The following is a 57,671-nucleotide window of genomic DNA, read 5'->3' as shown; positions in this document are numbered from 1 at the left end:
ACCGCCGTATAGCGCGCCATCTTCCCGCCGCGACGCATCGCCAAACGCCCGAACCCCGCGCCGATCGCCTGCAGCCAGCGCAACGGCAACAGACCGAACAAACGCAGTAGCACGTAGACGAGGTAGATATCAGGACGCATGGTTGGGTGTGTAGCGGGCGAACGCGTAAGGGTAAAGGGCGACGAGCCATTGAGCGAATGATTCTTGTCGCTGCGCAAATCTGTCCCCTCCCCTACGTGTAGGGGAGGGCTAGGGTGGGGTTGCCCGCACTTGCATGGAACTCAACAACTTCATAGCAAGCGCGAACGACCCCACCCCGACCCTCCCCTGCCGTCGCAGGGGAGGGAGCTTTTTTCTCAAGCATTGCCGACACCTGCCGTTGATAGGCGTGTGGGCCATCGCCCTCCAAACGCGTCGGACACGCCCCCTCCTCAAGCCGCCTTCCATCTCTTTACCCATCAACCTTTCCCCTGCAGAGTTACCGCCGTCCTCCATGCAATGCCCCGGTCGCCCATGATTGCCTTGATTCAGCGCGTCACCTCCGCGCGCGTCGACGTCGACAACGAAACGGTGGGCGCCATCGGCGCGGGCTTGCTCGCCTTGGTGGCGGTGCAGCCGGAGGACGGGGAAGCGCAAACCAAACGGATGGTGGAACGCCTACTGGGTTACCGCGTGTTCTCCGACGACGCCGGCAAGATGAACCGTTCCCTTACCGATACCGGCGGAGGATTGCTCTTGGTCAGCCAGTTCACCCTCGCCGCCGACACCCGTTCAGGCATGCGTCCAAGCTTTACCAGCGCCGCTTCGCCCGAACACGGACGAACTTGGTTCGAACGCTTGGTGACATTGGCGCGCGACGCACATCCGAGGGTGGAAATCGGACGCTTCGGCGCCCATATGGAGGTTCACCTGGTCAACGATGGCCCTGTCACCTTTTGGCTAGAGGTGCGTTAAGTGCCACAGCAACTGGCCTCTTGTTCGAACACTCACACCCACGCTGAAAACCGCGATTTGGCGCGATTTTTGCGTGTTGGCGTGCCTGAATTTTTCACTTGAAAACTGGTCAAAAAAGCATCACATCGCTATACTGATTGGTTCCTATCCCGCGGCGGTTGGTATGAATAACAAAGCCCACGAGCAACAGTCGGAAATTAAAGCGCTCATCTCCAAAGGTTTGGAGCAGGGCTATCTGACTTACGCCGAAATCAACGATCACCTCCCCGACGACATCGTCGATCCGGAGCAGATCGAAGACATCATGGCGGTGCTCAAAGGCGTCGGTATCGATGTGCACGATGCCGCACCCGATGCCGACCCGCTCGCCGACAACGCGCCGGGTTCCGCCTCCGACGACGAAACCGCCGCCGAAGAAGCCGTCGCGCTGCTCTCCGCCGTGGACGCCGAAGTCGGCCGCACCACCGATCCCGTGCGCATGTACATGCGCGAAATGGGCACGGTCGAGCTGCTTACCCGCGAAGGCGAAATCGCCATCGCCAAGCGCATCGAAGAAGGCCTCACCCAGGTGCAGACCGCGCTGGCCAGCTTCCCGCTGACCATCGAACTGCTGCTGGAAGAATACGATCAGCATCTGGACGGCAAGCGCCGCCTCAGCGAAATCCTGGCCGGCTTCGCCGATCTGGAACAGGCCGCTGACGCCGCCCTGGCCGAAGCCGAACTAGCCGAAGCCGAATCCGATGCCGAAGTCGAGGAAGACGAAGACGAAAACGCCAACGGCGATAGCGACGACGACGATGCCGGCCCCAGCGGCCCCGATCCGGAAGAAGTGAAGCGCCGCATGGAACTGCTGCGCGACTACTACGGCAAGTTCCAGAAAGCCGCGCCCAAGGCCGCCGACATCACCGACAAAAAGGTGACCAAGCTGCGCGATCAGATGGCCGAGGAATTCCTCAAGCTGAAACTGCCGTCTGCGCTGATCGACAGCTTCGTGCGCAAGCTGCGCGAAGTCGTGGGCGACATCCGTCATCACGAGCGCGTGCTGATGGACATCTTCGTCAAGCACGTCAAGATGCCCAAGGCCGAATTCCTCAAAGCCTTCCCCAGCAACGAGGGCAACCTCGAGTGGGCCGAAGAGCTGGGCCGCAAGCGCCAGAAATGGTCGCCGAACATCAAGCATCATCGCGAGGCCATCGACAGCGAGCAGGAAAAACTCCGCTCGATCGAAAAGAAACTGTTCCTGCCGCTCACCGACATCAAAGAAATCAACCGCAGCATGTCGGTCGGCGAAGCGAAGGCTCGTCGCGCCAAGAAAGAAATGGTGGAGGCCAACCTGCGTCTGGTGATCTCCATCGCCAAGAAGTACACCAACCGCGGCTTGCAGTTCCTCGACCTGATCCAGGAAGGCAACATCGGCCTGATGAAGGCCGTGGACAAATTCGAATACCGCCGCGGCTACAAGTTCTCCACGTACGCCACGTGGTGGATTCGCCAGGCCATCACGCGTTCGATCGCCGACCAGGCGCGCACCATCCGTATTCCGGTGCATATGATCGAAACGATCAACAAGCTCAACCGCATCTCGCGTCAGATGCTGCAGCAGTTCGGTCGTGAGCCGACGCCGGAAGAACTGTCCAAAGAAATGGAAATGCCCGAGGACAAAATCCGCAAGGTGTTGAAGATCGCCAAAGAACCGATCTCGATGGAAACCCCCATCGGCGACGACGAAGATTCGCATTTGGGCGATTTCATCGAAGACACCAACGCCAGCTCGCCGATCGACTCGGCCACGGAAACGGGCCTGGTGGAAACCGTGCGCGACGTGCTCGCCGGCCTCACGCCGCGCGAAGCGAAAGTGCTGCGCATGCGCTTCGGCATCGACATGAACACCGATCACACGCTGGAAGAAGTCGGCAAGCAGTTCGACGTCACGCGCGAACGCATTCGTCAGATCGAAGCCAAAGCGCTGCGCAAGTTGCGTCATCCCAGCCGTTCGGAACAGCTGCGTTCGTTCCTCGATATCGATTAAGCAATACGATCATCGCGAAGTAAAAAGCTCCGCAAAAGCAAAAAGCCCCGCAGACGCGGGGCTTTTTGCTTTTCCCCCTCCCCTGCTTGCAGAGACTGCCCCGGACTAGATCCCGGGGGAGGTTGCACGCACTTGCCACAAACCTTACCACCACCTCACGTCGCCCCGGCGCAGGCCGGGGCCCAGTACAAATACGCCGTGCGAAGCACACAGCTTAAAAAGTATCGCGTCCTACGGACGAGTACCTAACTGCCCCTCGGCCTGCGCCGGGGTGACGGTGAGGCATGTTTGAATTTCATTGCCAGAACTAAACATCGATGCGCTCAACACCACGCATCAATGCACATCGTAAAAAAACTGCTCCTGCACAATCTTGTCGTTCTTCACGTGATACACGCAGATCTCCCGCATATCCGTGCGACCGCGCCCTTTCATCGTCGCGTCCAAATGCATCGCCACGCTAAACCAACCATCCGCCACGACAGGATTGCTCACTTCGTTCTTGTGAATCGCCTCGACGGCATCCTGAAACTGATGCCCCTTCGCAAGTATCGCCTTCAAACCTTTCGCATTGCCCATCGGGCCATTCGACATTTCCTGCGGCTCGATGCTGATCGCATCCTGCGCGTACAGCTCGCGCTGCGCTTCCTCGTACTTACCCTCGCGGCACAAACTCACCAGTCGATTCGCAACGGTTTCAGTGCTCATCACGCATCTCCGTCTTTGGGGGGAAGACCAAGAAGCGTAGCCCCGGCTACGTTAAAAATGCCGAAGCACATCGCCCAATCCACCTTAAAAATGGCGTCGAACGACGCGGCGCAGTTCCCACGTCATGCTGTTATCATTCCCCTTTGAGATAGGGCCTATAGCTCAACGGTTAGAGCAGGGGACTCATCGAAAGGTGCCGTCGCGTAGTAATGCGCGAACGGGAACGGGATGAATTCAGGGAAACCTTAGCGACGCGTTCGCGCGGATCGATGGCAACCCTGAGCCAAGCCGGCGGTACACCGTCGGACGGTGCAGAGACTACCTGAGGACTTCAGCGTCCTTCATAACAGGCTCGAGCGTCCCGCACCCCACCCGCACGTGTCGCAACGTCGGAGGGTGAAGAGATAGTCCGCGCCGAAAGGAAACTTTCGGAACACGCGAATCCCTTGGTTCCAGGTTCGAATCCTGGTGGGCCCACCACTTCAAGTCATTCGGCATTTTCTGCTGCGCAACGCAAGCGCCAAGCCTATCCGCGTTTTCCGGCCGCGTGAAACGCAAGCCCTAGACATACAGTAATCGCAACAAACGACACAACCGGCACTACAAAGATAAACGTCCAAGACAGGGCTGCAGACACCACGGACGCCAACAAGAACGAGCCGATCAGAGGTCGAACGCGAAACGCATCCGTCTTCGCCATGGATGCCAACTGCCAGAGCACGATCGCCTGCATAAACAGGTAGACGCTGTTGATATAGCCAAAGCCGAGAAAGAAATCCAAATAGGTTCGGCTGGCGCCCGCTGCATCGAAATGAAACGACCTCATCGCGCGAAGGACATCCGTTTCCCCTGCGGGAGACCAGAAGCTCAACCCGCCGCTGGTATGTCCCACCGCGAGCAACAGCGTAAGGATCGACGCGATTCGCAAGAGAACGGATGGTTTCATGCAATCCTCCTGAGTCAGAACGCTTGACCACCCCACTGACGTAAGAGATCCGGAAGGCTGGATGGCCTACTTTGGACGGGAGGCATCGGCATTCGGGGTATTGCGACGAGCGACCTCAAAGGGTGCGTCGGCTCTGGCAATCTTAAGCAACGCCGGACCTCGAATACATCACTGAAAGGTCCGCTTTCGTTCGAAAGCGGACCTTACTCAGCCTTCCGTATCGTGAGAACGATCGGGCATGTCCACCCGCCGAAGCCGAAGCGGCTTACTGTCGCCACCACACCATGCTGCCTATCGCGGCGTGACCCACACCAAACAGCCTCAGAGATTCCGGAAGTGGTTCAACGACGCTTCGAAAACACGCGTTAGCGCACGAGTTGGCCGCCGGGTCCGGATTTCTTCAAAAGCCGTTTAACCGCGTCCGCTCCAGGAAAATTGGATTGCAGGCACGTCGGTGCGGCCTCTGCAATCGATTCACCCGTGCTTTGCTTCACAGGGGTTGCCAGAAAGGCGTGCATCTCGCCCTGGTGCGGCCCGCTGCATACGATTGCCATGCCTCCGATTTGTCCGCGGTTGTTGATCTTGGCGGCGAAGGTTGCGAACAGGTTGGAACTGGCAGGGAATTGCGTGTTGAGGTCGGTCATCACACCGTTCTGCCAGATGAAAGCATGAGACCAGAAGAAGTTGGCGTTCCACTCACCGCCCACTACTTGGCCTTGGTTGTTGTTACCGAAAGCGATGCCCGCTGCATCTCCCGGCAGCAGTCCGAGCACGGTGGTGAGTTTGGCGGTGCCCGTGCCTTTGACAATCTGCCAAATCGCAGCTGTTTGGGTCGTTCCGTCAGCACTACCGACGGTTCCAACAATTTGGCCCTGGTCGTTGATGTTCTCACCGAAGCCGCCGGTTCCAAGATCAGGAAGCGCAGACGCCGTGCGGTTTTCCCATACGATGCCGTGAATGGGTCCGCTGCAGTTTCCCGAATAGCCTACGGCCTGACCAAGATCGTTGATCCAAAATGCGAAGCCGTCTGGATCTTTATCCACCGTAGGAAGCGCGTGGGCCTTGCCGTTTTCCCACAGCACCGGCAGTTGAACCTGATTATTCATCGTGCCTGGTTGGCACGAAGAGTCCACGGCGCCGTTTTCTGCCATGCCAACGATTTGTCCACGATTATTAATCGCGCTCGCCTCGCCGTTATTTCCGCCGAGTGTTGGGAGCGCGATCATCTGGAACGGCTGCCAAAGAAACGGAAGACACGTAAGGTGCGTGCCAAATCCGCAGATGTCTTCGCCGTTCGGGTCTGGGACGGCCGTTTCGGCATCACCCACGACCTGCGCGAGGTCGTTGATCTCGCCAAAGTTCATCCAACTGTTCGGTCCGCCGAGCGTGCCGAGGTCGACGTAATAGCCGTCGATATTTATCAGTGCGCGTCCGTTTAAAGGTATCCCGGATAACGAATCCCCCTGCCCCGGCAGGAAGTTCCCAGCCATGATCTCCGACCAGCCCTCATTGTTGACGGACATGATCATCGAATAATTGTCATTCTTCGGAACGCCCAGGTCGGTCACTTTGTAGCTCACCTGAGCGTAGGCATTGCCAAAACAAGTCAGAGCAAAAATCGAAGCGCACGGTATCCAGAGATGACGCAGCTGCTTGAACATGTTCATATTTTTGCCTCCTACGAAGTTTCAGTCCCATTCCCCAGGTTCCTGACAACGCAGCCTTCCGCGCGAGCGCCCGCTGGACGGAGCTCGCGTCACGAATACTGGTTCAATAACACAACCAGTTATATGATGCAACCAGTTGTGAAGCCGTAGAATGGGGCTGGGATGTCAATGCGAGTTGGAAGCAGCGTGCGCACGAGTCATAGATCCGAATGCGTCATCAACCAAACGCTCGAAGTGCTTGGCGATCAATGGACCTTGCTCGTCATCCGCGACATCGTTTTCGTTAATCGAAGGCATTTCCGCGAACTCCTGACCCAATCTTTGGAGGGAATCGCGTCGAATATCCTTGCCGATCGACTTCGAAAACTTGTCGAGCAAGGGATCATTACCAAGTCCGATGACCCGACGCATAAACAGAAAGCGATTTACAGCCTTACGGAGAAAGGCATCGCGCTGGTTCCACTTCTGTTGGAAATGGCTGCATGGGGCGACGAGTATTTGCCCGCTTCGAAGTTGCAAGGTCTCGCTCGCACTTTGAAAGAAGGTGGGCCTGAAGTGCGCGCAGAATTTATGGATGAACTTCGGAAAACACATCTTCCGGCATCAGGATGAGCTGCTGTTGTCTTGGAGAAGATGCATCCGCTTGCGAAAGTAGAGTATCTGCGCCGTGAGACCTGCGATAAGCAGCACGCCGAGCGTGGCCATGACACCAAGAAGAATCGGTGATTTCGGATCCGTCACGAACGGATGGCCATCCGGAACGCGACGCAACGTCTCAGAGAGTGTCGGCAGCATAAGTAGAAATGCGGTCAGCGTCAGGCTGATGGTCTCGACATACCCTTTTGGTGTCTGCGACCAAGAGAGTCGCCCAACGCCGTAGCCCACCAACAACAGTGCGAGCGTGGCGCAGGCAACGATGTAGCTTGCCGGCTGATGCGCTATGAGGAAGATGGTCATTCCCCCAATCAGCATGGAAACAAAGTAGATGTTGCCTGCGGTCGAGCGAGGCACGATCCGGCCGAAACGACTAAACATGTAAGCGGCTGCCGGAATGGCAGGCAGGCTGCCGAGTGTGTGTATCCAGCCAAGCGGTGAAATTCCAAACATGTCGATCTTCCTTCTGAACATAGAGGGCGAGAGTGATTCGTTTAGTGCAGAACTCTTCTGCATTCGAACGTGCGTCTACGGCGATTTCGGCATCAACGTCGTTGTTCGATGTCGCTGACTACGATTAGCTCGCTAGCGATTCGGAAAAACCGTTCTGCCTGATGGCGATCCTGCTTGAGATGATCGCGTTTGCTGAACGTTATTCCCGATGCGTTGTGCGCCGTATTGCGCAGGCGGCTGAATCAAAATTCGGACAGCGGGCGCGCTGAGTACAACCGCCCAAATCACAAACCGGAAAATCGCCCGCGCCCGAATCTGCGTACTCACAAGAAGTGCGTCACGACATGGCGAGTGCCGCGCGCTTTTTTTTGAAGGTCAGCCACAACGCCGCGGCCAAGAAGTAGAAGGCGCCAAACCCTGCGTATCCCGTCAGCTGGACGAGACCGGGCGCGACACGGAAGGATTGGTAAATAAAGACGACGCCCGCGAGCGCCGATTGCGCACCGCTGATCATCATGAAAACTTGGCCACCGAGTTTTCGGCGCGAGATGCCCACCACCAACTGAAAAAGACCCGCGAGAAGCGCCCAGCTACCAAACACGAGAACGCCGCCCGCGTTTCCGTGTACGCCGACGGCAATACCCGCGCAAATGGCCGTTATGGCGCTGACGATCATGTTGAACGTTTGGCCTTTGTTGAACAGAAGGCCGCCGCTTTGCTTTGCATCCAACCAGTTCGCATAGGCGTCCCACGCCGGATAAAGCACGAGCAACGCACCTGCGAGCGGCAAAGAAGCGGGCGCGGTGATCACGACCAGCGAGATCCAAGCAACGGCTACGGCGGCCCGTAGGAAATAGAACTGCTGTAACCAGGTCATGGCGCAGGCTCCTAATGAGTAGTATTGCCATCCTACTAGTAGGTAGATATCAGGTCAACCATGAATTTGAGCCGATAACAGGGTCCCTCTGGCATCCAAGGCCATCCTACCTAGTGGTAGGATGGCCTTATGACGACGCAACAGAAACTCATCGACTCGGCCCGTTATCTCATCCAGACGCGGGGCTACAACGGATTCAGCTATGCGGACGTCGCCGACCAAGTCCAGGTACGCAAAGCGAGCATTCACCACCACTTTCCCGCCAAGGCCGACCTGGCCAAGGCCGTCGTGGACGAGTCACGGACGCACATCGAGCACCATGCACGCGCGCTCGCTGAGGCGGGCGTCGATCCCCAACAACAACTCCTCACGTACACGGGTTATTGGGAAAAATGCATCGCCGACGCGTCGGCGCCCTTTTGTGTTGCGGGCATGCTCGCGGCTGAAATGCCGACGCTCCCCAGTGAGTTGGCCGACGCCGTGCGTGCGCATTTTCGCGCACTGACAAATTGGCTTGAAACCGTCTTAAGCACAGGCGCGCAACTCGGCGTCTTTCAATTGCGCAATTCCGTTCGTCAAGAAGCCGAGGCCTTTATGGCGATCGTGTACGGAGCCATGTTAGTCGCCCGCGCCTACGCGACACCTACGACGTTCGCCGATATCGTGCACTTGGAATTCAAGCGGCTTTTGGCGAAGTAGCCGCAAAATCTCGGAAACAGAGGTCGGCGTGCTTTTCCCATTCGGAAAAGCACACCGCCCTCTTATTCTTCCCTAACCCGGCAGGCTGACCACCGGTGCGAAGCCGCCGTAGATCATGCGTTTGCCATCGAAGGGCATGTTGTTGGCGGCGTCCATGCGCGGATCTTTCATGACTTTGTCCATACCCGCATCGCGGGTGGCTTTGTCGGGCCATTCGATCCAGGAGAACACCACCGATTCGTCCTCCTTCGCCTGCACGGCGCGGCGGAAATCGGTGAGCTTGCCATCGGGCACGTTGTCACCCCAGCACTCCATCACTCGAATGGCGCCGAACTCAATGAAAATGTGATCGAACTTACCGGCGAATCCGATGAATTTCTCGCGGTTGGCATGGGGTACGGCGAGCACGAAACCATCGATGTAGGACATGGCAATTTCCTCAGCGGGAAGAGGCGGCCGACATGGCCGCCTTTATGCATGTGACGAATGAGCGTGCGCGAGATCGACACAGGACGCTCTTCGACCGATCGCCGCAAGCATGCGACTAGCGGATTCATTTTTGAAGTGAAGGCTCGCTTCACAGCGGTGCGCCCTATCAAGCGGTTGCCCGCCGATCTTGATCGCGACCTTGCTTTTGCGTTTGTCTTGGACGGCCAAACGAGGCGAGATCGCGCATGTCGTGCGTTCAACGGCCTCGACACATCGTGTGTCGAGGCCGTTGTCTTGCTTGTTGCTTAGAACGTTTTCGTAAAGCCCACGCTCAACGCGTTGTCGTTGAGATGGCTGGAGAACTGTCCCTGGTAATCCAGGTAAAGGCTCCACGAAGCGCCTGCTTGCGCGTTGATGCGCGCGCCAACCGTAGCGACGCCACGACCCACGCGATCGCCCGGCAACATAAACACCGTGCCGTCCTGGCTGGTGGCTTGCACCACCGGCATGTTGTTGCTGCGCGTGTCGTAGCGATAACCCACGTCGAACTGCGGCAGATAGCTGATGCCTTGCGCCGTGAACGCATGCGAGAACTGCACGCGCGCATAGGGCTGCAACACGTTGTACGTGGTGTGTGCACCCTGCAGCGAGAACTCGTCGGCCAACGGATTGTTGCTCGGCACCGTCTCGCCAAAGGCGTTCAACGTCTGGTGCTCGTACAACGCACCCACCGCCGGTGTCACCTGCCACTGCGCCATCGTCATCGGCCACGCAGCCTGCACGGCAGCAGACATCGCATCGCCGTCCGGACGCGTGACGCCGTGACCGATGCCGGTCTGGCGATAGATGCTGTAGCTGCTGTGCGTGCCGTCGAGCATGCCCGACAACACCGTGGGGCCGACATTCGCGTAGGCATAGACGCCGCCGTGCACGCTGTCGATGGTGCCGTTGCCGCCGTTGCGATCGCTGCCGTTGATGCGGTTGTAGCCCGCTTCGATACCCACGTGCGCGGTGTCGGTCACGCCGTGATCGAAGCCGCCCTGCAGCCCGAACGAAGTGCTGTTCAAACCGTTGCTGCCCGTGAGCGAATCGCTGCCGCCGCTGTACTGCATCCACAGATCGCTGTGGCACGCGGACGCGACGGTGTTGGTGTGCGATGCACCTGCGCTGCCGTTGCAACCCATATCGCCGTTGCGCAGCGTCGCATCGAGCACCGTGGACAACACCTGCTGACCGACCAGATCCTGGCTGCGCATCAGGTTGGCATACAAGCTGCCGTCCTGCGGCGCGACCACGGTTGTAGCCGGCGGTGTCACCGGCGTCGTACTCGCGGCAGCGAGAGTGAGCTGCGCTTGGCTCGTGTTGTAAGAGAGCGTCGGATTCAACGCCGTCGGTACGGAGCCTGTCGACGTCATCGCGGCGAATTGACCGGTTACCTGTTTCGCCTGCACCAGCGTGTACGTCGTATTCGCGTAGGTGCCGGGCGCGTAGATGATGTTCACCGTGCCCGCCAAGCTGGCGTTGCCGTACACGTTCAATTCCGACGCTTGCGTGGGAGTCACGTCGACCTGCAACGTGGCGTCCGCATTTTGCGTGTAGTTGCCGACGATGGTAAGCACGCCGACCGATCCGCCCGGCCACACCGTGCCATCGCTGGTCACGTTGCCGATGATGGTGCCGTGGCCGCGCAAGGTGCCGCCCGCGTTCACCGTCACGTCGTTCTGGACGGTTGCGTTGGTGTGCGAGCTGTCGCCCACTTCCAGCGTACCGGCTTGCACCGTCGTGCCGCCCGCGTAGGTGTTCGCGCCGTTGAGGATCAGGATGCCGCTGCCGCTCTGCGTCAAGCTGCCGCTGCCGGTAATCGCAGAGGCGTAGGTCACCGCATTGGCGTTGGCGATCTGCAACATGCCGCCCGTGATGGTGGTGGCGCCGGTGTAGCTGTTGTCGCCCGTAAGCGTCAGCGTGCCATTGCCGATCTTGGTCAGCGAACCGTTGCCGCTGATCACGCCGCCGAAGGTACCGTTGGTCGACTGATTGAACGTCACATCGGCGCTGCCGTTGCTCGCCGGCGCGAACGTGACATTGCCGACGATGCTGGTGCTATTGCCGACCAGCGTGCCGCTGCTGATCGTCCAGTTCTGGTTCGCATTGCCGGCGCCCGACAAGGTCCATGTGCTGGTGCCGATCTTGGCGAACTGCGTGAAACCTTGAATGGCGGCGCCTGCGCCGACCTTACTGAGGTCGAACGTTGCGTTGGTGCTGCCGCCGAGCGCGAACGTATCGCCGCCGTTGGTGTTGCCGCTGGTGCTGACGACATTGCCGGTGAACGCGTAGCCCGCTTCGACGATCAACATGTTGCCGCCGCCGCTCAAATCCACCGCATCGGCTTGCGCGCCGGTGGCGCTCAAACCACCGGCGATAAGGCCGGCGTTGATGATCGTCGAGCCGCCGGTCGACACCACGCCCGCGCCACCTGCGCCGCCGATGCCGGCGACACCGCTGCCGCCAGCCGACACATAGCCCTTCGGACCGGCAGCGCCGCCGTTGCCACCGAGAATCGTGCCGGTGCTGGTGTTGGTAACCGACATGCCCGAACCGCTGATGCCTGCGCCGCCCGCGCCGCCGTTACCACCGTTGCCGGCAGTTCCTGCGGCGTAATTCGACGATCCGCCCGTGCCACCTGCGCCGCCCAAGCCCCCGGTGATCACGCTGCTGTTGGTGACCGTAAAGCCCGCGCCACTCACACCGGCCGCACCCGCACCACCGACGCCGCCGTTACCGCCGGTCGCGCCGCTGGCCGTGCTCGATACATAACCACCGTATCCGCCGATACCGCCCGCACCGCCCTTGCCACCGACAATCGTGCCGTTGTTGGCGAGGATCGTCCCCGCCATCAGATTGGCGCCCGCGCCACCTTCACCACCGACGCCACCCGCGCTGCCAGCCGTGGCAGTCGTTTGTCCGTTGACGTCGCCGTTGCCCATGCCGCCGCTGCCGCCACGACCGCCGTAACCACCGGCAATGACACCACCGCTGACGTTGCTCAGGTTGAGACTGCCGTTGCTGACGACGCCCGCACCACCGTTACCGCCAGCGCCACCTGCACCACCGGGAACACTCCAACTGGATAGCGAACCACCGTTGCCGCCATGGCCGCCGACGAACGTGCCGCTGTTGGAGACGTTGCCCGCGCCGGCGACGAGCGCCGCGCCGCCATCACCGCCCGCGCCACCGACGCCTGCGGATACGAAGGTCGAAGGAACGGGAATGTTCAGCGGAACAAAGTCGCCGCCCGCACCGCCGCTGCCGCCGCCGATAGCGCCCGCGTTGCTGGCGTTTCCGAAACCGCTACCGAACACCGCGCCGTTACCGCCGTTGCCACCCACGCCGCCGTTGCTGGCATAAGTGGTCGAGCCATTGATGGTGAAACCCATCGCCGCACCAGCGCCGCCGGTGCCGCCGCCGATATAAGCACCGACCTGGTTGGTCAGGCCGCCGGCCATATCCACGCCATCGCCGCCCGCGCCGCCTGCGCCGGCGATTGCCTGCAAACTGCCCGTGGTCGAGCCAGGCGCAAAGACGAGCGCCGATCCAAAGGTGGGATAGAACGAACCCGCACCGCCGTTGCCGGCGAAGATGCTGCCGGTGTTGGTAAGCGACGTGTCGGTACCCAGGCTCGCGCCCGCGCCACCGTTACCACCGTTGCCGCCGATCGCGCTGAAACTGCCGTACGAAGCGGCGTTCGTCGGCACGATCACAGCGGCGGCGCCGCCCATCGAACCGTTGCCGCCCTGGATCGAACCACCGTTGGTCACCGAACCGAAGTCACCGACACTGATGCCCGCACCGCCGGTCGCGCCGTTGTTACTGGTAAAGCGATAGGAGCTTCCCGCCGGAGCCGACGGATTGCCGTCGAAAACAGCGGATTGGCTATAGCCGCCGGCGCCACCGGAAATCGAGCCGCTTGCGTTGTTGATCAGCATGCTGCTATCGCCAAGCGCCACACCGGCGCCACCCGCACCACCGACGCCGCTCGCCGTCAAACCGAAGGTCTGACTGGTAAAGCCGCCCCTGCCGCCGACGCCACCTGTAATAAAGCCGCTGTTCGTCACTGTGACGCTGCCAGCGCCGCCATCGACGCCGATGCCGCCTGCGCCGCCGGCGCCGGCACCGGCGGGAGCGTTCGCGTTGTAACCGCCCGCGCCACCGTTGCCACCGAAGCCACCCAGCGCGATGCCATTGCCACCATTGGTGAAGTGTGTGTCGCTGGCCATCGTGACGCCGGCGCCGCCGGCACCGCCATCGGTGCCGTTGCTGGTGGTGGCGCCCACGCCAGCCGTGCCGTCGGCGCCAACGATCAGGACGGAACCGGTGCCCGCACCAATGACCAGATTGCCGCCGCTGATCGTCGCGCCGTTGATGATCTGCGTGTTATTGCCGTTCAACACCAACGTGCCGAGGTCGGTCTTAGTGAGGCCGTCGCTCGACACCACCGCGTTGTTGAACGTAGCCGTCCAACCCGCACTCGCGCTGCTGCCATCGCCGACGTTGATGATCGGCGCATTGCCGCCGCTGCCGACCAGCGTGAGCGTGTCACCGGTCACGACATAACCGTCGCTCGCAAACTGCATGCCGGTGGCTTGCACCGCACCGGCGCTGTCATCCACAAGCACCGTGCCCGCCGCGCCGCCGAAAATGCCGAAGCCCGGCTGCGGTTGCATCACCGAGGTGACATCGCCATTTGCATCGGTCCACGTCTGCGACGTCGCCGACCACGTGCCGCTGCCGCCACCCATTTGCGTGGCGCTGGCTTGGCCGTTCGCATTCCAGAAATTCAGCGTGTAACCGGTCGTGTCGAGCAGATTGATCTGCTTGCTGCCGGTGAGATTCTGGATCGCCAGCACTTCACCCGATGGCGTGGTGCCGAGGCTGATGCCGCCGTTGGTTTCGGTCAGCGTGCCGCCGTAAGTGAAGAGGTTATAGATGCCCGGCCCCATATTGCCGGCGCTGGTGACATTGAGCGTGGCGCCATCCAATTCCAGATTGCCGGTGACGCTAACGCTGCTACTGCTGCCCATGGTTTGGAAGTTCGCGCCCGGCGCACCGAACGTTTCGTTCAACTGGCTGCCTTGCTCGGCAATCATGTTGCCGACCGTCATCGTTCCGGTCGGCGCAAGCGACGCGCCGGAAGCCAGATCGACCGTGCCACCAATCGAACCCAGGCCGCCGAGGCTCGCCCCGCTATCCACATTCACGTTGCCAGCGATCGAACCGCCCGACGTAAGCAGCAATGCACCCGATTGCACCGTCGTATCGCCGGTGTACGTATTGACGCCACCCAAGGTCAACGTGCCCGTGCCTTGCTTGATCAGCGAACCGCCCGTACCACCCGCGATGCCGCCATCGGTGATCGCGCCATCGAACTCGGTGTTGTTCGCCGTGCCGACCGTGAGCGCATTGCTACCCAACGCGACCGTGCCGGCGCCGGACAGATCGCTGATCGTCGCGCCGCCATTGGTCAAACCGGAAATATCGAAGCTGCCGTTATTGACGATAACCGCCCGCGACGACGCAATGCTGCCCGAACCCGACAACGCCAACGTGCCGTTGTTGATCGTGGTGTCGCCGGTGTATGCGTTCGCGCCGGTGAGATCGAGCGTGCCGCTGCCTTGCTTGATCAACCCGCCGCCGATGCCTGCATTGCCATCGGTGATCACGCCATCGAACTCGGTGTTGTTCGCCGTGCCGACGGCAAGCGTATTGCCTGCCAACGCAACCGTGCCCGTGCCGGACAGATCGCCGATGGTCGAGACGAGATTTGTCGCACCGGAAATATCGAACGTGCCGCCATTGAGAATCACGCCGCTCGACGCAGCGATGCTTCCCGAGCCCGTCAACTGCAGCGTGCCGCCGTTGATCGTGGTGCTGCCGGTGTACGTGTTCACGCCCGTGAGATCGAGCGTGCCGCTGCCTTGCTTGATCAACGCACCGCCGGTGCCGCCAGCGATGCCGCCGTCGGTGATCGCGCCATCGAACTCGGTGTTGTTTGCCGTGCCAACGGTGAGCGCATTGCCGCCCAACGCAACCGTGCCCGCGCCGGACAGATCGCCAATCGTCGTACCGCCATGGGTCAAACCGGAAATATCGAAGCTGGCGTCATTGACGATCACGCCGCTCGACGACGCGATGCTTCCCGCGCCCGACAACTGCAACGTGCCGTTGTTGATCGTGGTGCTGCCGGTGTACGTGTTCGCACCGGTGAGATCGAGCGTGCCGAGGCGGTTCTTGATCAGCGCGCCACCCGCGCCGCCAGCGATGCCGCCGTCGACGATCGTGCCGTCGAACTCAGCGTTGTAAGCCGCGTCGATGGAGAGTGCATTGCCGCCCAAAGCGACCGTGCCAGCACCGGACAAATTACCGATGGTCGTGCCGCCATTCGTCAGGCCGGAAATATCGAAGGTACCGCCGCTACCGACATCGACGCCGCTCGACGACGCGATGCTTCCCGCGCCCGACAACTGCAGCGTGCCGCTGTAGATCGTGGTGCCTCCGGTATACGTGTTCACGCCAGTGAGATCGAGCGTGCCGCTGCCCTGCTTATTCAGCGAACCGCCGCTGCCATTGAAGATGCCGCCGTCGGTGATCGCGCCATCGAACTCAGTGCTGTTCGCGGTGCCGAGCGAAAGCGCAACGCCGCCCAAGGCCACCGTGCCCGCACCAGACAGATCGCGGATGGTCGCGGCGCCTGTGGAAACGGCGGAAATATCGAAGATGCCGCCGCTGCCGACATCGACGCCGCTCGACGAACCAATGCCGCTCGCGCCCGCCAACATCAACCTGCCGCCGCTGATGTTGGTGGCGCCGGTGTAATACTCGTAATTGTTGAACGTGGTGTAGCCGGCAAGCACATCCACCGTGCCGTTGCCGAGGATCGTCGGCGCAAAGGTATACGTCAGACTGGTGTGATTGAAGACCAGCGTGCCCGTACCATTACCGAAGTCCACCGAATTGGTGTTCAGCGTACCGGGCGCAGCCGCAGCGCTGCCTGCCGCAGCACCGATGTTGACCGTGCCAACGGAACCGACGTCCGCGGCGATCCCGAAACTGTTGACGCCCGTCGCCACGCCGCCGTTGGCGACCGTCAAGCTACCGTTGCCGCCGTGATTGCCCACCACAAAGTTCGCCGAACTGACGCTTGAACCGCTGTCGGTAATCTGCACGGAACCCGTGGACCCCGCGCCATCGGCGATGGAAAAGAAACTGGAAGCGTCGACCTTGCCGCCCGTGGATACGCTCAGCGCACCGGTGCCCAATTGGCCGATATTGATAAAGCTGCTGCTGTTGAGTTGCGCGCCGGTGGAGACGTTCACCGTGCCGTTGTCGCCGGCATTCTGGCCGACGTTCAATTGGCCGTTGCTGACGACGGTCGCACCGTTGCTGACCGTCAGCGTACCGGTGCCGTTGTCGCCGATCATCATCGGCGTACCGCTGCCGCCGGAGGCGGTGATGTTCGAGCCCGATCCGTCGACCAACGCCGTGCCGTTGTCGCTGAAGGTGGAAAGGTTGGAAAACGCGCCGCCGGACTTCAGCGACAACGTGCCGCCGTTAACCGTCATCGAACCGGTGTACGAGTTATTGGCGCTGGTAACGATCTGATTGCCGCCATCGAATGCGACGCCGCCGGAGCCGAGGATCGAACCGGTGAACGTATCGCTGGCATTCGTAAGCGTGAGCGTTTGCGTGCCAAGGTTGACGACGCCGCTACCGCCCAGCGATTGAATGGTCGCGCCGCTGGTGTTGATATTGAACGTGCCGTTGTCGATGACATCGCTCGAATGAGCGATGCTGTTATTGCTGGTCAGCGCCAGCGTGCTGCCCGCATTGATCGTGGTAACGCCGGTATACGTATTGGCGCCCGCCAGCGTCACTATGCCGCCGCCCGATGTCGTCAGCCCACCCGCGCCGCCGATGCTGCCGGCTTCCGTCAACATCGTGGCGACATCGGGGGCGAGAGTGCCGCCGCCGGCGCCCAGCGACATCGTGCGATTGGTGGTCAACGTCGTCGTGATCTCCAACGCGCCGCCGTTGAAACTCAACGAGCCCGCGCTGGCGCCGAGATTGCTGTCACTGGAAATCGCCAGCGTGCCGCCATCCAATTTCCATGAGGTGGTCGACGACGTGCTGCCCGTCAACGTCCAGGTGCTGCTGCCTAGCTTTTCGAAGTTGGCGAAATTTTGGTACTTCCCACCGATCTGCCCCACGTTGAACGTAGCGGTGGTGCCGTTGCCGCCCAACTGGAACGTATCGTTGCCGCCGGACACGGCGACCACGGTGCCGTTGATCTGCCCGCCAGCTTCCAGCTCCAACGTATTCGTGCCGCCGGTGAAAACAATGGCGCTGGCCACAGTGCTTCCGTTGCCCGCCAAGCCGCCGCTGATCGTGCCGCTATTGACGACAGTGAGGTTGCTACCCGTGATGCCGACGCCGCCGGCCGCAGAGCCACTGGCCGCGTTGCCGCCGCGGATCGTGCCGCTGTTGACGATCGTGAGAATGCTGCCGGCAGCGGTGCTGATACCTGCGCCACCGGCGCCGCCTGCACCGCTCGTGCCGAGCAAACTGTATCCGGCCCCGGCATTACCACCCGCACCGCCGTTGCCGCCGGTGATCGCTCCGCTGTTGTTCAAGACACCCACGAAGTTGCTACCGAACAGCATGCCCGCGCCGCCATCGCCGCCCGAACCGCCATTGCCGCCTGCATATGCCCCCGATCCGCCCGCACCGCCCGCACCACCCACGCCGCCAGTGAAGTTACCGGCCGAGTTGATCGTGCCCGGCGCGCCTGCGCCATAGCCGGTAACCAGCATGCCGGCGCCACCTTGGCCACCGCCACCGCCACCGCCATAGCCCGCGCCTGCGCCGCCAGCGCCACCCGCGCCACCGGTGGGCGAAGCCCCTGCGGCCGCCGTCACGGGGAAAGCGCCGCTCATCGCCGCCCAAACCGCAGCCGAGCCAGCAGCACCACCGCCGCCGCCGCCATATCCTGTGGCCGCGCCGCCCGCGCCTCCGGTTCCGCCGCCGAACGCAAAAGTGGGGACGGCCCCCGACGAGATTTCCAAGAACGCAGCGCTGCCGGTTCCGCCAGCTGCCCCGAAGCCGCCCTGCCCTCCGCTTCCTCCAACCGGCGTCGTGAACGGGCTGGCTCCGCCGCCGCCACCGCCGCCCGCCTGATATCCGCCCACAATACCGGCAAAGCCTGTTGCGCCCGTTGGCGCGGTGGCGCTGCCGCCCGCACCGCCCGGAACCGAGGGGGCGCCGCCGGAACTACCGCCGTGACCGCCATCGGCATGCGCGTCGATCGATATCAACGGCAGCGAAAGACCCAGCGCAAGCGCCATGGCCAACGGCTTGAGTCGATGGGGGCGTGCAGGACCGCTGTTGGCCATGTGCCCGTTCGAAGCGCGCACCAGCTCGGACGCAACCTGGACAGCGCCCAGCGCGCAATTCCAAACCAAACGGTAAATACGATTCACGGTGAAACTCCCTGTTTAATGTCAATGCGGATGTCGAGTGGCGATCGCCGCGCGCGCTGGGCTAATGCCGCGCATGCATCGATCGAAAAGGCGTTACGCCGCGATCAACGCGGCGCTCAATGCAGACGAAGCGGGATTCGTGAAACGAGGGGAACGCTGTGCGCGGCGTGGCATCGAAATCGCCGGCAGACATTCGGCCGCCGCCCTGCGCGGTCGCGCGCGTGCAGCGCGCGACAAAGCGCACGGGCGTTGGTGCCGCGCGCAACGGCGCGAAAGCGGATGGTTCCGCTTACACAAGGCACAAACGGGCTTAGCCCAGGCCCAAACAGGCCTAGGGTGAAGTGAGACGGACGATTCATGGTTCCCCTGTGCACAGCCGTTTTGGGTCTGCGGCTGCGTTAAATTGCTTTCGTTACGTGATCCAGTTAACAGTTATTTGGGCTTCGATAATGCTAGCCGCGCCGGATCGACCGGGACATGTCTGGACGTCTCACGTCTGGAACGCAGGTGCATGACCGCGCGCGTCACCCAGGCATCGACCAAGGCGACACTCTGTCGCGTGAGCCTTATCCGCTGCTGTGCGACAATGCCTGGAGCCTGCTCCAGGCTTGTCCGAATTGGGATCACTCGCGTGTTCAAACGCGCCGCACATCGTCGATTAGTCGCATGGCTGGGCATTGCCGCCATGCTGCTGGTCGTAGTGATGCCGCTGGTGTCCCGCTCGATGCCCAACCATGTCGGCATGGACATGGAGATGGGCTGCCATATGGGCATGATGCATGGCGCGCATCACCACATGCCGTGCAGCCCGCAAGATCCGGACGATCCCACCGCGCATTGCGGCTATTGCACGCTGCTCACGCACACGCCCGTCGCCGCGTTCGATGTACCCGTCGTAACGGTAGCCGCGCTGCTTCCGGCGCTATCGCCGCAAACCACCACACCACAAAGCGCACCCACCACGCCGTGGTTGAGCGCGCGTCCACGCGGACCACCGCGCATCGTTTGACCCGCGACCCGGCAGCACGCATGGCGCATCGCCAGGCGTGTCTGTCGCCAAGGAATGATCCCCATCGAGCATGACGCAACCAAGGCGCCGCGGCGTTTTGGCGGTGTTGCTTGGTGAGGATCTGTCATCGATCACCTCGTGTGCGCGCCGACCCCGGGCGCGGCCACGCATGGAATGCATGCTTATGTCATCGACACATCGTTACGCGCTTTTTCGAAACACGTTCGGCAAACCGTTCACCGCCGTTGCCGGCTTGTTGGCGTTGAGCGCCCTTCCCCAAGCCGCGCTCGCGTGCGCCACGTGCGGGTGCACGCTCAGCACGGATGCCGCCACCGGCTATTCCACCGCATCGGGTTGGCGCATCAATATCGATTACACCTATATCGACCAAAACCAATTACGTTCCGGCAGCCGCAAAGTGTCGCCGCAACAAGTGGTGAATCAACCGTCCGATCCGTCGCTCAACGGCGGCGAAATCGAAAAGAACACCACCAATCGCTATATCAATGTCGCCGCCACGTACCGCTTCGACGCGGATTGGGGCGTCACGTTCGCCGTGCCTTACGTCTTGCGCGACCACACCACCTACGGCGTGCAAACGCAGCCGTACACCGCAGCGGAAACCGCGCCAGATCAAATCAGCAGCGCGCACGTCGCCGGCATCGGCGATGCAAAAATTCTGGGGAGTTACCAAGGTTTTCTGCCCACGCACAATCTCGGCGTGCAATTCGGCGTCAAGCTGCCGACCGGCAATGACGGCGGACAATCCGAAGACGGCAACCTCGTCGGACATCCGGTGACATTCCGCACCGGCCCGAATCTCGGTCAATCCTTGGATAGCAGTTTGCAAGCCGGCACCGGCAGCACCGATTTGATCGCCGGCGCTTACTACTACCAACCGGTAAGCCAAAATTTCGATGCGTTCGTCAACGGACAATTCCAAGCCGCCATCCACGAAAACCTCAACACTCCCGGCGCCGATTTCCGACCCGGAAACTTAAGCACCATCAGCGTCGGCTTGCGTTACGAAGCGCACGCCAACTGGGTGCCGCAACTGCAGATCAACTGGCTGCACAAATCCGCCGACCAAGGCGCACTCGCCGACCGGCCCGATACCGAAGGCACCGTCGCGTATTTAAGCCCCGGCATCAGCGGAAGCCTAAGCAAAAACTTGCAAGCCTACGCCTTTGTGCAAATGCCGATTTACAGCCATCTACAAGGCTACCAACTGTTTCCCGGCTGGACGGGGACCGTTGGCATCAGCATGAAACTCTGACCCACATCGACAGAAAACAGGTTGTCGTGCACGCGCGACAACCCATCAAGAGAACACCGCAATGCCAACCCAGTTTCGTCGACTCCTAAAAACCAGCCTGCAACTCACCTGCGCCATCCTCATCAGCAGCGCACTCCTGCGCCCCGCACACGCCAACGACCTAGTCGTCGGTGCCACAGCCCCACCCATCACCCTCACCACCCTCGACGGCAAAAAAATCAGCCTGCACGACCTGCACGGCAAAGTCGTGATCGTTACCTTCTGGGCAACATGGTGCGGACCCTGCCGAGAAGAATTGCCGCTGCTCTCGCGCTACGCGCAAGAGCACGCGAAAGATGGGTTAGTGGTGTTGGGCTTTAGCCTTGATGACGGCGATCAACTGGATCAGGTGCGGCAGATCGCGAAAGGCCTGAGTTTTCCCGTGGGATTGCTTGGCGATCCGCATGTGCCTGGCTATGGGCGGATTTGGCATTTGCCGGTGAGTTTTACAGTGGATCGAGATGGGAAGCTTGTTGATAACGGATGGGATGATAAGCAGCCTGTTTGGACGGCTGAGCGGTTGACGCAAGTGGTGACACCGCTGCTGGAGCAGGGGCGTGAGGGTGGTTACTGAAAACGCGAAAGACATGAGGGGCGATACGATCAAGCATCGAGCCAACTGTTGTTCAATCCTATTCGATTATTCGACGGTATCTTCAGACAGCAAAACGGCTTTACAAAGCAAAGAGGGATAGGAGTGCATTTCTTATTTGTGAAAGCACTCCGCACTCCTTCCGCAGCGAATGACGGGACATAGTCCGAGCCGAAAGGACCCATCGAAACACGTTTCTCTTGGGTCTAGATTCGAGCCCTGGTGAGCTACCGTTGCTAAAAAGCGGACTCATTTAGGGTACTGAGCAAAACGCCTAATTCTTTAATTTCGGGATCATTCTTACGACCGCCCCTGCCCCCACATATTTCACTAGAATCAACAACACGTGAAAATTAAAGCGGTTCATCGGCACTATTTTTCAAGTTGCCACCTTCGTAGCGAATATGCACGAATTGGATTGAGGTGGGCTAGCAAGCATTGGCCACCAAAATGGACCCGCTTTCCACTCTAGGTCCGGACCACCATCCTGTTTCAAAAGCACAATTGCAGGAGCGGTGCGTGTAGGCTCGCGAACGATTGAACGGAGTTCAGCTGTACCTAAAATTGAGAGGCCAGATCGATCACCGGATGCAGATTTGGACAACCGGCGACCAGTTTCCGCAAGAAGCAATACATGCCCTCCAGCCGAGTCAGCGTAGTACTTGAGCAACCCTTTCATAGCGCCCCAATCGAATTCGGGCTCGCTGTCTGAGACAAGGGACTTGGCAATGAGATCCAACAAATCAAGTGCTTGGTTCAAAGTGATCTGAACAAATTTTTTTGTTCCAACGCAATCATCTGGAATTGAAGCGTCAATGACCTTCATTACCCTTCGGAGGCCCCCACTTGCGATGGTGTCGAAATCGGTCGGAAGGTACATATCGTTCGGGCGAACCGCCACGACATCGCTGAGCGATATTTTGCTTGGGGCGCACGGTATGACGCCACCTCTCGCATCGCTTTGAATGAACACAACGCCACTGTCATGCGCGCCAGTCTCGAATGCCTCTCGAAGGGCTGTCTCCAGTGCGTGTATTTGACTAAGCCGTGCGAACACCCCGCGAGATGTATAGAACCTAGTCACGGCTAAATCAGCCTTTGGGCGAGCCCCATACATGCGTGAGTGCTGAAGAACGGTATCAGCCTGCATTCGCTTGGGATTGCGTCCGTAGTAGAAAGACAAGAGGTTGGGCACTGTAATACCTCTGTCGAGAATACTCCCACCTATAAATAGGTTTGCCTTTGTCCTCAACTTAAGTTCGGCAGTTTCGGAGTCGAGCAGTGGTTCCAATTGGACGTCCGAGTTCACGCGCTGAACGTTGAGCTCACCATCAGCGATCAATGCGCAGACATCTTGATAGCATTCATTTGCACGAGGTAAATGACCGCGATCGGCTAAGACTGACCTTTGAAGGTCTGCATAGGCTTCATCAAAGACTTGTCGCAGCCTTTGATCACCTTTTTCGGCCGCCTCCTCAAATGCCAAAATAAGCTTCTGAACCGTTTCCCATTGCCAGGTATGCGCCGCACGTTGAGTGTCGTTGTGAATGATCATTGCGTACTTTTGCAAGGATTGCTCAAGTTCCTTTTGTTGTCGCCGCCGAATGGCCACTGCCAAAAGGAACGTCACCAAGCTTCGGCGCAGTACCTTTATGTTGTCGCTTGTCCAAAGCCGATCGTCCCTGATAGCCCGACCGTCGTTCGAGCGAAGTGCATCGTGCTCACGATCATCGACTGGAACATAGAGATAGTGTCGGGGATCATCTACACCATGCCCGCCAAAGTAGGCATCGCCTCCCACATAAGCATCATGAATTGGAAGAAGTTCAGTGAATGCTGGTCGCTTTGGATAGAAGATTCCCTTCGCGTGTGGAGCGCGCTCGTAATCCTCTGGCTGAAGGTAGAGTGCATAAGGGGTTGCGGTCACCTGAAGAAACGAGATTCGACCTAAGGTTCGACGCAGGTTGTCCATTTGATTGGCGATTGTCCCTTGATCGAAGTCCTGTTCACCCTTCTTCTTCGAAAATCGAACACTGGCCATATCGGCTTCATCGTCAACTAGCAACACGCGCCGTTCTTTGAGACTGGGGTACTTATCATCAAAGAGAGCTTGGATACGCGTCATATTCTGTGCCTGTTTTTTGGCAACAATGACTATTTTTCGACGAAGCTCCGCCTTGGTAAGAGGCTCCGGGGCTGACATGATGTCAAAGAGCACGAGTTCGTCGTTGTCAATAAATTCCTTAAAGTCCCTTCCAATTCGTTTGACAGTTTGACTCGCGAGCGTTTTCGTTCCCTTGGTTAAAACGATCGCGATATCGAAATCACGATCAAACGCACGTGCAATCACTCCTAAAAACGCCCGCGTTTTGCCGGATTGGATCTTTCCGAGAAGCATGCCTGGCTTTTTCGGATCATCGGCATGGTCGAGCTGATCGACAATGTTCTCAATGCAATTCTGGATATCCTCGTCATCTTGACGACGCTCCCGAAGTCGTGAATAGAAACCCATGTTGTCTCCTTGTCAGACGAACTTCTTGTTCCATGATGTATGTCGAGTCGTTCATGATCCTATACGGTGGTCTTGAAACTTATGACACCAATTGAGCAATCATCATTTGCTGTTCCACACCTGATTTCGCAATAGAGGCACTATTGCGACTACGCGACTCCAATCAATTGAGAGCGCCGTCATCAGACGATACGGTGCTTGCAGAACATGCGTCTCAACACCCCTCGCCGACTAGACTCGAGGGTTAAAAGCATTGGAGCCTGACGTTATAAGTCTTGCTCTGATTGCTATGCGCTTCCTTGCTTACATGAGGCCTCGTGCGTTAGAAAACTTAGCTAGATCCACCTCGAACAAGCCAAGCCCTAAGTCATAGCTGAAACTTGCCGCAGCATCCAAGGTCCTGAATAGCCGAGCCCCGCCGCGCTGAGCCTCAAGAACCTCCTCTCCCAAGCCGACCCGCGCACACAAAATGTACCCGCCCGAAGTCGCCCGAAAGGCCACACGGGTGACCGCCCCTGCAGCAATCAATTGGCGAAGTACTGGAGTGTTCATTTCCGCCTATTTGATATATCAAAATTCTATTTTTGATATTTTCTTTTAAGTTGATTGATGTATGCTAGCAGCACTTACGAAGCTGCATTCGGCTCATATGGCCAAGCCCAACTACAACTCAAACGTCATCTCGCTCCGCCGCGACGCGGCAACAAATAGTGTCGAGCTATTTTCGGGCTGCGGCGGCTTGGCGATGGGGCTATCAATTGCTGGATTCCGTCATGAGTTGCTGGTGGAGTGGGACGAGCATGCTGCGAATACTGTGGCTCACAATCGACAGCGACGTGCGAAACACGTAAGAGACTGGCCATACATAAAGCAAGATGTACGGGCGGTTGATTGGACTCAGTACAAAGATAAGGTCCATGTTGTAGCGGGAGGCCCGCCTTGCCAGCCATTCTCCGTTGGCGGCAAAGCTAATGGCGACAAAGATGCACGTGATATGTGGCCGGAAGCTATTCGAGCAGTCCGTGAGATTGAACCCGAGTTCTTTGTATTTGAAAATGTTCGCGGATTGTTGCGGCCTGCATTTGCAGATTACGTGACTTGGATTACGGCTTATTTAGCAAACCCTTCGATCTTACGAAAACCAGGTGAAGAGCACTTAGTTCACCTTGGACGTCTACAGCGCCAAGCAAATAAAGCTCCGTACGTCGTGCGCATCCTTCCAGTGAACGCAGCAGACTACGGCGCTCCGCAAAAGCGTCATCGCGTCTTAATCATAGGGGTTCGCAAGGACCGCGAATCGCTGCCTGAACTTCCAAAGCCAACCCACAGCCAAGACCGACTCGTCTGGGACAAATGGATCAGCGGGGTGTACTGGGAACGTCATGGACTTCCAAGGCCAAGTGAGGATTGCATTCCTCCTCATGAGGCTCGCATCGCGACTAAACTAAATAAGCACAATCGCCCACCAAGTGAGAATGCGTGGGTAACTTGCCGTGACGCCTTCGTGGGCCTTGGTGAGCCAAGCTTAAGACACGACATTCCTAACCATAAATTTCAGCCAGGTGCCCGCGTCTACCCCGGGCATACGGGAAGCCCCATTGATGAGCCAGCCAAGGCTTTGAAGGCTGGTGTCCATGGCGTCCCTGGCGGGGAAAACATGCTTGCACGGGAAGATGATTCGGTTCGATATTTTAGTATCCGCGAAGCCGCGCGATTGCAGGGATTTGACGATAAATATCAATTTCCTGGCTCGTGGACCGAATCCATGCGACAGCTGGGGAACGCCGTCCCGGTGCAACTGGCGAGCGCCGTTGGCACATGGCTATCGAAGACCATGGAGAATCGCAAGAGAATTCAGCGCGTGGCGTAGGGAATTCAGAACGTGGCCTAGGGAAATTTTCGCGTACGTTCGTTAATATGCTCTTTTGCCACCTGGATGAGCCATGGGCTCATATTTTGAGTTCGAGCTGGACCTAACAGAAGCACTCCGCGAGCGCCTGCCCACCGAGTTCGATCGCCTGCAAGGTGCTCCTTTAACCTTAGAAAACGTTGTGAAGGTGCCTCAGACGCAGGGCGTATATATGCTGCTCGAGCGTGGTATCCCAATGTACATCGGCAAGACAGACGCCGCCCACGGGTTCCAAGACCGTATTCGACGCCATTGGTACACCCTTTCAGCACGCCACAACATCGATCTTGCGAACGTTTGGTTCAAGGCGGTGCGTGTAATGGTGTTTACCACTGTCAATGTGGAAAGCATCCTTATTGAACAGTACATCGGCGCCAATCCAATGGCTTGGCAAAACTCAGGATTCGGTTCAAATGATCCAGGGCACAACCGCGAGTTTCAGCAGCCCTCTAAGTTTGACATCGACTACCCGATTAATCTGCAAATTCCCATCGACTTCGTGCAACCCGGAACACGACCGGTTCTCGACGTGCTTTTAAATCTTAAGCACTATCTGCCATATGACCTACGCTTTGAAACCGACGTGGCGTCAAGCAGGAAGAACGTACATTTCACCAAAGGTCATATAGACCAGCGCCTGACGATGATTGACGTTCCCCAACGTAGCTTTACTGTGCGAGAACTTCTTCAGCTCTTGATCAATGCGCTGCCAGACGGTTGGGTAGCTACTGTACTTCCAGGTCGCGTTATTCTCTATAAGGAACCGACCACCTACCGTCATCAAGTAGAACAGCTCACTAAGTCTTGAACCCAGATCGACTCACACCGGAAGAACGTAGCGAACGCATGTCGCGAATACGAGGGCGGCATACCAAGCCAGAGCTCATCGTTCGCAAGCTGCTGTCTGGCATGGGCTTTCGTTATCGACTTCATCACACCAAACTTCCAGGCCGCCCCGATATCGTGTTCCCAGGCCGCCAGAAAGTGATTTTTGTTCATGGCTGCTTCTGGCATCAACACAGTTGTGGTCGCTATAAGCAGCCGAAGACTAGGCCCGAGTTCTGGGTGCCGAAATTGATCAGCAACGTGCGAAGGGACCATCGCAATCAACGAGAGATCAACCGCTTGGGATGGAAGTACAGAGTGGTCTGGGAATGCGAGCTAAAGAATCCAACCAAGGTTGCGCGAAGACTGCGGTCGTTCCTTGCCGACTAAAGTAATTTATTAGCGGCGCAACCTAAGGAAAAAGTCAGAGTGCTTTAAAGATAGAAGGAAAACACGGAAAAACACTGGACAAAGCTCACTTTCCTGAAAGCTCATTCAACCTCATTTTTCGTTCTTGTCTATCGAGTTCTCAAAGCTCAATATGAGCGAGAAGTTAGATTCCAGGGCTTAGCTAAAGTAGACAAAGTGTCGCGTCAAAACAGTCACAATGGTCTTTTTTTACGAGCGAAGTAATCCGATCGCATTCGCAACAATAAGTTTGGCAAATCCTTTGCTTAGTCCCCTTTGATACGGAACGCATCAGGGGACTTCTATGGCATGGATTTATTTGTTTTTAGCGCTTGCACTTGGACTTAGCAATTCTGCATTTGCTCAAGAAGCGCAGCCAACTCAGCCGCAGCAGTCGACGCAAAGCGTCACAAATAGCTCAACTCGGTTAATTGAGCGAGGCAGTTATGTAAATAAGGACGGTGTAGTTGTTCACCGCCCAGCGCATACCGAATCCGGTGCCGCGCCAGCGGGCGCTTCTGCGCAATGCCGAGATGGCAGTTATAGCTTCAGCCTTCATCATCGCGGCACGTGTTCGCATCATGGCGGCGTCGCGAAGTGGCTGAATTGAAGATGCGCACGCTCACTGTTAGTCGCCACGAATTCAATCGGGTTTACATCGGCCATCGCGCAGTGGAACGTGCCGTGGGGGACGTGCCATGAATCCTTACTATATTTACGCGCTTAAGGACCCTCGACGTACGCCCGCTACTCCGTTCTACATCGGAAAGGGTACGGGGGTTCGTGCCTGGGAACATACGATCAATGTTGATCGAACCCGCAAAGGCGAACGCATCGCTCAAATCATTTCTGACGGATTTGAGGTCATAACAACGGTACTTGCAGAGGATTTGACGGAGGCTCAGGCGCTGAAGCTCGAAGCTGAGCTTATTTCGGCATTTGGCACAGAAACTTCCGGTGGCATACTCACTAACTCTGTAATTCCATCAGGTTCCGTTAGCAAGACTCGCAAAGGCCTAGTAATACCGTCTGGTGTCGTAGAGAAAGCTCAGGTTGGCCTCGAACTACTTAAGGATGCAATCTTTGAGCTCGCACAGGCGAATCCTGATGGAATCCTCAATTCGGATGCGGCGAAGGGGTTGGGACTTCAGAGTGATTATTTGGGTGGATCGAAAGACTACCTAACATGGAGCGTTCTCGGCCTTCTGATGAGAGAAGGAAAAATGAAGCGAGTTGAACAGCGCAGACATGTGTCTACTATCAAATGATCTGCAAGTTGCTACTGAATCCATTGTCAGCCGACTGCTTTTACAAAGGCGCAAATCACGGCGCCGGCGCCGGACCGAAGAAGCCTACGATGCGGCTGATGCGCCCGTCGGGAGCCATGTCGTAAATGTCGACGCCTTCGCCTAGTTGTTTGCCGTCGCTACTCAGGCGGAACCAGGTTACTCGCATGAAGTTGTGGTGCATTTGCGGAGTGCTGCAGCGGAAGGTATTGCCTGGGTAGTCTTGCTGGAATTTGGCGATGGTGTCGCTGAGGGCGGTGCGGCCGACGGCGTAGGTGGGTTCGGCGTCGGTGTAGATGCCGTCTTTTGCCCATACGCGTTCCAGCATTTGATCGCGGGTGGTGCGGTCGGTGGTGCTCCAGGCTGCGCAGTAGGTGGTGACGGCTTCTTGTGGGGTTATGTGTTGGTCTGTTGCGCGCGCGGGGGTTGCGGTGGTGGCGAGTGCGGCCGCCGCAATTAGGGGTGCGTGGAGGTTCGACATCGGCGTGTATCTCCCCATACATGGACGTCTGGGGGCGGAGGATAGGCCGGTGGTTTTGAAAGGGGAAGTGGATTGGGTTATTCGCTTTGAATATTTCACGCATATACCGATTGGCTGCGATTTGGATTATTCAAAGTGGCGCGCTCGTGCGATGGCATGAGTGCGCCGGCTTTTACTGTTCGCACTCAAAACTATTTATTGATGGTTTGATACATGTCGATCCAACCATCGCCGATTGACACAAAGCGCACATGCGCGACTTCGGCGCAGCCGGCGCTCATTTCCATGAGTGTTTCGACGGCTTTTAGCGCATGTGCTAGTGCGCGGTTGTCGACGTAGGGGGAAAGTTGCACGGCGTCGCGCATAACTTGAACGACGCCGTGGGCGTTTTCAATCAAAGTTTGTGCGTCGTCGAGCAGGCTGAGTGGATTTAAGACGGGGGCGGCGAAGTAGCTGGCGTTTAGGGTTAGCCAGGCGCCGGGGGCTTTTTCTTTCATGGGGAATCCTTTGCGCAGGGGAGCGGTGGCGCGGGGCGAATGCCGCGCACGCTTGGATCACGCCGCGTATTGCGCGCGGCGTGACGGGTTACAGGTAGGACCTGTCCGGCTTGTAGGAATCAGCTGCTTCCATTTCGTCGGAAACCCACTATGGCTCGACACCGTGCCGATGGCACGGAGGAGAAGTAGTTGGGGCTTTGCACCGCTGCGGGGGCGCGTGTGTGCGCGGGTGCTTTATGATCGAGCGTAACCATCGTTGACTTCTCGTGTAAGTTGGTGGTGGCCAGCGGATCGTTTGAGGTCGCAACTCCGACGATCCGCGCTACTTCTCTCATGTCGGGCGTGTCGCTTACATCTAACCGGATGGGCACGCCCGACTATCGAACCTTCGCATAAAGTGCGTGCTGCGATCTGTCGGCGGCGATTGATTGGATGTGTCGGTAATTCCTACGCGACGTATCCGAACGCGCATAAAAAATGGATCAGAGTGCTTTTCGATGACATGAAGAGCGCTCTGATCCATGGTTTGCATGTGACTTTGAAATTGCTGAGACGTTATGCGTCGCTTATGCGATTACGCATCGCGTTTTTCCAAAGACGCCCAGTAGTGCTTGCGATAGTCCTGCAACAAGTGGCGGTCTTTGTGATCGTCGATCGAGGCGACGGCGCGCTTTTTATCGGTGTCGGAACGCGTGACGCCGGTCAAATCGGCTTCGATATGCGCGAGTTCTTCGGCGGTTAGTTCGGACGGGCTGGTGACGTAGAGCATGGCGACCTGCCGGTGCGTCGGTGTCAGCGTGGGGTCTTTGAAACGGCAGGAGAACATCACGCTGCCGATGCTCGACCAATCGCCGTGGCCGCGATTGCTCCACAGCTTTTTGACGCGCGACGGGAAGCTCATATTCACCAACATGTGCCCGGCTGGCGCGGTCCAGGTTTCGGTTTTGTAATCGCGCATTTCGTAGCCGTAGGAATCGTTGTCGCCAAAGAGGTGCGCGCGTTTCCGATCGTTTTCCTGCACAAAATTCATTGCGCTGATCAGATAGCCACCCGTCCAGTCGCCGATCGTGACGCCAGTGCCAAAGTAATGTCCGACATGCACGTTGATTTCGACGACAGGTCCGCCGTACATCGGGGCGTTTACGTTGATACCAAAGACATTGGGAATCCTATTGGCTGGACCGCCAGCGACTTCCAACTCGATGTGGGACGGAAAGTCCCAATGATTGCGCTTTTGCCCATCGCGGTAGTAATTCATGGTGCGACAGGAAATGAACGTCAACGTTTGTCCCACGGGTGTCGCGGGCGGCGGAGGCACGAAGGGCACGGGGCTTAGCCCGCCACGCAAGCCGATTCGACTGTTGCCAAAATCACCCAGGAACGGTGCGCCATAGGGGCCGTACCACAGTTCGCGCGTTAGGGCCGTACGCGGACCACCCGCAGGCGGTTGCGTCGGATCCTGTTGGCTTTTCCACAGTTCGCGATAATCACGCACCTGCAAGGTGTACTGATTGTTTTTGGCATTGAATTCGCGCTGTCCGTACCACGCACCGGTGGCGATGCCGGCGTCATAGACAGGGAAAAATACATTCGGGCGAAGATCTTCGTACTCGCTGGCGCGTTTTGCGCGCTCGCTCTCGAATGCCGCCGACGCTTTCGGCATCGTTTTATCCACGTAGTCCTCGTAATTCTTGAGGGCGTTTTTCCAATAATCGTGGAACACGGCGATCACGCTGCTGTTGAGGCCATAAACGTCAGCCGCATTTTTGCGATTGATAAAATCCGCAAGAAAGGCCAAATGCAGATTCGCCGCGTGCACATAAAGCGGCAACACTTTCCAGCCCGTATCTTCGCTTGCGCCGGTAAAGCGGTGAATCAGCAGCGTGAATTGGTCATGGACGCCTGCAGCTTGGCCGGTAAGCACGGCCTGCAATCCCGGTAGGTCGGCACGCGGCGCCTTGCCATCGAGGCAATCCCTGATTTTTTTAACGGTGATCAGGTAATTGCCGATGATGTCGCGCAAACCGGCGATCGTTTGCCGCAACTCATTTTCGTAAAACGATTCGATCTTGTCGTCGATCAATTTGGCGACTTGATCTTTGATCTGATCCCACAGCGAGGGTTGATGGAGCGGCCAAAGCAAGCCGATCAACGCCGAAATCCAAGCGCCTGCGTAAGGGATTTTGGATAACCCCGTGCAGAGAATAACTTTGATGTCTTCTTCCAGATTCTGAAGCGGCTGCGTGTCGTCACGCGCGGTTTGAGACGCCGCGGATGGCAGTCCATTGGATTCATGATCGAGTTCCGTTGCGGTGTGCATGTTGATCCCCTTTGGGCAAAGTTGGGCGGAATGGCGTCGTCCTTCGCGTAAAGCGTGCCGCGCGTGCGCACCGTCCATCCGGAACGTGGTGCTCCAGACAATCGCTTAAGACGGGTGATCCAACGACAAAGGCACATCGTTAGTTGGCAGCGCGACGTTCATGCTTGCTTTTCCTTCCTTGGAAAGTCGCCATCTTCGTCCGCTGGGGCGAAATCACAATCCCAATAATCGGGGGGTCATGTCGTGACGGATTTCATCTGAGTTTCACAAATGGGGTGATATCGGCTTCAGCCGGCCCAATGGCGATGTCGTCGCAATGATTTGCAAGATAAGCGGCGGAGCCGCTATCACTGCGCACGAATATGCGGCCGAGACGAAAGGTGCTTAGAAAAACATATGGGCCAACGTGCGTTTCTTTTTTCGAGAACGCACGTCGGGCTCTGCCTCCCCACAGCTTATGGCTTGCAGAAGAGGAGCGGCGATGATTTGTTTTTAGTGCATCGCTTGAGACGTTGTCTGCACGCTTGGATGGACTCGCAAGCGCATCATGTTATTGGACTGCACTGCGGACGTAATAAGGTTGCCGCTGCCACCTGTTGAAACGCCGCTGGTGCCGTTGAGGGTGAACATGGCGCCGCTACCCGCTCCCGTCTCAAGGCAAGTGGGTCCAAAGCTGACATAGTTGCTGTTGCTATCGCCGTTGCCGAAGGTGACGAATACATTGCCGAATCTGTCGTTAGTGATGGCAGACATATTCGCGATCGGTGAAGCGCCGCTCACGTACCTGTAAGTAAAGTTGGATTTTTGAATCACGTAGACATTTGAGCTCTGATTGGTTCCGATAAAGAGGCAATTATCGTTGGCCGCCATATAGGTTTGGGCGCCAATACTGCCAGTGAGGTTCATGAGCCAAATGCCATAAAACCCGGGTCCTATCGTGACGGTGTCTGAGCTGAGTGTTATGACATCTGTTCTGCGATAAACGTCAAGCACCACATAGGTCCCGTCTGTGGCTGCTTGATCCACCACATAGACATCTCGGGTGACGGTTCCGGTGTTGTAATCGGTCGATTCGGGGCCTTCCATTACGGCGCCAATCTTTGCGAACGGCCCAATCTGTCCGAGGGCGTAGCACCCGTTGGTTCCGCATACGAACCAACTCAAATTAGAGTACGAGCCTGACATCTCGTATTGGGTGTAGAGAGCGAGGTGGTTTTCCAAAGGGGTCGGCGCAGGAATTGGGACAGTAATCGGAAGTGGAGGTGGCGGAAGAATGCCGATGGGATTGGCCAGCATGCTTAGGCCGGTGTTGGTCTTGAATGCCTGCGCAAACGTATTCGGCGCAGCGATGGCGGCGAGCAGAAAACTGCTGGCGATCAGCGCGCCCTTGATATTCAATGTGGACACTTCCGTTCCCCTTCGATGTGATCCCTGGTTGTTTCCTTGCGGCGCATAAGCGCCAGGCATGCAGTGAATCGTCTCCGCCCCCTTTCGATTTGCGCAAGAGGTGCGGGAGTGATTCGCTTTTAGTGAATCGCTTGCGGCGTTGCCTGAAGCTTTGGATGGATCTGCACACGTGTCGCCAAACTGGAAGGGATGGCGGATGAAACGATATTTCCGACACCACCCGTTGAAACGCCATTCGTGGCGTTGATCATAAATTCGCCGCCGCCACCGTCTCCGTCGCCATAGCACGAAGGCATGAGGGTTAAAAATCCGGAAGTACTGGGGCTGTATCCAGATGTCATCACCACAAAGCCGTTCCGGTCGGTTGTGATGGATGACATAGCCTCCGGTGGCGAGTCGCCACCTATTAATCTGATGCTGAGGTCAGATTTTCGGATGATCAACGTATGGGGGCCTTGATCGGTAGCGACAACGAGGCAATTGTCGTTGCCCACCATATACGTGTGGGCGCCGACGCCACCGGTGAGGCTCAGACTTACGGCATTGATGGGTGTTGTCGTGGTGCTATCGGAGCTGGATGTTACGACATCCTTTTTTTGGTAAACGAAAAGCATGACGCCCGTTCCGCCGTTGACAGCTTCATCCACGACATAAATATTCTGAGTTGCGATTCCACTGGCGTAGTCGTCGGACTCAGCGCCTGCGATTACTGCGCCGATCTTTCCGAATGGCCCCATGGTTCCAGAGGCATAGCAACCTGACGTTGTTTGGGTCGATCCGCATACAGACCAATTGAGCGTCGTGTATGAACCCGAAATGGAGTATTGGGTGTAGAGCTCACTATCCAACGGTGGTGTTGCAGGGACCGGAATCGGTGTTGGTGTTGGCGGAAATATTCCCAAGGGGCTGGTCGGCGCGATTGCGCCCGTGTTTGTTTTCAATCCCTGCGCAAAGGTATTCGGCGCGGTGATTGCGGCGAACAGAAAACTGCCGGCGATCAGCGCGCCCTTGGTGTTGAATGTGGACACTTCCCTTTCCCCTTTTGTGTAATCCCCAATGGCTTACTGAAACGCAACGACGCTGCCAAACTGTCCGTTTGGCTTGCTCACTAAAAGAAAATGGCCGGGCGATTTTTGGACCGCGCGGCGATGCGTTCTGAGCCCCCCTCCAAACGCCATTAATCCTACTTGGACCGCGGATTGCAAGGCCCCGATATATTGTCCGGGCCGGTTAATCCTGCCATGCGCGCATCTATTTGTTTTGTAAATTGAAATTTATAACGGCGATTCGGTGATTCGATCTGTAAAAGGTAAATGCATCGCAAATAAAAACGCCGAGGGGCGCAAACCCCTCGGCGTTTGGTTGTTTCTACGAATTGCTTGAAGCGATCAGTTCGATTCGGTGAACTGAATGTACGGCGCGGAGCCGCCAGCGGTGCTGCACGAACCCAGGTTCAAGTTATTGGTTTCGCCGGTGGTGCCGTCGTTGGCGAGGCAGCTCGGTGCATTGGTGCTGCCGTCGTTCACTTGCAGGTTGACGGTCACGGAGCTGCCGGTGTTGAAGGTAGCTGCCGAACCGCCGCCGTTGCCGACGATGTTGAATTCCGACTGGTTCCACACACCGGAAATGCCCAGCGTGGTGTCGGGTTCGCTCACCGCGTAAGCGGTGGTGCCATCGGTAAAGGTAACGGTGTCGTTGCCGCCAGCGTTGGCGACGCCAGCAAGCTTGAGGCTACCCAACTGCGAAGCCGGCACCAGCACGGAGTTCACCGCGGCGCTGTTCTTGTAGCAACCGTTGTACGAGCTGGTCTTGTACGACGACCAACCACCCGTACGCGGGCAACGCGAACGCGACGGAATAAACATCCAGTTCTGGATAAACACCTGCGCTACGCCGCCGACATAGCTCGACGAGTAGATGTACTGCTCCCACACCTGGCAGCTCGAATAACCGTAGCTTGCGCATTCGGCCGACGTGCCGTTGCCAAGGTTGGTGTTGAGCTGCAGCGTGTAGCTGTTGGCGGTGCCGCCATCGTTTTCGCTGGTGACGCCGGTCACGACCGGGAAGCTGCCGGTGGCGGACTTGGTGATACCCGAGGTCGCCGCGGCGTAGTCATTGCCGTTGCCTACGGTTTCGGCCGTGCTGAATTTTACATGCGGTTCGGAACGGTAGTTGGTGGTGCTGCATGCCATTTGTTCCCAGATAACGCTGGGATATTGCGCATGGAAGCAACCCGTGGTGGGCGGTGCCATTTGCTTCATGGTTTCGTGCCACGACTTCAACGCTTGGTTTTGCGCATCGGCGGCGATGTCGGATGCAGAAGCGGTAGCGGCGAGGAACGATCCCGCGCCAACAAGTGCTGCTACCGAAGCGATTTTTGCAATGCGACGAATGCCGAAGGTGTTCTTAGACTGCATTACATTCTCCCCAAGAGAAATTCAGGATTTAAGAGCCACAAAAAACAAGCGCCTCTCAACGCTTGCTCAACCAGGGAGGCTAAACACAGCTATGACTTTCCCGTGCAGATGACGGTTTGGCGTCGCTCTGCATGCGAAGGTGTCGAACTGTGATAACCCGTGCGTGCCTTGCTCTGAACTTGTCCCCCTGACCACAACCGAAAAACGTAAAGCATCTCCCCCGAGATCGTTTTTCGTTTGCAGACGCTTTTAGCCTAGCGGGTATTTCCTACAGATGGAAAGGTGTTTCTTACACTTTTGTGTAGGAATTTGTGAAAGGGTGGACGATATAAAGCCAATGCTATTTCGGGTGTAGGCGTGATGGTTGTGTGATGTGTGTGCGCAATAAGTTGCGGGTGTTTGTTTTGGTATCGATATCGGTTCGCTGTGATGCGAATTTGGATCGATTGGTGTGAAGGAGATGGGATGCGTGGCGGGGTGAGTGGGCTTGGTGATGGTGGGTGGTGTGGGGTGTGTGAGGCTTGGTGATGGTGGGTGGTGCGAAGTGAGTCAGGTTGATGCAAGTTTGCTGGTCGGTGCGTACTGGAGGTGACTTGTGCGCACTTTTCGAATTGGAAGTTCGCGCTGCGGTGCACTCTGTTCGTGAGGCCCTCACGCTCTTTGCTCGTCATTGATAGCGAAGATGTGCGACGTTGGTTTTTTTGCTCGTCGCCCCGGCGAAAGCCGGGGCCCAGTGTCTTTGTTGCGTCGAAAGTCGCTGGGTGATTCGCTTCGCTCACCCCTTCGGGGCCGTCCTTCGGACGTTCTCCGCGCTTCGCGCTACGTCCGGCTTTCGCCGGGACGACGGTGGGGAAATTGGAGACGGTATGGTGAGTGGTGACTGCGCGGCGATTGCGGGTATCAAAGCGAGAGCTGACAGCAAAGACGTGCGACGTCAGTTTTTTTGCTCGTCGCCCCGGCGAAAGCCGGGGCCCAGTGTCTTTGTTGCGTCGAAAGTCGCTGGGTCTCGACTTTCGCCGGGACGACGGTGGGGTGATTGGAGGCGGTGAGGTAGGTGGTGACCGCGCGGCGACTGCGGATATCAGAGCGAGCGCTGACAGCAAAGACGTGCGACGTCATTTTTTTTGCTCGTCGCCCCGGCGAAAGCCGGGGCCCAGTGTCTTTGTTACGTCGAAAGTCGCTGGGTCCCGGCTTTCGCCGGGACGACGGTGGGGAAATTGGAAGCGGTGTGGCGAGTGGTGACCGCACGGCGATTGCGGGTATCAAAGCGAGAGCTGACAGCAAAGACGTGCGACGTTAGGTTTTTTTGCTCGTCATTCCAGCGAAAGCTGGGCGTAGCGCGCAGCGCGGAGAACATCCGAAGGACGGCCCCGAAGGGGTGAGCGAAGCGAATCATCCAGCGACTTCGATGTGGAAAAGCCACTGGATTCCAGCTTTCGTTGGAATGACGGTGAGGAGATTGGAGACCGTACGGCGATTGGTGACGGTACGGCGTTTTGTGTATCAGAGCGAGGTGTATGTACGCGCGCGTGGATAGCGAAGCCGTGCGACGTCAATAATCCCGAATATCCAACGCAATAAAACACCGCGCGCTATATCCCTTCTCCGTCGCCGGCCACGCCAATTGATGAAGCAGACGATCGCCACCCGCCCACGGCTGGTTATCCAACAACGCCTCGGCCACCACTGATCCATCATCCGCGCGGCGATAGAACAAACGAATCCAATGCAATTCGCCGCTCAACGCTTCGTTGCGCAGCGCGTCGTGCAAACCGGATACCAAACCTTCGGGCGCGGCGACATCATCGCGATTGAAGGTAAGCGGGCCGACAAAGACATCCCACGTGCGTATGCCCAATTCCCAACTTTGAATTTGAATGCGTCGATCGTCGGTGACGTACCAACACGCCGCTAGCACCACATACAACACATTGCGCTCGAACGCCTTCAACGCATCGCGCGCGCCGGCATCGCCGCGACCTTGGCCTGCGAAGCTTTCTTCGATATGGCGTTCTTCGCTGATGACGACGTCGATATCCAAGCGACCGGGCTCGCCTTCCGCGCCGTCGTGCCAGCTGCCGCGAACGGCGGGGAAATCGCCGTCGGTGACGAGCCACGATTCTTCGTCCAATTCCAGTTCCACGTCGTGGCGTTCGAAGAGACGAAGCAGATCGGCTTGCACGGTGTTGTCGTTCATCGGGTGACTCCTGGTGTTTTTATGCGACGACAGCGTCGCATACGTACGTGACTGTCTTACGTGTTCAAGCGCGCCAGCAAAAAATCGATGGCGCTGCGGAGCTTGGCGGTGGGGCGCGCGTCTTGCGCGTAGATCAGATACATCGGCGAGGGTTGCAGCGACCAATCGGGCAGCACGGGCAACAAGCAACCGGCGGCGAGATCGTCGGTGAGTACGGCTTCGGGTTGCAGCACGATGCCGGCGCCGTTCAGCGCGGCGATGCGCAGCGCGTTGCCTTGATTGGCGGTGAAGCGACTGCGCACGGTAACTTGGCATTGTTCGCCGTTGGCGTTTACGAGCAGCCATCGATCGTGTCGGCGCCAATACGAGGGGCCCAGACAATTGTGTGTGCTGAGTTGTTCGGGATGCTCGGGGCGGCTGTGGCGATCAAGATAGCTTTTCGATGCGGCGAGTATTCGCCGATACGGACGCAAAGAACGCGCGACGATGCCGGGTTCGTCGATCTCGCCGATATGGATGCCGAGCTCGAAGCCGCCGTCGACAAGATTGGACGGGCGATTGTCCAATGTGAGTTCGATGCTGATATCGGGATATTGCGCCATGTATTCGCTTAACGCGGGCGCCAGGATATGGCTGCCGAAGCTGACCGGCGCGATGACGCGCAGTTGGCCGCGCGGCGTGGCGTGCAATTCCAAGGCGCTGGCTTCGGCCAGTTCCACTTCCGCCAGCGCGTGTTTGCAGCGCTCGTAGTAGAGCCGCCCCACATCCGACAGTTGCTGGCGACGCGTGGTGCGATGGAGCAGGCGCGCGCCGAGTCGTTGTTCGATGTCGTGGATGTGCTTGGCGACCATGGTGGCCGATACCCGGCTGGCCTCGGCGGCGGCGGCGAAACTGCCACTTTCCACCACGCGCACGAACATTTCCATATTGGCCAGCTTGTTCACGATTAAAAACCCATAGGTTTCGAATGGGTCAAATCATCCCATATTTATCAACCTCGGCAAGACGCGCACTATGACGCGCCGCCGGCTCCGGCGCGCATTTCCCGGGAGGGCGACGTGCCAAACTTTCAGCTCGATCTACCCTGCGTGGATCGCAGGGTGTTCTACAAGCGACCGAACGGAGCTGGAATGAACGCAGTAAACGACCATGACGCGCCGTATCACGCGCATATTTATTTCGAGCATTCGCAGCGCGAACTGGCTGACACCGCGCGCGCGTTGCTGCGCGAATGCATGACGTCGGGGAAGATTCCGCAGTTGTTGTTTGTGGGGCGACCGACGGAAGGGAAAGCGGGGCCGCATCCGATTCCGCAGTTTGAAATTCATTTCACGAAAGAAGCGTTACCTGCGGTGTGTAGTTTTATCGAGGCGTCGGGGTTTCGTGCGTTGGTGCATCCGTTGACGGATGATGATTTAGCGGATCACACGACGTTGGCGCATTGGATTGGGACGCCGGTTGATCTTGATCTGACGACGCTTGATCCGCCGGGTTTCAACCAAGGTGTGGCGCGGTTTGGGAAGTCGGATTTTTGAGGACAACACCTGCGCTTGGGATTCCCCTGTCCTCCTCTCGTCATTCCGGCGAAGGCCGGAATCCAGTACTAGTACGTAGTGCGCAGCACTCAAAATCGATTTTGTGTGCTTCGCACAGCGTACTTCACTGGATTCCGGCCTTCGCCGGAATGACGTGAGGTAGGGACAAAGACTGCGGCGATTTATGGTGCGCTATTCACTTGCGTAAAAATCACCTGCCACCTCCCATCACGCTTCGCCCAAACATCCACAAACCGCGCCCGCATCGTAAACGCCTTCCCGCGATTAAACCCTTTCGCATCCACCATCCCACCTAATACGGCGCCATTCGGCCACACCTTGCGCACTTGTTGGGTAATCGCGACATACGTCGTCTTGCTTCCCGGCGCTACGGCATCGGCAATGTCTTGCGCCTTGGTTTGATTCTCCCCATTCGCATTTGCCAACACATAATCGTCGGCGAGCAACCGTTCGAGTTCCGCGCGATCGGATTTGAATTGCGCGAGATCGTAGGCCGTCGCCGCCGCAGCGAGATCTTGAGGCAACCCGCGATAGTCGCCAACTTCCTGCCCCGCGTGAACCTGCGTCGCGATCAACGCCGCGCAAATCGCCCCACTCCATCGTGATAACCGCATGGCCTTTCCTTTGCTGGATGTGTTGATGCAAAGGTAATTCGGCAGCGTGGCGGCGCAATGACCTGGGAGGTCATATCGGCGCGTTAGGCGGCGGCTTGCGATGTCTCGCGCAGGTGTTGGCAGAAGGCGGCGGTTTTTTCGTCGGCGGGGAAGCAGCATTCGATGCGCAACTCTTCCAACGTCACATCGCGCGGATCGATAAAGGTGGTCATCGTTTCGAAGAAGCGCAATTCGCCGACCGAGCTGCGGAACACGAGATTGAGCACGGGCGTTATGCCCTCGCTTGCGTCCATGGAACGCCAATGCGATGGCACGTCGGGATAGACGAGCAATTCTTCCAACAAACGGCGCGAGTGGTCGTCGGTGGGCACGCTGGTCACCACATCGTGCAGATGACGGATAAAGCGTCCCGCCACTTCCTGCCAGTTGACGATCACGGGGCGGAAGTCTTCGGGATCGAATACTTGATGCAGCAAGTTGGTATGCCGCAACGGTCGGCCTTGCATCAGAAAATGGTTGATGCGCATTGCCGCGTCGTTGGCGTGCAGCACTTCCCAATGGCGGCTGACGACAAAGGCGGGATACGGTTCTTGATGGCGAAGGATCAGCGCGATGGCGTCGCGCATCCGGTCGAGCGTGGGTGTGATTAGCGGGGTTTCGGAGAATTCGGTGGCGAATCCACCGGCGCGGATCAGCACGTTGCGTTCGCGCAGCGGCATACCCAGTGCGTCGGCGAGTCGCCCGATCACGTCCTTGCTCGCCTTCGATTTGCCGGTTTCGATGCAGCTCAAATGTCGCGCGGACACCTCCGCTTCCAACGCCAGATCCAGCTGACTCATGCGCCGCGCTGCCCGCCACTCGCGCAGCAGCCGGCCGATGGGGGAAGGCATGTCTTTCGAAGGGGACGTCACCTTGCTCGATCTCCTGTTCGGCGAGCTGCCGACAGTACCGCGTGACCGGCGCGATCAGAACCCTTACCTGTGGCGGGCCACCTTGTTTGGTACATATGTACCGTGGTAGCATTTTGGCATGAAAGACATCGAACGCATTCAGACCGGCGTACGGCTGGAAAAACGCACGCTGAAAGTCTTAAAGGGGCTGGCGGAGTATCTCGATCTCTCGCTGGGCGACGTGATCGAGGGCATCGTGCTGCACGCTTTCGAAGGCAAGTCGCCGTTCTCCAAGGAGACGCGGGAGCAAATCGAGCGGCTGAAGGTGGTTTATGGCTTGGACCTTACGTCCGAGGACGCGCATCACCTGCGCGAGCCGCCCCGTGACTGATTCCACGCCGCTGCTGGATGCGTTTCTCAAGCACAAGCTTGAGCTTGCGCATTTCCGGCACGTGGATCATCTGCGCGTTGGCTTCGAACTGCTGAAGCGCCACGACTTTCTCACCGCCGCGTCTCTGTTCTGCAACGCGCTGAAGACGATGACGGCCAGCGCCGGGCTCGGCCGCGTGTATCACGAGACCATCAGCGTGGCGTTTCTGTCGCTGATCGCCGAACGCATGCAGCGGGACTCTGACGCGGATTTCGCGCAGTTCCAGGAGCGCAACGCCGACTTGCTGGATAAGTCGGTGCTTAAGCGGTGGTACTCCGACGAGCGGCTTCGCTCCGACGCCGCGCGCCAAACCTTTGTGTTGCCGGAGGCACGTACATGAATTGGCATCTTCAGTTGTTGCGTTGGTCCTACTGTGCGTTTATCGCGTGGGTGACCGTGAAGACCCTGGTGTCGGGGTACGCGGGGCATGACGTTCATATGCTGGTGTTGGCGAGCGTCGAGTTGGTGGCCATCGCCGCCCTGCTGTTCGAAAAGTCGGAACGCCCCGCCGCCATCGTCTTGATCATCGTGTACGCGATTGCGGCGGTGTTGACGGCGGCCGGGGGCGAGATGCCGATCCGGTTTGCGTACTTTGCGGCCACGGCGTTCTTTATCGCCTATGCACGGCGCATTCCTGCGACCTGATCAATCTTTAGCCAGTCGCCACGTCCGAAAAGCCCGTACAAGCTCCGAATTCGCCGTCCAGGCGTACGGATCGGCCGGATGGGACGACCGGATGGCGCTGGACCTTCATTCTGCGGCCTTCCCCGTACTGGAGTGTGCGCCGTGAAAGTCGTCCGAGTCCTGTTGTCGAGCCTGGTGGTGGTGGTGGTCGCCGGCTGCGTGTTTGTGTGGTGCAATCGAGAGGCGCTGCATGTGGCGGCGAGTTCGGTCAGCCAGTCGGTGTGCGCGGCGGCGTTTGTGTCGCGGGTGGACCCGGACATGGTGTTTGCGCAGGAGCAGCGGCCGTTGATGGGCGGTATCGCCTGGGCGGTGCGCTATTCGGTGGATCGTTCGCACGGCGAGGTGCTGACGAGCGTGCTGGACACCTTTCACGCGCGGTCGCAGTACCGACAGGGACTGGGTTGCGTGCTTGAGCTTGGTGATGATCCGCTGCCGGAGACGACATCGCTCGGCGAGCAAAACGTGCCGGATGGCTTCGGTTCGCAGGTGATCGCGCCGACCGATCCGGCGATCGATGCGGCGCTGGCGCGGGCGTTCGCCGAGCCGGACCCGAAGCATCTCCGCCAGACGAAGGCGATTGTGGTGATGCACGACGGGAAGTTGATCGCGGAGCGTTACGCTCCGGGTTACGGACCGGAAACCCCGATCTGGGCGCATTCGGTGACCAAGTCGGTGACGCAGGCGTTGATCGGCATTCTGGTTCGTCAAGGCAAGTTGCAGGCGAATCAGCCGGCGCCGATTGCGGATTGGTCATCGTCCAGCGATACGCATCACCCGGTAACGGTGGATCAATTGCTGCGCATGGATAGCGGACTGCCGTTTGACGAAACCAACGGGCCGGTGAGCCTCGCCACGCATATGTGGTTTGCCGAATCGGATACGGCGGCTTACGCCACGCATATGCCGCTCGATCATGCGCCGGGCACGCACTGGGCGTACGGCAATCTCAGCTATGCGGTGCTGTCGAAATTGATCGGCGACGCGAGCGGCAACACGGCGGTTGGCGCGGAGTCGTTTGTGCGCAACGAGTTGTTTGCGCCGCTCGGCATGCATCATTCGGTAATCGAAACCGACGCCAGCGGCACGCTGCTCGGTTCCGGTTTTATGTATGCATCGGCGCGCGATCTGGCGCGCTTCGGTCAGCTGTATCTGGATGATGGCGTGGTCGACGGCAAACGCATCCTGCCTGAGGGTTGGGCGGATTACGCGCACTCGCAAACGCTGGACACCGGTTATGGCGCGGGCTTTTGGACCAATCTGGTGAATACCGGCAGCGTGCCGGTGTGGGATGCGCCGTGGGGCATACCGCAGTTGCCGAAAGACATGTATTACGCGCGCGGCGCGTTCGGCCAGTACGTGATCATCGTGCCGTCCGAGCATTTGGTGGTCGTGCGGATGGGCTTGAGCGTGCAAGGCGGCGGCACCGGTATCGGCGATGTGACGGCGGCAATCATCGCCGCGCTGCATCGCGAAGCGTCGAGCGCGGTTGCGATCAGGTAACGGGTTCGCTGGCAGTGCGTTGTCGGCGGTAGTTGCTGGGCGTATCGCCGACTTGGCGTTTGAAAGCGGCGTTGAAGGTGGACTTCGACGTAAAGCCGCAGGCATACGCAAGATCGAGAATCGTGCGCGGCTCGGCGGGATTCGCCAGCCGCTCGCGCACGGCCTCCACGCGCAAGCGATTGACGTAATCGCAGAAGCTGCCGCCGAGGCGTCGATTGATCACGGCAGAGACGAGATATTCCGGGTAGCCGCTGCGCTTGGCGACTTGGCCGATGGTGAGCGCCGGTTCGAAGTAGAGCGGTGCATCGCCACTCATCAGTTGCGTAAGGCGCGTCTCGACGTCGGCGTAGCGCGCGGTATCGGCAGTCGACTCCGCATCGCGTTCGTTCTGCGCGGGAACAATAGGCGGTTCGGCCGACACCGGCGGTTGGCCGAGACTGAACCAGCCCACCATGCACACCCACGCAGCCACCAAACCGAACAACAAGCCGTAGTTGAAGATCGGCAGATACACCAACGCCTGCACGACAGCGAGCGTCCAGATCACGATCTGGAAACCTGCCATGGCGTCGATCCAGCGCAACGACAAACGATCCGCATCGGAGCGACGCTCGCGCAATCGTTGTCGATAGCCGCGTACCAGCAGCAACGCCGCCACCACATACGACAAGCTATAGAGAAACAACGGCACATCGAACCATGCGCCGACGGCGCGCTCGCCGGCGATCCAGCGTTGCGACAGCGATTGCAACAGCGCGTGGCTGCCGACGAAAACGTAACCGTTGAGCACCAGCATGACGATAAAGCCGAGCAGGTGCATCGTGTCGCGCACGCGGAACTTACGTTCTTCTACCAGTGCGCGCACATATAGATAGAACAGGCTGCCGTAGAGAAACGGAAACAGCGCGACGAAGCGGTAGGCGCGGAACCATTCCGGTGACAGCTCGTGCCAGTACATTGCCTTTACGGCCAGATCCAGCCCCGACAAACCCACCCATACGGCGAGCAAGTGATTGGCGGCGCGGTTCGCCAGTTGTCGCCACAGCGTCAACGCTAAAAGCGCGGCCTGCAGGGCGCCGGCGAAGTAGATGAAGATCCAGAATGTCATGGCGTTCCGGCGGGCAAGCGCATCAACCTGGCGAAGGATTTGCTTATCTTAGCCAACATGGTCGTTTGCGCAGCATCCACGGCGATCTCAAAAATGCTCCTTCACTTGCCAATTTTCCGTCGCCCCGGCGAAGGCCGGGGCCCAGCGACTTTACGCTCGCAAAGATCAAAGACACTGGGCCCCGGCTTGCGCCGGGGCGACGGTGAGGTGTGAGTAGGCTTGCTCTAATCAATGCAACTTCTGGAACCTACCTGGCGCAACATCGAAGCGCACTAAAAATGTTTCGCCGCCTGCCAAGAAGTATTTCGTCGCCCCGGCGAAGGCCGGGGCCCAGTGTCTTTGATCTTTGCGGGCTAAAGTCGCTGGGCCCCAGCGTTCGCTGGGGCGACGGTGAGGCGCGGTTGGTGTTTGGAGAAAGTGTGAGGGTTTGCTTGCTTTGATTCTGACTTAAAACTTGCTGTGCTCCACCTGCCGCTCGCGACGCATCAGCGTCCACTCCGCATGCTCGGTCAGCGCCGCGTCGCCCAGCGCACGCAGAATACTGCGCTTTTCCGACGGATCGTTGGTGCGGTCGAGCGCGGCGCGCGCGCCACTGAAAATGCGCTGCATAAACCGGTATTGCCGAATCAACTCTTTATCGGCTTTGCGATACGCATACGCCTCGCGCACGGCGGCGACGATGGAGAAAACGGCCATGATCATCACCAAGGTCGTCTTAGTGAGTTCCGGCAGCTTCAGCGCGAAGATCGCCAAGAACACGCTAATGGCGATGCCCACCCATAAACTGACGGAGCCGATGATTTCCGTCAGATGATGCACGCCTGCCTTCTCTTCGGTCTTGCGCTCGAAATAGTGCAATTGCCCTGACCGACCCGATTCACCCACCCATTCGCTGATAACGCGATTGAGCGCATCGGGCTCCAGCTTTTTGTGCGGCTGCAGACCCACAGCGCGCATCACATTGCGAATCCAGCCCAGCTCGATGTTCTGCTTTTGCAGAAAGTTGTCGTGCGCGAATTCGTGATCGGTGTCTTTGGAAATGCCGGCGCGTCGCCAATAAAGCTGGATGCGCAATCCTTCGGCCAGCGCGCGGTAATCCAGGTATTTGCGATGCCATTCGCGCCGACGCGCCAACGCCGCGACCACGCCGCCGCCGGCAAACAGCAGCAGGAAGAAATAGATCATATTGTCCTGCTGCGTAAGGTGCGCGTAGAACGTAAACGCGATGCCCATCAGCGCCGCCAGCGTAAAGGTGATGCGCAGCGCGAGGAGCACGCGCTTTTGAAAGTGCAGCGCCAGCCAGTCGGCGGATCGAAACAGTCGATCGATGTTGTCCATGGTGATCATGTCCAACTTGGTCGATGGCGCAGTTGCGTCGATGTCCGTTTCGTATTTGGCGCAGTCCTCGTTGAATTCGACCATATGCTGGATCATCAGCTCGAATTCTTCGGGCATGTTGGCGTCGGGCGAGATGTCGTCACCGGTGCGCCAATGCGTTTGCAAGGGCGACAAGCCGGGTGCGACCTGACCGTTTTCGCCTTCGCGCGAGCAGACGATGTGATAGAGCAGATGTTCGTCGCCGCCGCTAAGGATATGTCGCGCCTGGCGTGCATATTCGCTGATGCCGGGCAACGAGCCGTGCAAGTAGTACTTGACGATTTGCCCGGTGCCGCCGAGTCGACCGGAGTCTTTGCCGTCCCAGATGGTGACCAGAATGTGCGCATGACTGGCGATAAACACGCCCGCTTTCGCGTATTGGCGATTGCGCGCTTCGCCGTGCGCTTGCAGCTCTTCGCGCGGCTGGCTTTTCAGCAGTGGCAGGCGAATCACTTCGGCTTGCTCGATCAACGCCTCGAACTGCGCGCGCACGGCGGTGTCGGCGAAATCTTCGACATACATGTCGCGTGGCAACGGCAACGGCACCACCAGGCGCGCGCCCGCCGCGACGGCTTCGGATGCGAACAGCTGATCGCCGCCTTCCGCCAACGAAGACAGCACGACGATTGGCAAGGATGGGAAATCAGCATGCAATTGCGCAAAAAACGCGCGGACGCGTTGGCGGATCGGCTCGATTTCCGATGCGGCGATATTGCGATGACTCGTAACGCCGATAACCAAAGGTGTCATGACGACCTCTGATCGAAACGCCTTGGAGGCGCAGCGCCTTCCCGCGCCTAGGTTGCGCCCGGCATCCCGCGAATGCCTGCCCTCGCCCCGCTCCTCTGGCGGGATTGGCGCTGAGCCTAGCACCAAAATGTGATGTGGTTCACATTTTGGTGCTAGGCTCAGGCGGTCGCGGCGCTCGGCCAGCCCGAGCCCCCGAGGGGTTTATGAGTTTCACCGCCAGGAAGGCTCGGCCTTTTCCTGGAGTGAAGGCGTCATGACACAACCTCGAGCGATGCCGGATGTCCGGTATCACGCACTTCTCCGCTTTCACCATCGAATGCGCCCTTGGCCGCGTGCGCGCACCGCGGCTCGGAATGCGTTGCGTGCTCGCGCTTGAAGCGGGGCGCTTTAGTCGATGACTTAAAAGGACGACCCGGTACGGAACCCATTTCTGTCAGAGAAAGGAGTTATCCATGAAACACGGCGATCCGAAAAACATCGAGATGAGTGTGGAGCTTTACCGCGATCCCGGCGGCGGTTGGGAGGACAACCTGCTGGTAATTAGTCAAGGCAATCATCATCAGGCGTTCGAAAAAATTCCGAGCAGCGGCGAACCGCACACCATCACGTGGACGTTGACGGGAAATGCGAGCGGCGGCGAGTTTTGCTCGCTCGACGACGCAAAAAGTCCCGGCTTCACCTGGCTGATTCGGCGGCCGGTGGAAAAAATCTTCCGCCAGATTCGTCATCACGGCAAATCGATCACGATGCAAAACCATCACCATGACAAAGACAGCGAAGGCGTCTGGCACTACCAGCTGTTCGCACGCTTTGGCGACAAGATTTACGGTGTCCCGCTAACCTTCAGTTGCGGCTTGTCGAATCCGAACCCGACCATCAAAAACACCTGACGTTGCTGTCGCAACGCGATAGTTATGTGGGCGTAGCATGGCCGCCCACGACCTTTCCCGCCTATCGCTTGATTACCTCGCAGGTAATTGGCTCGTTGATCGTGCGCGCCTAAGGTGTCTCCACGGAAACACCCTTTATGGCCACCTTCATCGAGGAAAACACCATGCATACGTTCCCTATCCATACAATCGAAACCGCCCCCGTGCGATCCAAAGCATCGCTGGAAGCGCTGCATAGCGCGTTCGGCATCATTCCGAATATTGCCGGCACCATGGCGACGTCTCCGGTACTGATCGACAGCCTGGTCGGGCTGTTCGGCAAGGTTCATGGCGGCAGCTTTACGGAAGAGCAAGTCCAAGTCGTTTTGCTGACCAATGCCGTGACCAATGCGTGTACATGGGCGGTGGCATTTCACTCCTACTTGGCGGTGCAAGCGGGCGTCGACGAGGCGGACGTCAACGCCATTCGCGAATATCGCGCGCCACAGGACGCAAAGAACCGCGCGCTTTCCACCTTGGCGCGCACGCTGATCGAAAAGCGCGGGCATCTGAACGACCACGATGCGGCGGCGTTTCTAGATGCCGGTTTCGGCCAGGATCATCTGCTGGAAGTCGTCGGCATTGTCGCCGCGTCCACGATCACTAACTACACTGGCAATGTCACCCATCCGGCGCTGGAAAAAGCGTTTCAGGCGTACGGCTGGCAGGCGCGCAACGCCTGATTGTTCGAGTCACGACACGCAGCACGACCGAGCCAACGTGGCGAACCATGTTGGCTCGGCGTGTTCGGGAGAATCGCATGGGCACCATTCGTAGTGAACGGACGCCTGCTTCCAATGATCTGGGCGCGCTGCTGCGGCATTGGCGCGACTTGCGCGGCGCCAGCCAATTGGATTTGGCGCTCGATGCCGGCATGTCGCAGCGACATTTGAGCTTTATCGAAAGCGGTCGCAGCGCGCCCAGCCGTCAGGCGTTGACCAGCATTGTGCAGTCGCTGGATGTGCCTTTGCGGGAACGCAACGTCATCTATCTGGCGGCGGGCTATGCGCCGGTTTATTCGGAGGTGCCGTGGAACGCCAAGGAGATGCAGAGCATCACGCGCGCGCTGGATCGCATGTTGCGCCAGCACGACCCGTTTCCCGCGCTGGTGCTGGATCGCTATTGGAACGTGTTGACCACCAATGATTCGTCGCCGCGATTTTTCGGCTCGTTTATCGACTTGGCGGCGCGTGCGCGACCGCGCAACATGCTGCATCTGATGTTCGATCCGAACGGTATGCGTCCCTTCGTTTCGGATTGGGAAAATGTGGCTAGAAGTCTCATTCAACGTATCTATCGCGAAACAATCGGGCGCGTGCTGGACGCGCAAACGCAAGTCTTGCTCGATGAGCTGTTCGCGTATCCGGGCGTCGATCCATCGTGGCGATTGCAAGGATCGGCCGGCTCTGCGGCAAACCTGCCGATGATCCCGATGGGATTTAACAAGGACGGCAAGGTGCTGAATTATTTTTCGATGATCACCACCGTCGGCGCACCGCAAAGCATCGCTGCACAGGAATTACGCATCGAATCGATGTTTCCTGCAGACGAAGAGACCGAGGCGTTTCATGCGACGTGGATGTCGGGCGGTGATTTGCCTGCTTGAAAGGCGAATCACGCCCCGTCGGCGCTGCCTTGCATGTCGCGCCGGAAGGCGCGCTCGTTGGGATACCAACCATATTCATCGTAACGACGGACTTGCGGCGCGGCGCGCATCGTCGTCGCCACTTCGTCGACCGGCACTTCGCGCCATCCAAGCGTTTCGAAAAAGCCGCCCGTGTCTTTACTAAATAGATAAATGCGATGGATCGCGCGTGTTTGCGCTTCGGCGATGACCGCTTCCAAAAGCAGTCTCGCCAAGCCAAGGCGGCGATGCTCGTGATGCACCGACACGCTGCGCAGCAACGCGGCGCCTTCGCCAAGTTCCAATCCACAGAAGCCGACTAACGCCGTATTGCTTCGCGCCGTCCAATAAAGCGCACCGGATGAAAAGATGTCATGCGTCGACAAGCCGCACGTGTCCAGCAGCGCATGAACGTCGCGCAGATCGGCCTGCACGGCGCGCTCGATCTTGATCATGCATTTATCCCTTCAACGGTGCGCTGTCGATTCCGTCTGTGGTGTCACTTGGCGAGCGGCGTAAGCCATTTGAGAACCGCGTCGGAAAGTTCTCTGCGCTGATCGGAATACGAATGGTCGGTCGGAAAGTGCGCGGTCGTGACTTGCGTATCGCCTGCGTGACGCAAGGCATCGGCCAGCGCCCCACCCTCGCCCGCCAGACCGTCATCCGATGTCACGACCAGCACCGGTCGATTTTTGAGCGCACCGACTTTCGAGGCAAACGTCCACGAGGACGCATGATCGGCTAGCTCGCGCGCCAAACCCTCCGGCGTGCATCCGCTTAACGGCGCCATGTTTTGCGCGGCGAGGCCGACGCTGACCATGTGCAGTGATGTATCCAGCGGCTCCTTCTTTCGAAGTTGCACGTAGCGCTCGCCCCAATCCGAACCCGAGATGATTGCAAGCGCCTTGACGTTGGGATCCGCCGCCACGGTTTGCACGGCCATAAAACCGCCCATGCTGTGGCCGACAACCACCATGCGCGCCGGATCGAAACGCAGTCGTTTCACGTTTTCCGGTTTCCGCAGATACGTAAGTGCCGCTTCCGCGTCTTCGATGCTATGCGTGATCGAAAAGTCGCCGGGCGAACCCCACGACCCGCGATAGTCGAAATAGACGACGTCCCAACCCGCGCGTCGCATGTCCTGCGCCAAATCCAGATTGCGCTCGTAGCCCGGAAACCCGTGCAGCAGCAGCACAAGCGGGTGTGGCTCTGAACCGGCGGCCACATACACCATGGCATTCACGCGCACACCGTGCGTGGGGATCTGCATCACGTCCATGGAAGCGCGTGGTTCGCTTGCGTTATGGCTCGCCGGCGTTTGCGCGAAGGCATGCACAGGAAAAAGCACGAGGCTTGCCGACAAACAAACTGCCAACGCTGCGGATTTCGCGGAGAACTTCACATCGCCCCCTGATTTGGCCGAACTTCCTGGAGCGCGGAATGTACCGCGGATATTTTCCGCGGCACAAATGCAATTCGGCCCATTGCAAGCGTCGGAGTGACTATTTACTCACAGCGTCGTCGCAGCCGCCGGCACGACATGCCGCGGCGACGTGCTCAGCGCGTGAATAATGTCCACTTCGCGCTGGCGATACGGCGTGCCATCGGCATGCAACAAATCGTGAAACCAGATGGTGGGCGGCTGCAGGGTATACGGGTGCAACCACGAGTCCCACGGAAAAATGGTTTGCGTCTTGCCGGATACAAAACCCCAGTTGATCATGCCGACATCGAGTTTCTTTCCAAGTGGCATGACGCCGTCGATGGTCGACCCGGCGCTGCGCGCCATATATTCGGTGCAAATGATCGGACGACCGTAAACGCGCAGTTGTCGCACGCGCCGATAGAACGCTTCCGGGAAATCGTAATTGTGAAACGTGATGACATCCGACTCGGAAAGCTGCGCGCGCTGGATATCGCTGAGCGATGAAAGCTTGGCCCAATCCCCTTCGTTGGAAATGCCGCTGGTCAGCGGTTGTTGCGGCGATTGGCTGCGCGCCCACGCAAACACCTGCGGCAGCAATTGCGCGACGCGCTGCAGTTTGTCTTTCGGTTCTTTCCCCGGGTAATCGCTGCTCACGTCGCCGTCGGGCTCGTTCCACACATCCCACGCAAGAATACGGTCGTCATGTCCAAAGCTGCCGACGATATCTTTCACATACGCTTCGAGTTGCGGGTAATGCGAGGGATCGTCCAACACCTTGGCGCCCGGCGCCTGCACCCAGCCCGAGTTATGCACGCCGGGAATCGGCGGATGCTGCGGACCCAAAACGGGATCGGGGTCCCAGCACGAATCGAACAATACAAAGATGGGTTTGATGTGATGCCGCGCGGCGATCTTTAAAAACGTATCGATACGTTGCTTGAAACCGTCGCGATCCTGTTCCCACACCAGGTTATGCAGAAACACGCGCATGGTGTTCATGCCCATCGCTTGCGCCCAGCCGAGTTCCTGATCGATACGCGCGGGATCAAAGCTAGAGGCTTGCCACATCTCCAGTTCGTTGATGGCGTTGGACGGAATGTAATTGCTGCCCGCCGGCCAAGCCTGCTTGGCGTACCAGGCATTCGCTTTTTCGGCGGTCCATCGCGGTACGTCGGCGGCGTGCGCCATGGCGGCGACCAGCGCCAGGATGATGATCACCCATTTCGTCCAGTGCTTATAAAGCATCGTTCGGTCTCGCGTGTGTTGTCGGTTCAAGCTGTCAGCTGAGCGGCGGAAAGGCAGTGATGCGTAATTTGGCGCCCGCGTACGGCACCAGCGTGATGGACTGCGCCGTTTCATCGGTGGATGCTTCGGCCTTGGCCGGCACCGGCTCGGCGCTGCCTTCCGATGCTTTCCATGCCGGTACGTAGCGCGCTTGCAACGCCAGTTGCACGGCGGGCGCGGCGCCTGCAAACGGTTTGTCGCCGATGGGATGCTCGCTCACTGCGATGGATGCATCGGGTGCGACGCCCAGATTCCAGCGCGAGCCCGGATACACCTGCCAGTCGTTGGTCGGTCCGCGTTTGCGCCACACGACCCAGTTCTCTTTGATCGGCAAGGCATACACCAACGCGCCGCGCGTGAAACTCAGCGCGCCGTTGTAGCCGTGTTCGGTTTTTACCTCGGCGTTAAAACTCACTTCCACCGTATCGCCCGGCTTCCACGTGCGTTCGATCGTCGTAAATCCGTCGTTCGCTTTCACGGGTTTGCCGTTCACCGCGATACGCGTGCCTTGCGACCACGCCGGTATGCGCAAACGCAGCGGAAACGCCAGCGCGCGTTGCGGTTTGACAGTGATGCTGACGGTTTGACGGAACGGATACTCGCTGACTTGCTCCACGATCACGGGCACGTCGCGCACCACCGTCGTCACCGTACACGGCGCGTAACTCATCGCCGCCAAACCGCGATCCGCCGTCGCCATCCATACGCTGTTAGTGAATTTCGGCCAGCCCTGATGAAAATTCGCCGTACAGCAACGGAAGTTGGGTTCGAGTCCAAACAGATTCGATTCCGGTCCGTCGGTGGTCCACGGCGTGCGGTGCAGGCTGCACTCGACCTGGTTCGGTTGCTGATTGTATTGATGCGCCCACATGTCGTCGGTCAACGCGCCGGGCAGCGCGTTGAAGGCGATGCGTTCCAAGCGGTCGCCCAATGCGGAGTCGCCCGTTATCGCGAGCGCAACCTCCAGCGAATACATCGTCTCGACGACCGTGCACAGTTCCGTCCCTTGCGAGGGGCTGCGACCGGCAAGATGTTCGTCCGCGGAAAACATGCCGTTGGGCAAGCCGTGATACGTATCCAGCATCTGCAACTGATGATGCACGGCATCGCGGTCGGCAGCGCTGCCGGACACCACCGACCATACCGGCGATGCCTTCACCGCCTGCGCGTTGTTGACGCCGTGCACCTGCAGGCCGAGGTCTTGCATAAAGACATCGTCGCCGCCGGCTTGCTTGCGCAGTGCTTCCGCATCGGTTTTCTGCGTGAACGGAAAATGCGCGAACATGCTTTGCCAGTCGTAACCTTGCTGCTTCAGCAGGTGCGCCAGTTCAAGCAGCTTGGCGTCCTGCGTGCGCTGATAAAGCCACAACACCGACACCAGCTCGTCCTGCCAGCGCATGCGCCCCCAATCGCGCAATGGGCGCGTGGGCAACGCTTGCAACTGATAGTGAAAATAGCGCGTCATCAACGGCATCACCCGCGGATCGCCGGTGAGTTCGTGATACTGCGTCAGCACCTTGAGCATGACCATGCGCGGCCACCAATCGTCGTTGCTGCGCGGACCGAACATACCGTTGTCCCACGGATGATCCAGCGTCCAATCGATAAAGCGCATCGCCTTCGCTTTCAGCTGCGGCGAATCCAACTGCCACGCGAGCGGCACCAAGCCATCGAGAAAATACGGACCGTCTTCCCACGACTCGCCCTTGCCGCCCGACCATCCGCTGTCCGGCCCCACGATGGGCCAGAACTCATCGAGATGACCGCCCAAACCGCCCGCCTGAATTTCCAGCTGCCGCAACAACCAACCACTCGGCTTGATCGAACCCGCTGGCAACAACGCAAACGGTTGCTGCATCAATGGCGCTTGCGGAAACAGCGGCGCTTGCCGCACGGCACCCGTTGCCAACATCGCGGCCGCCAGCGGACGGAAGGTCATCGCACTCATGGCGCCCGCCACGGCCATGCCTTGCAGAAACGAGCGACGGCTCATCGAGGAAAGCGGGGGCATGCTCTGACTCTCGGTTTAGTGCAACCCGCCGAGTGTCGTCCAATTATCCGACAAATTCAAATAGCCGCAGTAAAACGTGCCAAAATATGGGAAACACGGCATCACCTTCGCGCGAACTTACTTCGCGAATGCCTGCGACACGTCGCTGGCGATTTCGGCAAAAAGCGCGTCCCTTTGTTGTCTATCGGCGTGGGAAGCGGTCAAGAACGCGGCCACGACGACCGTGTGTCCATCGGGCCATGTGATGATCCCGATATCGTTGAAGGCGGCCGTTATGCCATCCAGCGAAAGAGACGTGCCGCATTTGTCCGCAAATCGAACCGTCGCCGGCAGCCCTCTTCTCAAGCGCACCGGCACGGTCTGTCCATACATCAAGTCCAGTAGACGCTTGGTCGAGCCGGACGACAGCATTTGGCCCTTCCAAAGCTTCTTGAGGAAGTCCGCGGCAGCGTCGGGCGTGGTGCGATTGCGTGGATCGCGAAGATAGGCCTCGTAGCCGCGCCTTTCCCTCATCAATGCCTGCTGATCGGTTTCTTGCGGAGAGATGGATGCTCCGTTTTCGGTCTGCTCGAATATCCGGGAGACACCCGCTTCGTCGAGATCGATGCGCATGCCGTCGACGCCATGCGCTCGCAAAAACGCAGTGACGACCTCCGGCCCGCCGACCAACCTGACCAATGCGTCGGCAGCGGTGTTGTCGCTTTCGCTCACCATCGCCACGAGCAGTCGACGCACCGAAAACGTCATGTGCTCGCCGTTGAAATGAGCGCCGATGGAAGGAATGGCCGAACCGCCTTCGACATCCTGGCGATTGATCGTTACGGTTTGATCCAGCGAAAGGCGCCCTGCATCGATCTGCGCAAGCACCGTCGCCGCGACGGGCGCCTTGAACACGCTCATCATGGGATAGGCGCGATCGGCATTGACGCGGATCGCCGCTCCCGTTTTCAAATCCAACACGGTTATGCCGAGCAGACCAGGACGAGCTTGTGTTGCGAGCTGCTGCAATGCGTGCTGGAGATGCGCATCCGGTTGACTCGCGTGACCTTGATTGGCCGCGAATGCGGAGACCGGGAGCCATGTGGCTCCGGCGAATATCAGCGCTCTGCAAGCAAATGTCGCGTATTTGCTGAACATGCTTTCCCTCAAGATGTCGGCTCGACCGTGTATCGCTGTTGCCGCTGCGCCCACATTTTGCGCACGGGTTCGCGCCATTGCAGGAACGGTTGTTCGACTACGTAGTGAAGTGTCGCTCCGACGGCAAGCACGGTGACCGCGTAAATCAATACGGTCCACACACCATGCCCTTCCACCCAGGGCGCGAAACGACCATGCAGCTGTCCGTAAACCATTTTATGCGTGAGGTAGAGGCTGTACGACGCTGCCGCAAACCATGCGGCGCCGGGAACGCGAAGGTGAGCCAGCACACCGCGTCCGCTCGCCGCTCCTGCCACCAGCGCCGTCATCGCTACGGCTAGCAACGGGTAACCGAATACATTCGCGGTCAGATCAAACCGTTGCTGCCCGTTGAAACCCCACATGCACGAGCCGGTGAGTGCGACGCCCGTCAGCGAAACCACATTTGCATGGCGCTCGATCCACGCCCAGCCCCGCGTTCGATAGCAGCAGGCGGCGGCCAGGGCAACGCCGCCGAGCAGATCGTCCAGACGTGCATAAGTGGGGTAGTACAGGAAGCGCAGATAGGCGTCGCCCGCTTCGTCGCCATTCGACTGCACGGGTTGCACGAAGTGTATCCAGAGCCAGGCGCGAAGCACGACGCCGCCGAGCACCAAAGCAGCGATGGCTATGGCGCCGCGCCTTACGCGACCGCCTCCCACAAGGAATAACGCAAGCAGCGGGAACAGGAGATAGAACTGCTCTTCCACGCATAACGACCACGCGTGCGAAAACGCGACACGGCTAGGATCGATAAACACGTTGAGCGTATAGGTGAGGAACTGCCACAACGGCATCATGCCCTGCACTTCGCGCATCGAAGGCCATGTGACGTAGATGCCGAGCACCACGAAGTAGGCGGGCAAGGTTCGAAAGCCGCGCCGCAAATAGAAGTCGACAAAATCCACGCCGCCGCGGGAGATCAATGCGTTGAAAACCTGCGAGCCGATCAGGAAGCCGGACAGCGCAAAGAACAGGTCCACGCCCATCCACCCGCTCCAGCGCATCACACCGCCGCCCATATATCCGGCGATGTAGCTGTGAAAGGGCATCACCCACAAGATGGCGATCGCTCGCAGCAGATCGAGTCCGGGTTTTCGTTCCATGAGTTCCCCGTTTTGCGGACTGGCGGCCGTGCAGTGCGGCGTGCGCTTTGCACGATTTTCTCGCGCCTCGAATGCTCTAGTTAGCGTGAGATTTGTGGCGACGCCATGGCGCAGGTCTATCCCAGCCGTGGCATTCGCGGCAACACGCCGCTGGCGTCAAGCGAGCGGAAGCGAATAAAGTCCCGAGATAACTCCCTGCATCGCTCATAGAGAGAGCCAGCTCATGTCCCCCGTGTCCATGCGTATGCGTTGCATTCTTCCCGCTGCTGTTTTCGCATTCGCGGCGGCTTCGGTTGCGGCTGCCGATTCCGCGCCCACCGTCGTCACCGCCACAGGCAGTTTGTCGGGCACGCATGACGCCGCAACCGGCTTGAACGAATTCATGGGCATCCCGTACGCCGCGCCGCCGGTTGGGCCGCTGCGATGGAAGCCGCCGCAACCCGTCAAGGGATGGACGGGCACGCGGCAGGCGGATCGTTTCGGACCGCGCTGCATGGAGCGCGGTCTTTACGACGACATGGTGTTTCGCTCGAATGGCATGAGCGAGGATTGTTTGTATCTCAACGTGTGGACGCCAGCGAAAAGCTTGAACGAAAAGCTGCCGGTGCTGGTGTATTTCTACGGTGGCGGTTTCAACGGCGGCGACGGCTCGGAGCCGCGTTATGACGGCGCCGCGCTCGCGCAGCGCGGCATCGTGACCGTGACCGTCAATTATCGATTGGACGTGCTCGGCTTTCTCGCGCTGCCCGCGCTCGCCAAGGAGTCGCCCGAACATGCGACTGGCAACTACGGTCTGCTCGATCAGGCTGCCGCCTTGCGCTGGGTTCAACGCAATATCGCCGCGTTTGGCGGCGATCCCACGCAAGTGACCATCGGCGGAGAATCGGCGGGTTCCATGTCGGTATCCGCACTCATGGCGTCGCCGTTGTCGAAGGGCTTGATGCAGCGCGCGATCGGCGAGAGCGGCTCGATCATCAGCAATTTGAAACCGCGACCCTTGGCGCTTTCCAAACAGCAGGGCGAGGCGTTCGAGAAACGCGCGGGTGCGCAGTCGCTCGAACAGCTTCGCGCGATGGATGCTCAAG

49 protein-coding genes (2 of these 49 only partly in view) are annotated in these 57,671 nt (G+C 58.7%); 22 read left to right on the top strand and 27 right to left on the bottom strand.

Annotation, left to right across the window (positions count from 1 at the left end; all coding sequences use genetic code 11):
* Nucleotides 1-140 carry the beginning of a lipid A biosynthesis acyltransferase gene (locus L0U79_RS03695; protein WP_233840538.1) on the bottom strand. Its footprint begins 739 nt before the window's first position, so the window shows 140 of its 879 coding nt (coding positions 1-140); the start codon lies at nucleotides 138-140; its stop codon lies beyond the left edge, outside the window.
* Nucleotides 141-513: 373 nt separating this feature from the next.
* On the opposite strand from L0U79_RS03695, the gene dtd reads away from it, so the two are divergent.
* Nucleotides 514-954 (top strand): D-aminoacyl-tRNA deacylase, encoded by a 441-nt coding sequence (dtd, locus tag L0U79_RS03690; protein ID WP_233840537.1) that lies wholly within the window; start codon nucleotides 514-516, stop codon nucleotides 952-954.
* A gap of 163 nt (nucleotides 955-1,117) precedes the next feature.
* The gene (rpoD, locus tag L0U79_RS03685) at nucleotides 1,118-2,983 is read left to right on the top strand and encodes an RNA polymerase sigma factor RpoD (protein ID WP_233840536.1); all 1,866 of its coding nucleotides are present in this window, start codon (nucleotides 1,118-1,120) and stop codon (nucleotides 2,981-2,983) included.
* Between the two features lie 336 nt (nucleotides 2,984-3,319).
* Here the strand turns inward: rpoD and L0U79_RS03680 are convergent, their stop codons facing one another.
* The 3 genes from L0U79_RS03680 to L0U79_RS03670 form a co-directional block, all read right to left on the bottom strand.
* Complete coding sequence (locus L0U79_RS03680; protein ID WP_233840535.1) at nucleotides 3,320-3,691, bottom strand: ester cyclase; 372 nt, start codon at nucleotides 3,689-3,691, stop codon at nucleotides 3,320-3,322.
* A gap of 526 nt (nucleotides 3,692-4,217) precedes the next feature.
* Complete coding sequence (locus L0U79_RS03675; RefSeq protein ID WP_233840534.1) at nucleotides 4,218-4,637, bottom strand: hypothetical protein; 420 nt, start codon at nucleotides 4,635-4,637, stop codon at nucleotides 4,218-4,220.
* 365 nt (nucleotides 4,638-5,002) lie between these two features.
* Nucleotides 5,003-6,304 (bottom strand): hypothetical protein, encoded by a 1,302-nt coding sequence (locus L0U79_RS03670; RefSeq protein ID WP_233840533.1) that lies wholly within the window; start codon nucleotides 6,302-6,304, stop codon nucleotides 5,003-5,005.
* A 186-nt stretch (nucleotides 6,305-6,490) separates the two neighbouring features.
* Here L0U79_RS03670 and L0U79_RS03665 point away from each other — a divergent pair, with 186 nt between their 5' ends.
* On the top strand, nucleotides 6,491-6,916 hold the full coding sequence (locus L0U79_RS03665) for a helix-turn-helix domain-containing protein (protein WP_233840532.1): 426 nt from the start codon (nucleotides 6,491-6,493) through the stop codon (nucleotides 6,914-6,916).
* Here the strand turns inward: L0U79_RS03665 and L0U79_RS03660 are convergent.
* Entirely contained in the window at nucleotides 6,908-7,411 is a 504-nt protein-coding gene (locus tag L0U79_RS03660; protein ID WP_233840531.1) for a hypothetical protein, read from the bottom strand. The genes L0U79_RS03665 and L0U79_RS03660 overlap by 9 nt on opposite strands.
* Before the next feature lie 337 nt (nucleotides 7,412-7,748).
* A complete protein-coding gene (locus L0U79_RS03655) occupies nucleotides 7,749-8,288 on the bottom strand; it encodes a hypothetical protein (protein WP_233840530.1) in 540 nt (179 codons plus the stop codon).
* Nucleotides 8,289-8,417: 129 nt separating this feature from the next.
* Between L0U79_RS03655 and L0U79_RS03650 the strand changes: the two genes are divergently transcribed.
* Entirely contained in the window at nucleotides 8,418-8,987 is a 570-nt protein-coding gene (locus L0U79_RS03650) for a TetR/AcrR family transcriptional regulator (protein WP_233840529.1), read from the top strand.
* A 72-nt stretch (nucleotides 8,988-9,059) separates the two neighbouring features.
* Here L0U79_RS03650 and L0U79_RS03645 read toward each other — a convergent pair whose 3' ends face one another.
* Nucleotides 9,060-9,416, bottom strand: a complete 357-nt coding sequence (locus tag L0U79_RS03645; protein WP_233840528.1) for a DUF1428 domain-containing protein — start codon at nucleotides 9,414-9,416, stop codon at nucleotides 9,060-9,062.
* Between the two features lie 57 nt (nucleotides 9,417-9,473).
* On the opposite strand from L0U79_RS03645, the gene L0U79_RS03640 reads away from it, so the two are divergent.
* Nucleotides 9,474-9,725, top strand: a complete 252-nt coding sequence (locus tag L0U79_RS03640; protein WP_233840527.1) for a hypothetical protein — start codon at nucleotides 9,474-9,476, stop codon at nucleotides 9,723-9,725.
* On the opposite strand, the gene L0U79_RS19200 is transcribed toward L0U79_RS03640, so the two are convergent.
* Complete coding sequence (locus L0U79_RS19200) at nucleotides 9,722-18,946, bottom strand: autotransporter-associated beta strand repeat-containing protein (RefSeq protein ID WP_345778414.1); 9,225 nt, start codon at nucleotides 18,944-18,946, stop codon at nucleotides 9,722-9,724. The genes L0U79_RS03640 and L0U79_RS19200 overlap by 4 nt on opposite strands.
* A gap of 631 nt (nucleotides 18,947-19,577) precedes the next feature.
* Between L0U79_RS19200 and L0U79_RS03605 the strand changes: the two genes are divergently transcribed.
* From L0U79_RS03605 to L0U79_RS03595, 3 genes are all read left to right on the top strand, one after another.
* Nucleotides 19,578-19,955, top strand: coding sequence for a DUF2946 domain-containing protein (locus tag L0U79_RS03605; RefSeq protein WP_233840526.1), 378 nt, complete (start codon nucleotides 19,578-19,580; stop codon nucleotides 19,953-19,955).
* A 184-nt stretch (nucleotides 19,956-20,139) separates the two neighbouring features.
* The gene (locus tag L0U79_RS03600; protein WP_233840525.1) at nucleotides 20,140-21,231 is read left to right on the top strand and encodes a transporter; all 1,092 of its coding nucleotides are present in this window, start codon (nucleotides 20,140-20,142) and stop codon (nucleotides 21,229-21,231) included.
* A 61-nt stretch (nucleotides 21,232-21,292) separates the two neighbouring features.
* Entirely contained in the window at nucleotides 21,293-21,844 is a 552-nt protein-coding gene (locus L0U79_RS03595) for a TlpA disulfide reductase family protein (RefSeq protein WP_233840524.1), read from the top strand.
* Nucleotides 21,845-22,241: 397 nt separating this feature from the next.
* Here the strand turns inward: L0U79_RS03595 and L0U79_RS03590 are convergent, their stop codons facing one another.
* On the bottom strand, nucleotides 22,242-24,374 hold the full coding sequence (locus L0U79_RS03590; RefSeq protein ID WP_233840523.1) for a Z1 domain-containing protein: 2,133 nt from the start codon (nucleotides 24,372-24,374) through the stop codon (nucleotides 22,242-22,244).
* Nucleotides 24,375-25,023: 649 nt separating this feature from the next.
* Here L0U79_RS03590 and L0U79_RS03585 point away from each other — a divergent pair.
* The 5 genes from L0U79_RS03585 to L0U79_RS03570 all read left to right on the top strand — a co-directional run bounded on the left by L0U79_RS03585 (nucleotide 25,024) and on the right by L0U79_RS03570 (nucleotide 28,784).
* Nucleotides 25,024-26,244 (top strand): DNA cytosine methyltransferase, encoded by a 1,221-nt coding sequence (locus L0U79_RS03585; RefSeq protein ID WP_233840522.1) that lies wholly within the window; start codon nucleotides 25,024-25,026, stop codon nucleotides 26,242-26,244.
* Nucleotides 26,245-26,317: 73 nt separating this feature from the next.
* Nucleotides 26,318-27,091, top strand: coding sequence for an Eco29kI family restriction endonuclease (locus L0U79_RS03580; RefSeq protein ID WP_233840521.1), 774 nt, complete (start codon nucleotides 26,318-26,320; stop codon nucleotides 27,089-27,091).
* The gene (locus tag L0U79_RS03575; protein ID WP_255682358.1) at nucleotides 27,088-27,498 is read left to right on the top strand and encodes a very short patch repair endonuclease; all 411 of its coding nucleotides are present in this window, start codon (nucleotides 27,088-27,090) and stop codon (nucleotides 27,496-27,498) included. Before L0U79_RS03580 ends, L0U79_RS03575 begins: the two co-directional genes overlap by 4 nt.
* A 322-nt stretch (nucleotides 27,499-27,820) precedes the next feature.
* Nucleotides 27,821-28,126, top strand: a complete 306-nt coding sequence (locus tag L0U79_RS19290) for a DUF3761 domain-containing protein (RefSeq protein WP_345778413.1) — start codon at nucleotides 27,821-27,823, stop codon at nucleotides 28,124-28,126.
* A gap of 88 nt (nucleotides 28,127-28,214) precedes the next feature.
* Nucleotides 28,215-28,784 carry a GIY-YIG nuclease family protein gene (locus tag L0U79_RS03570; protein ID WP_233840519.1) on the top strand — a complete coding sequence of 190 codons (570 nt, stop codon included), beginning with the start codon at nucleotides 28,215-28,217 and terminating at the stop codon, nucleotides 28,782-28,784.
* A 55-nt stretch (nucleotides 28,785-28,839) separates the two neighbouring features.
* Here the strand turns inward: L0U79_RS03570 and L0U79_RS03565 are convergent, their stop codons facing one another.
* The 8 genes from L0U79_RS03565 to L0U79_RS03530 form a co-directional block, all read right to left on the bottom strand.
* Nucleotides 28,840-29,283 carry a hypothetical protein gene (locus L0U79_RS03565; RefSeq protein WP_233840518.1) on the bottom strand — a complete coding sequence of 148 codons (444 nt, stop codon included), beginning with the start codon at nucleotides 29,281-29,283 and terminating at the stop codon, nucleotides 28,840-28,842.
* A gap of 191 nt (nucleotides 29,284-29,474) precedes the next feature.
* Nucleotides 29,475-29,780, bottom strand: coding sequence for a hypothetical protein (locus L0U79_RS03560; RefSeq protein WP_233840517.1), 306 nt, complete (start codon nucleotides 29,778-29,780; stop codon nucleotides 29,475-29,477).
* Nucleotides 29,781-30,354: 574 nt separating this feature from the next.
* Complete coding sequence (locus L0U79_RS03555; protein ID WP_233840516.1) at nucleotides 30,355-32,100, bottom strand: insecticidal delta-endotoxin Cry8Ea1 family protein; 1,746 nt, start codon at nucleotides 32,098-32,100, stop codon at nucleotides 30,355-30,357.
* A 492-nt stretch (nucleotides 32,101-32,592) separates the two neighbouring features.
* Nucleotides 32,593-33,507: a hypothetical protein gene (locus tag L0U79_RS03550; RefSeq protein WP_233840515.1), complete on the bottom strand. Its 915-nt coding sequence runs from the start codon at nucleotides 33,505-33,507 to the stop codon at nucleotides 32,593-32,595.
* 119 nt (nucleotides 33,508-33,626) lie between these two features.
* Nucleotides 33,627-34,535, bottom strand: coding sequence for a hypothetical protein (locus tag L0U79_RS03545; RefSeq protein ID WP_233840514.1), 909 nt, complete (start codon nucleotides 34,533-34,535; stop codon nucleotides 33,627-33,629).
* Between the two features lie 360 nt (nucleotides 34,536-34,895).
* The gene (locus L0U79_RS03540) at nucleotides 34,896-35,924 is read right to left on the bottom strand and encodes a hypothetical protein (RefSeq protein WP_233840513.1); all 1,029 of its coding nucleotides are present in this window, start codon (nucleotides 35,922-35,924) and stop codon (nucleotides 34,896-34,898) included.
* A gap of 1,552 nt (nucleotides 35,925-37,476) precedes the next feature.
* Entirely contained in the window at nucleotides 37,477-38,121 is a 645-nt protein-coding gene (locus tag L0U79_RS03535) for a DUF6348 family protein (RefSeq protein WP_233840512.1), read from the bottom strand.
* Nucleotides 38,122-38,177: 56 nt separating this feature from the next.
* Nucleotides 38,178-39,065, bottom strand: coding sequence for a LysR family transcriptional regulator (locus L0U79_RS03530; RefSeq protein ID WP_233840511.1), 888 nt, complete (start codon nucleotides 39,063-39,065; stop codon nucleotides 38,178-38,180).
* Between the two features lie 186 nt (nucleotides 39,066-39,251).
* Here L0U79_RS03530 and L0U79_RS03525 point away from each other — a divergent pair, with 186 nt between their 5' ends.
* The gene (locus L0U79_RS03525; RefSeq protein WP_233840510.1) at nucleotides 39,252-39,656 is read left to right on the top strand and encodes a DOPA 4,5-dioxygenase family protein; all 405 of its coding nucleotides are present in this window, start codon (nucleotides 39,252-39,254) and stop codon (nucleotides 39,654-39,656) included.
* Between the two features lie 182 nt (nucleotides 39,657-39,838).
* On the opposite strand, the gene L0U79_RS03520 is transcribed toward L0U79_RS03525, so the two are convergent.
* Nucleotides 39,839-40,291, bottom strand: a complete 453-nt coding sequence (locus tag L0U79_RS03520) for a nuclear transport factor 2 family protein (RefSeq protein ID WP_233840509.1) — start codon at nucleotides 40,289-40,291, stop codon at nucleotides 39,839-39,841.
* A gap of 83 nt (nucleotides 40,292-40,374) precedes the next feature.
* A complete protein-coding gene (locus tag L0U79_RS03515) occupies nucleotides 40,375-41,181 on the bottom strand; it encodes a helix-turn-helix transcriptional regulator (RefSeq protein WP_233840508.1) in 807 nt (268 codons plus the stop codon).
* Between the two features lie 139 nt (nucleotides 41,182-41,320).
* Here L0U79_RS03515 and L0U79_RS03510 point away from each other — a divergent pair, with 139 nt between their 5' ends.
* The 4 genes from L0U79_RS03510 (at nucleotide 41,321) to L0U79_RS03495 (ending at nucleotide 43,795) form a co-directional block, all read left to right on the top strand.
* Nucleotides 41,321-41,572 (top strand): hypothetical protein, encoded by a 252-nt coding sequence (locus L0U79_RS03510; RefSeq protein WP_233840507.1) that lies wholly within the window; start codon nucleotides 41,321-41,323, stop codon nucleotides 41,570-41,572.
* On the top strand, nucleotides 41,565-41,951 hold the full coding sequence (locus tag L0U79_RS03505; RefSeq protein ID WP_233840506.1) for a hypothetical protein: 387 nt from the start codon (nucleotides 41,565-41,567) through the stop codon (nucleotides 41,949-41,951). The genes L0U79_RS03510 and L0U79_RS03505 overlap by 8 nt, the downstream gene beginning before the upstream one ends.
* Entirely contained in the window at nucleotides 41,948-42,256 is a 309-nt protein-coding gene (locus L0U79_RS03500; RefSeq protein WP_233840505.1) for a hypothetical protein, read from the top strand. Before L0U79_RS03505 ends, L0U79_RS03500 begins: the two co-directional genes overlap by 4 nt.
* A 141-nt stretch (nucleotides 42,257-42,397) precedes the next feature.
* On the top strand, nucleotides 42,398-43,795 hold the full coding sequence (locus L0U79_RS03495) for a serine hydrolase (protein ID WP_233840504.1): 1,398 nt from the start codon (nucleotides 42,398-42,400) through the stop codon (nucleotides 43,793-43,795).
* Here L0U79_RS03495 and L0U79_RS03490 read toward each other — a convergent pair.
* Both L0U79_RS03490 and L0U79_RS03485 read right to left on the bottom strand, forming a co-directional pair.
* Nucleotides 43,788-44,903: an AraC family transcriptional regulator gene (locus L0U79_RS03490; RefSeq protein WP_233840503.1), complete on the bottom strand. Its 1,116-nt coding sequence runs from the start codon at nucleotides 44,901-44,903 to the stop codon at nucleotides 43,788-43,790. The genes L0U79_RS03495 and L0U79_RS03490 overlap by 8 nt on opposite strands.
* A gap of 447 nt (nucleotides 44,904-45,350) precedes the next feature.
* Entirely contained in the window at nucleotides 45,351-47,030 is a 1,680-nt protein-coding gene (locus L0U79_RS03485) for a hypothetical protein (protein WP_233840502.1), read from the bottom strand.
* 452 nt (nucleotides 47,031-47,482) lie between these two features.
* Here L0U79_RS03485 and L0U79_RS03480 point away from each other — a divergent pair, with 452 nt between their 5' ends.
* The 3 genes from L0U79_RS03480 to L0U79_RS03470 all read left to right on the top strand — a co-directional run bounded on the left by L0U79_RS03480 (nucleotide 47,483) and on the right by L0U79_RS03470 (nucleotide 49,565).
* Complete coding sequence (locus L0U79_RS03480) at nucleotides 47,483-47,920, top strand: hypothetical protein (RefSeq protein ID WP_233840501.1); 438 nt, start codon at nucleotides 47,483-47,485, stop codon at nucleotides 47,918-47,920.
* 137 nt (nucleotides 47,921-48,057) lie between these two features.
* The gene (locus tag L0U79_RS03475) at nucleotides 48,058-48,642 is read left to right on the top strand and encodes a carboxymuconolactone decarboxylase family protein (protein WP_233840500.1); all 585 of its coding nucleotides are present in this window, start codon (nucleotides 48,058-48,060) and stop codon (nucleotides 48,640-48,642) included.
* 77 nt (nucleotides 48,643-48,719) lie between these two features.
* Complete coding sequence (locus L0U79_RS03470; RefSeq protein WP_233840499.1) at nucleotides 48,720-49,565, top strand: helix-turn-helix transcriptional regulator; 846 nt, start codon at nucleotides 48,720-48,722, stop codon at nucleotides 49,563-49,565.
* A gap of 8 nt (nucleotides 49,566-49,573) precedes the next feature.
* On the opposite strand, the gene L0U79_RS03465 is transcribed toward L0U79_RS03470, so the two are convergent.
* The 6 genes from L0U79_RS03465 to L0U79_RS03440 form a co-directional block, all read right to left on the bottom strand.
* Nucleotides 49,574-50,038 carry a GNAT family N-acetyltransferase gene (locus L0U79_RS03465; protein WP_233840498.1) on the bottom strand — a complete coding sequence of 155 codons (465 nt, stop codon included), beginning with the start codon at nucleotides 50,036-50,038 and terminating at the stop codon, nucleotides 49,574-49,576.
* A 44-nt stretch (nucleotides 50,039-50,082) separates the two neighbouring features.
* A complete protein-coding gene (locus tag L0U79_RS03460) occupies nucleotides 50,083-50,931 on the bottom strand; it encodes an alpha/beta fold hydrolase (RefSeq protein ID WP_233840497.1) in 849 nt (282 codons plus the stop codon).
* A gap of 162 nt (nucleotides 50,932-51,093) precedes the next feature.
* A complete protein-coding gene (locus L0U79_RS03455) occupies nucleotides 51,094-52,254 on the bottom strand; it encodes a 1,4-beta-xylanase (protein ID WP_233840496.1) in 1,161 nt (386 codons plus the stop codon).
* Nucleotides 52,255-52,288: 34 nt separating this feature from the next.
* Entirely contained in the window at nucleotides 52,289-54,304 is a 2,016-nt protein-coding gene (locus L0U79_RS03450; protein WP_233840495.1) for a beta-L-arabinofuranosidase domain-containing protein, read from the bottom strand.
* 117 nt (nucleotides 54,305-54,421) lie between these two features.
* Complete coding sequence (bla, locus tag L0U79_RS03445) at nucleotides 54,422-55,441, bottom strand: class A beta-lactamase (protein WP_233840494.1); 1,020 nt, start codon at nucleotides 55,439-55,441, stop codon at nucleotides 54,422-54,424.
* An 8-nt stretch (nucleotides 55,442-55,449) separates the two neighbouring features.
* Entirely contained in the window at nucleotides 55,450-56,586 is a 1,137-nt protein-coding gene (locus tag L0U79_RS03440; protein ID WP_233840493.1) for an acyltransferase, read from the bottom strand.
* Nucleotides 56,587-56,809: 223 nt separating this feature from the next.
* Between L0U79_RS03440 and L0U79_RS03435 the strand changes: the two genes are divergently transcribed.
* Nucleotides 56,810-57,671 carry the 5' portion of a carboxylesterase family protein gene (locus L0U79_RS03435; protein WP_233840492.1) on the top strand. Its footprint extends 731 nt past the window's final position, so the window shows 862 of its 1,593 coding nt (coding positions 1-862); its start codon is at nucleotides 56,810-56,812; the stop codon falls past the right edge of the window.

This window comes from Dyella sp. 2HG41-7, from assembly GCF_021390675.1.
Lineage (GTDB): Bacteria > Pseudomonadota > Gammaproteobacteria > Xanthomonadales > Rhodanobacteraceae > Dyella_B.
Note: the sequence above shows the minus strand (reverse complement) of the source record. Positions and strands in the feature narration are given on the sequence as shown.

What these genes read in the sequence shown, in the direction of transcription:
- L0U79_RS19290 (WP_345778413.1), top strand. Translation starts at nt 27,821, where the DNA reads ATGGCATGGATTTATTTGTTTTTAGCGCTTGCACTTGGACTTAGCAAT.
- L0U79_RS03525 (WP_233840510.1), top strand. Translation starts at nt 39,252, where the DNA reads ATGAACGCAGTAAACGACCATGACGCGCCGTATCACGCGCATATTTAT.
- L0U79_RS03565 (WP_233840518.1), bottom strand. Translation starts at nt 29,283, where the DNA reads ATGTCGAACCTCCACGCACCCCTAATTGCGGCGGCCGCACTCGCCACC.
- L0U79_RS03470 (WP_233840499.1), top strand. Translation starts at nt 48,720, where the DNA reads ATGGGCACCATTCGTAGTGAACGGACGCCTGCTTCCAATGATCTGGGC.
- L0U79_RS03535 (WP_233840512.1), bottom strand. Translation starts at nt 38,121, where the DNA reads ATGAACGACAACACCGTGCAAGCCGATCTGCTTCGTCTCTTCGAACGC.
- L0U79_RS03450 (WP_233840495.1), bottom strand. Translation starts at nt 54,304, where the DNA reads ATGCCCCCGCTTTCCTCGATGAGCCGTCGCTCGTTTCTGCAAGGCATG.
- L0U79_RS03465 (WP_233840498.1), bottom strand. Translation starts at nt 50,038, where the DNA reads ATGATCAAGATCGAGCGCGCCGTGCAGGCCGATCTGCGCGACGTTCAT.
- L0U79_RS03675 (WP_233840534.1), bottom strand. Translation starts at nt 4,637, where the DNA reads ATGAAACCATCCGTTCTCTTGCGAATCGCGTCGATCCTTACGCTGTTG.
- L0U79_RS03540 (WP_233840513.1), bottom strand. Translation starts at nt 35,924, where the DNA reads ATGCAGTCTAAGAACACCTTCGGCATTCGTCGCATTGCAAAAATCGCT.
- L0U79_RS03655 (WP_233840530.1), bottom strand. Translation starts at nt 8,288, where the DNA reads ATGACCTGGTTACAGCAGTTCTATTTCCTACGGGCCGCCGTAGCCGTT.
- rpoD (WP_233840536.1), top strand. Translation starts at nt 1,118, where the DNA reads ATGAATAACAAAGCCCACGAGCAACAGTCGGAAATTAAAGCGCTCATC.
- L0U79_RS03520 (WP_233840509.1), bottom strand. Translation starts at nt 40,291, where the DNA reads ATGCGGTTATCACGATGGAGTGGGGCGATTTGCGCGGCGTTGATCGCG.
- L0U79_RS03480 (WP_233840501.1), top strand. Translation starts at nt 47,483, where the DNA reads ATGAAACACGGCGATCCGAAAAACATCGAGATGAGTGTGGAGCTTTAC.
- L0U79_RS03515 (WP_233840508.1), bottom strand. Translation starts at nt 41,181, where the DNA reads ATGCCTTCCCCCATCGGCCGGCTGCTGCGCGAGTGGCGGGCAGCGCGG.
- L0U79_RS03645 (WP_233840528.1), bottom strand. Translation starts at nt 9,416, where the DNA reads ATGTCCTACATCGATGGTTTCGTGCTCGCCGTACCCCATGCCAACCGC.
- L0U79_RS03560 (WP_233840517.1), bottom strand. Translation starts at nt 29,780, where the DNA reads ATGAAAGAAAAAGCCCCCGGCGCCTGGCTAACCCTAAACGCCAGCTAC.
- bla (WP_233840494.1), bottom strand. Translation starts at nt 55,441, where the DNA reads ATGTTCAGCAAATACGCGACATTTGCTTGCAGAGCGCTGATATTCGCC.
- L0U79_RS03485 (WP_233840502.1), bottom strand. Translation starts at nt 47,030, where the DNA reads ATGACACCTTTGGTTATCGGCGTTACGAGTCATCGCAATATCGCCGCA.
- L0U79_RS03510 (WP_233840507.1), top strand. Translation starts at nt 41,321, where the DNA reads ATGAAAGACATCGAACGCATTCAGACCGGCGTACGGCTGGAAAAACGC.
- L0U79_RS03475 (WP_233840500.1), top strand. Translation starts at nt 48,058, where the DNA reads ATGGCCACCTTCATCGAGGAAAACACCATGCATACGTTCCCTATCCAT.
- L0U79_RS03455 (WP_233840496.1), bottom strand. Translation starts at nt 52,254, where the DNA reads ATGCTTTATAAGCACTGGACGAAATGGGTGATCATCATCCTGGCGCTG.
- L0U79_RS03440 (WP_233840493.1), bottom strand. Translation starts at nt 56,586, where the DNA reads ATGGAACGAAAACCCGGACTCGATCTGCTGCGAGCGATCGCCATCTTG.
- L0U79_RS03580 (WP_233840521.1), top strand. Translation starts at nt 26,318, where the DNA reads ATGGGCTCATATTTTGAGTTCGAGCTGGACCTAACAGAAGCACTCCGC.
- L0U79_RS03670 (WP_233840533.1), bottom strand. Translation starts at nt 6,304, where the DNA reads ATGAACATGTTCAAGCAGCTGCGTCATCTCTGGATACCGTGCGCTTCG.
- dtd (WP_233840537.1), top strand. Translation starts at nt 514, where the DNA reads ATGATTGCCTTGATTCAGCGCGTCACCTCCGCGCGCGTCGACGTCGAC.
- L0U79_RS03595 (WP_233840524.1), top strand. Translation starts at nt 21,293, where the DNA reads ATGCCAACCCAGTTTCGTCGACTCCTAAAAACCAGCCTGCAACTCACC.
- L0U79_RS03500 (WP_233840505.1), top strand. Translation starts at nt 41,948, where the DNA reads ATGAATTGGCATCTTCAGTTGTTGCGTTGGTCCTACTGTGCGTTTATC.
- L0U79_RS03490 (WP_233840503.1), bottom strand. Translation starts at nt 44,903, where the DNA reads ATGACATTCTGGATCTTCATCTACTTCGCCGGCGCCCTGCAGGCCGCG.
- L0U79_RS03680 (WP_233840535.1), bottom strand. Translation starts at nt 3,691, where the DNA reads ATGAGCACTGAAACCGTTGCGAATCGACTGGTGAGTTTGTGCCGCGAG.
- L0U79_RS03570 (WP_233840519.1), top strand. Translation starts at nt 28,215, where the DNA reads ATGAATCCTTACTATATTTACGCGCTTAAGGACCCTCGACGTACGCCC.
- L0U79_RS03660 (WP_233840531.1), bottom strand. Translation starts at nt 7,411, where the DNA reads ATGTTTGGAATTTCACCGCTTGGCTGGATACACACACTCGGCAGCCTG.
- L0U79_RS03650 (WP_233840529.1), top strand. Translation starts at nt 8,418, where the DNA reads ATGACGACGCAACAGAAACTCATCGACTCGGCCCGTTATCTCATCCAG.
- L0U79_RS03640 (WP_233840527.1), top strand. Translation starts at nt 9,474, where the DNA reads ATGAGCGTGCGCGAGATCGACACAGGACGCTCTTCGACCGATCGCCGC.
- L0U79_RS03600 (WP_233840525.1), top strand. Translation starts at nt 20,140, where the DNA reads ATGTCATCGACACATCGTTACGCGCTTTTTCGAAACACGTTCGGCAAA.
- L0U79_RS03555 (WP_233840516.1), bottom strand. Translation starts at nt 32,100, where the DNA reads ATGCACACCGCAACGGAACTCGATCATGAATCCAATGGACTGCCATCC.
- L0U79_RS03590 (WP_233840523.1), bottom strand. Translation starts at nt 24,374, where the DNA reads ATGGGTTTCTATTCACGACTTCGGGAGCGTCGTCAAGATGACGAGGAT.
- L0U79_RS03585 (WP_233840522.1), top strand. Translation starts at nt 25,024, where the DNA reads ATGGCCAAGCCCAACTACAACTCAAACGTCATCTCGCTCCGCCGCGAC.